This window comes from Vibrio sp. VPAP30, from assembly GCF_001188205.1.
Classification (GTDB): Bacteria; Pseudomonadota; Gammaproteobacteria; order Enterobacterales; family Vibrionaceae; genus Vibrio; species Vibrio bivalvicida.
Window position 1 is genome coordinate 345,030 of sequence record NZ_LBLS01000016.1, and the last position, 57,671, is coordinate 402,700.

General features: G+C 45.6%; 44 protein-coding genes (2 of these 44 cut by a window edge). 29 read left to right on the forward strand and 15 right to left on the reverse strand.

What is annotated here, in order from left to right; genetic code table 11:
• From ZX61_RS05770 to ZX61_RS05815, 11 genes are all read left to right on the forward strand, one after another.
• Positions 1 to 1,338 carry the 3' end of an AMP-binding protein gene (locus ZX61_RS05770; RefSeq protein WP_049843745.1) on the forward strand. Its footprint begins 1,488 nt before the window's first position, so 1,338 of the gene's 2,826 nt are visible here — the last part of the coding sequence; its start codon lies off the left edge, out of view; it ends in the stop codon at positions 1,336 to 1,338.
• A 79-nt stretch (positions 1,339 to 1,417) separates the two neighbouring features.
• Positions 1,418 to 1,795 (forward strand): hypothetical protein, encoded by a 378-nt coding sequence (locus ZX61_RS23575; protein ID WP_235431294.1) that lies wholly within the window; start codon positions 1,418 to 1,420, stop codon positions 1,793 to 1,795.
• A gap of 87 nt (positions 1,796 to 1,882) precedes the next feature.
• Positions 1,883 to 3,232: a TolC family protein gene (locus tag ZX61_RS05775; RefSeq protein WP_049843746.1), complete on the forward strand. Its 1,350-nt coding sequence runs from the start codon at positions 1,883 to 1,885 to the stop codon at positions 3,230 to 3,232.
• Between the two features lie 17 nt (positions 3,233 to 3,249).
• Positions 3,250 to 4,962, forward strand: coding sequence for an efflux RND transporter periplasmic adaptor subunit (locus ZX61_RS05780; RefSeq protein ID WP_049843747.1), 1,713 nt, complete (start codon positions 3,250 to 3,252; stop codon positions 4,960 to 4,962).
• On the forward strand, positions 4,959 to 8,114 hold the full coding sequence (locus ZX61_RS05785) for an efflux RND transporter permease subunit (protein WP_049843748.1): 3,156 nt from the start codon (positions 4,959 to 4,961) through the stop codon (positions 8,112 to 8,114). Before ZX61_RS05780 ends, ZX61_RS05785 begins: the two co-directional genes overlap by 4 nt.
• A gap of 62 nt (positions 8,115 to 8,176) precedes the next feature.
• On the forward strand, positions 8,177 to 8,713 hold the full coding sequence (gene copI, locus ZX61_RS05790) for a copper-resistant cuproprotein CopI (protein WP_049843749.1): 537 nt from the start codon (positions 8,177 to 8,179) through the stop codon (positions 8,711 to 8,713).
• A 180-nt stretch (positions 8,714 to 8,893) separates the two neighbouring features.
• On the forward strand, positions 8,894 to 10,030 hold the full coding sequence (locus ZX61_RS05795) for an efflux RND transporter periplasmic adaptor subunit (RefSeq protein WP_049843750.1): 1,137 nt from the start codon (positions 8,894 to 8,896) through the stop codon (positions 10,028 to 10,030).
• On the forward strand, positions 10,023 to 11,294 hold the full coding sequence (locus tag ZX61_RS05800; protein ID WP_049843751.1) for a TolC family protein: 1,272 nt from the start codon (positions 10,023 to 10,025) through the stop codon (positions 11,292 to 11,294). The genes ZX61_RS05795 and ZX61_RS05800 overlap by 8 nt, the downstream gene beginning before the upstream one ends.
• Positions 11,291 to 12,505: an ABC transporter permease gene (locus ZX61_RS05805; RefSeq protein WP_049843752.1), complete on the forward strand. Its 1,215-nt coding sequence runs from the start codon at positions 11,291 to 11,293 to the stop codon at positions 12,503 to 12,505. The genes ZX61_RS05800 and ZX61_RS05805 overlap by 4 nt, the downstream gene beginning before the upstream one ends.
• 2 nt (positions 12,506 to 12,507) lie before the next feature.
• Positions 12,508 to 13,791: an ABC transporter permease gene (locus ZX61_RS05810; RefSeq protein WP_049843753.1), complete on the forward strand. Its 1,284-nt coding sequence runs from the start codon at positions 12,508 to 12,510 to the stop codon at positions 13,789 to 13,791.
• A 19-nt stretch (positions 13,792 to 13,810) separates the two neighbouring features.
• Positions 13,811 to 14,515 (forward strand): ABC transporter ATP-binding protein, encoded by a 705-nt coding sequence (locus tag ZX61_RS05815; protein ID WP_049843754.1) that lies wholly within the window; start codon positions 13,811 to 13,813, stop codon positions 14,513 to 14,515.
• A gap of 26 nt (positions 14,516 to 14,541) precedes the next feature.
• Here ZX61_RS05815 and ZX61_RS05820 read toward each other — a convergent pair whose 3' ends face one another.
• The 4 genes from ZX61_RS05820 to ZX61_RS05835 form a co-directional block, all read right to left on the reverse strand.
• Positions 14,542 to 14,772 carry a hypothetical protein gene (locus ZX61_RS05820; protein ID WP_049843755.1) on the reverse strand — a complete coding sequence of 77 codons (231 nt, stop codon included), beginning with the start codon at positions 14,770 to 14,772 and terminating at the stop codon, positions 14,542 to 14,544.
• A 10-nt stretch (positions 14,773 to 14,782) separates the two neighbouring features.
• Entirely contained in the window at positions 14,783 to 16,825 is a 2,043-nt protein-coding gene (locus ZX61_RS05825; RefSeq protein ID WP_049843756.1) for an NHL repeat-containing protein, read from the reverse strand.
• A 174-nt stretch (positions 16,826 to 16,999) separates the two neighbouring features.
• On the reverse strand, positions 17,000 to 18,208 hold the full coding sequence (locus tag ZX61_RS05830) for an OmpP1/FadL family transporter (RefSeq protein WP_049843757.1): 1,209 nt from the start codon (positions 18,206 to 18,208) through the stop codon (positions 17,000 to 17,002).
• Positions 18,208 to 20,517, reverse strand: a complete 2,310-nt coding sequence (locus tag ZX61_RS05835; RefSeq protein ID WP_235431295.1) for a lipase — start codon at positions 20,515 to 20,517, stop codon at positions 18,208 to 18,210. The genes ZX61_RS05830 and ZX61_RS05835 overlap by 1 nt, the downstream gene beginning before the upstream one ends.
• Before the next feature lie 618 nt (positions 20,518 to 21,135).
• On the opposite strand from ZX61_RS05835, the gene ZX61_RS05840 reads away from it, so the two are divergent.
• The 6 genes from ZX61_RS05840 (at position 21,136) to ZX61_RS05865 (ending at position 27,886) form a co-directional block, all read left to right on the forward strand.
• Positions 21,136 to 22,806: an ABC transporter substrate-binding protein gene (locus tag ZX61_RS05840; RefSeq protein ID WP_049843803.1), complete on the forward strand. Its 1,671-nt coding sequence runs from the start codon at positions 21,136 to 21,138 to the stop codon at positions 22,804 to 22,806.
• Between the two features lie 137 nt (positions 22,807 to 22,943).
• Positions 22,944 to 23,864 carry an oligopeptide ABC transporter permease OppB gene (gene oppB / locus ZX61_RS05845; RefSeq protein ID WP_049843758.1) on the forward strand — a complete coding sequence of 307 codons (921 nt, stop codon included), beginning with the start codon at positions 22,944 to 22,946 and terminating at the stop codon, positions 23,862 to 23,864.
• 15 nt (positions 23,865 to 23,879) lie between these two features.
• Complete coding sequence (gene oppC, locus ZX61_RS05850) at positions 23,880 to 24,782, forward strand: oligopeptide ABC transporter permease OppC (protein ID WP_049843759.1); 903 nt, start codon at positions 23,880 to 23,882, stop codon at positions 24,780 to 24,782.
• A 23-nt stretch (positions 24,783 to 24,805) separates the two neighbouring features.
• On the forward strand, positions 24,806 to 25,777 hold the full coding sequence (locus ZX61_RS05855) for an ABC transporter ATP-binding protein (protein WP_049843760.1): 972 nt from the start codon (positions 24,806 to 24,808) through the stop codon (positions 25,775 to 25,777).
• Positions 25,774 to 26,766, forward strand: coding sequence for a murein tripeptide/oligopeptide ABC transporter ATP binding protein OppF (gene oppF, locus ZX61_RS05860; RefSeq protein ID WP_049843761.1), 993 nt, complete (start codon positions 25,774 to 25,776; stop codon positions 26,764 to 26,766). Before ZX61_RS05855 ends, oppF begins: the two co-directional genes overlap by 4 nt.
• A 175-nt stretch (positions 26,767 to 26,941) precedes the next feature.
• Positions 26,942 to 27,886, forward strand: a complete 945-nt coding sequence (locus tag ZX61_RS05865; RefSeq protein ID WP_049843762.1) for a glutathione S-transferase family protein — start codon at positions 26,942 to 26,944, stop codon at positions 27,884 to 27,886.
• Positions 27,887 to 27,953: 67 nt separating this feature from the next.
• Here the strand turns inward: ZX61_RS05865 and pta are convergent, their stop codons facing one another.
• Together pta and ZX61_RS05875 are read right to left on the reverse strand one after the other, a co-directional pair.
• Entirely contained in the window at positions 27,954 to 30,119 is a 2,166-nt protein-coding gene (pta, locus tag ZX61_RS05870; protein ID WP_049843763.1) for a phosphate acetyltransferase, read from the reverse strand.
• Between the two features lie 119 nt (positions 30,120 to 30,238).
• A complete protein-coding gene (locus tag ZX61_RS05875) occupies positions 30,239 to 31,435 on the reverse strand; it encodes an acetate kinase (RefSeq protein ID WP_049843764.1) in 1,197 nt (398 codons plus the stop codon).
• Positions 31,436 to 31,794: 359 nt separating this feature from the next.
• Between ZX61_RS05875 and yfbV the strand changes: the two genes are divergently transcribed.
• A complete protein-coding gene (gene yfbV / locus ZX61_RS05880; RefSeq protein ID WP_049843765.1) occupies positions 31,795 to 32,247 on the forward strand; it encodes a terminus macrodomain insulation protein YfbV in 453 nt (150 codons plus the stop codon).
• A gap of 310 nt (positions 32,248 to 32,557) precedes the next feature.
• Here yfbV and ald read toward each other — a convergent pair whose 3' ends face one another.
• Entirely contained in the window at positions 32,558 to 33,682 is a 1,125-nt protein-coding gene (gene ald / locus ZX61_RS05885; RefSeq protein WP_049843766.1) for an alanine dehydrogenase, read from the reverse strand.
• Between the two features lie 174 nt (positions 33,683 to 33,856).
• On the opposite strand from ald, the gene lrp reads away from it, so the two are divergent.
• Together lrp and ZX61_RS05895 are read left to right on the forward strand one after the other, a co-directional pair.
• Entirely contained in the window at positions 33,857 to 34,351 is a 495-nt protein-coding gene (gene lrp / locus ZX61_RS05890; RefSeq protein WP_004414493.1) for a leucine-responsive transcriptional regulator Lrp, read from the forward strand.
• 185 nt (positions 34,352 to 34,536) lie between these two features.
• Positions 34,537 to 37,482 carry a DNA translocase FtsK gene (locus ZX61_RS05895; protein WP_049843767.1) on the forward strand — a complete coding sequence of 982 codons (2,946 nt, stop codon included), beginning with the start codon at positions 34,537 to 34,539 and terminating at the stop codon, positions 37,480 to 37,482.
• A 192-nt stretch (positions 37,483 to 37,674) separates the two neighbouring features.
• Here the strand turns inward: ZX61_RS05895 and dsbB are convergent, their stop codons facing one another.
• A complete protein-coding gene (dsbB, locus tag ZX61_RS05900; protein WP_049843768.1) occupies positions 37,675 to 38,193 on the reverse strand; it encodes a disulfide bond formation protein DsbB in 519 nt (172 codons plus the stop codon).
• 92 nt (positions 38,194 to 38,285) lie between these two features.
• Positions 38,286 to 39,875 (reverse strand): Na(+)/H(+) antiporter NhaB, encoded by a 1,590-nt coding sequence (gene nhaB / locus ZX61_RS05905; protein WP_049843769.1) that lies wholly within the window; start codon positions 39,873 to 39,875, stop codon positions 38,286 to 38,288.
• A gap of 672 nt (positions 39,876 to 40,547) precedes the next feature.
• Here nhaB and fadR point away from each other — a divergent pair.
• Entirely contained in the window at positions 40,548 to 41,387 is an 840-nt protein-coding gene (fadR, locus tag ZX61_RS05910) for a fatty acid metabolism transcriptional regulator FadR (protein WP_049843770.1), read from the forward strand.
• 65 nt (positions 41,388 to 41,452) lie between these two features.
• Here the strand turns inward: fadR and ZX61_RS05915 are convergent, their stop codons facing one another.
• Together ZX61_RS05915 and ZX61_RS05920 are read right to left on the reverse strand one after the other, a co-directional pair.
• Complete coding sequence (locus ZX61_RS05915; RefSeq protein WP_049843771.1) at positions 41,453 to 42,625, reverse strand: DUF1887 family protein; 1,173 nt, start codon at positions 42,623 to 42,625, stop codon at positions 41,453 to 41,455.
• A 143-nt stretch (positions 42,626 to 42,768) separates the two neighbouring features.
• The gene (locus ZX61_RS05920; RefSeq protein WP_049843772.1) at positions 42,769 to 44,760 is read right to left on the reverse strand and encodes a methyl-accepting chemotaxis protein; all 1,992 of its coding nucleotides are present in this window, start codon (positions 44,758 to 44,760) and stop codon (positions 42,769 to 42,771) included.
• A gap of 225 nt (positions 44,761 to 44,985) precedes the next feature.
• Between ZX61_RS05920 and hinT the strand changes: the two genes are divergently transcribed.
• From hinT to ZX61_RS05955, 7 genes are all read left to right on the forward strand, one after another.
• Entirely contained in the window at positions 44,986 to 45,336 is a 351-nt protein-coding gene (gene hinT, locus ZX61_RS05925) for a purine nucleoside phosphoramidase (protein ID WP_049843773.1), read from the forward strand.
• Between the two features lie 108 nt (positions 45,337 to 45,444).
• Positions 45,445 to 46,842: a COG3014 family protein gene (locus ZX61_RS05930; RefSeq protein WP_049843804.1), complete on the forward strand. Its 1,398-nt coding sequence runs from the start codon at positions 45,445 to 45,447 to the stop codon at positions 46,840 to 46,842.
• Positions 46,839 to 47,234: a YcfL family protein gene (locus ZX61_RS05935; RefSeq protein ID WP_049843774.1), complete on the forward strand. Its 396-nt coding sequence runs from the start codon at positions 46,839 to 46,841 to the stop codon at positions 47,232 to 47,234. Before ZX61_RS05930 ends, ZX61_RS05935 begins: the two co-directional genes overlap by 4 nt.
• Positions 47,235 to 47,273: 39 nt before the next feature.
• A complete protein-coding gene (gene lpoB / locus ZX61_RS05940; RefSeq protein ID WP_049843775.1) occupies positions 47,274 to 47,864 on the forward strand; it encodes a penicillin-binding protein activator LpoB in 591 nt (196 codons plus the stop codon).
• A 31-nt stretch (positions 47,865 to 47,895) separates the two neighbouring features.
• On the forward strand, positions 47,896 to 48,750 hold the full coding sequence (locus tag ZX61_RS05945; RefSeq protein WP_049843776.1) for a phosphotransferase: 855 nt from the start codon (positions 47,896 to 47,898) through the stop codon (positions 48,748 to 48,750).
• 100 nt (positions 48,751 to 48,850) lie between these two features.
• The gene (gene ycfP / locus ZX61_RS05950; protein WP_049843777.1) at positions 48,851 to 49,393 is read left to right on the forward strand and encodes an alpha/beta hydrolase YcfP; all 543 of its coding nucleotides are present in this window, start codon (positions 48,851 to 48,853) and stop codon (positions 49,391 to 49,393) included.
• A 392-nt stretch (positions 49,394 to 49,785) separates the two neighbouring features.
• Positions 49,786 to 51,075 carry an NAD(P)/FAD-dependent oxidoreductase gene (locus ZX61_RS05955; protein ID WP_049843778.1) on the forward strand — a complete coding sequence of 430 codons (1,290 nt, stop codon included), beginning with the start codon at positions 49,786 to 49,788 and terminating at the stop codon, positions 51,073 to 51,075.
• A gap of 55 nt (positions 51,076 to 51,130) precedes the next feature.
• Here the strand turns inward: ZX61_RS05955 and ZX61_RS05960 are convergent, their stop codons facing one another.
• Genes ZX61_RS05960 through ZX61_RS05975 form a run of 4 tightly spaced genes read right to left on the reverse strand, consistent with a single transcriptional unit; the run spans position 51,131 to position 56,562 of the window.
• On the reverse strand, positions 51,131 to 51,676 hold the full coding sequence (locus tag ZX61_RS05960; RefSeq protein ID WP_049843779.1) for a GNAT family N-acetyltransferase: 546 nt from the start codon (positions 51,674 to 51,676) through the stop codon (positions 51,131 to 51,133).
• Positions 51,677 to 51,708: 32 nt separating this feature from the next.
• Positions 51,709 to 52,479 (reverse strand): peptidoglycan binding protein CsiV, encoded by a 771-nt coding sequence (locus ZX61_RS05965; protein WP_049843780.1) that lies wholly within the window; start codon positions 52,477 to 52,479, stop codon positions 51,709 to 51,711.
• A 46-nt stretch (positions 52,480 to 52,525) separates the two neighbouring features.
• Complete coding sequence (gene mfd, locus ZX61_RS05970) at positions 52,526 to 55,987, reverse strand: transcription-repair coupling factor (protein ID WP_049843781.1); 3,462 nt, start codon at positions 55,985 to 55,987, stop codon at positions 52,526 to 52,528.
• An 8-nt stretch (positions 55,988 to 55,995) separates the two neighbouring features.
• Positions 55,996 to 56,562 carry a hypothetical protein gene (locus ZX61_RS05975; RefSeq protein ID WP_049843782.1) on the reverse strand — a complete coding sequence of 189 codons (567 nt, stop codon included), beginning with the start codon at positions 56,560 to 56,562 and terminating at the stop codon, positions 55,996 to 55,998.
• Between the two features lie 181 nt (positions 56,563 to 56,743).
• Between ZX61_RS05975 and lolC the strand changes: the two genes are divergently transcribed.
• A protein-coding gene (gene lolC, locus ZX61_RS05980; protein WP_049843783.1) for a lipoprotein-releasing ABC transporter permease subunit LolC crosses the window boundary here: on the forward strand, positions 56,744 to 57,671 show its 5' portion. It continues 281 nt past the right edge of the window; only the first 928 of its 1,209 coding nucleotides appear in the window; the start codon lies at positions 56,744 to 56,746; the stop codon falls past the right edge of the window.

The following is a 57,671-nucleotide window of genomic DNA, read 5'->3' on the forward strand; positions in this document are numbered from 1 at the left end:
CATCAAATTCGGATAGTCGATGAGTTAGGGCGAGAGCTGCCTGAAAGGGAAGAGGGCGAATTGGAGTTTAAAGGGCCTTCTGCTACCCAGGGGTATTATCGTGAACCAGACAAAACTAAACTGCTTTATCATGGCGAATGGCTTAAAACGGGTGATCGAGCTTTCACCATTGATGGTGAGCTATTTATTACTGGTCGCAACAAAGACATCATTATTCGCGCTGGTCGCAATATATACCCAAATGAGCTAGAAGAGGCTGTGGGCACTATCGTCGGGGTTCGAAAAGGGTGTGTTGCGGTATTTGCTGGTCATGATAAGGAGTCGGGTACAGAGCGCCTAATCGTACTTGCCGAGTCACGAATTTGCGACGTTTCAAAGCAGAAAAAAATCACGGAGCAGATCAATCATCTCGCGGTAGACCTTCTTGGTCATCCAACGGATGATGTGTTGATCACTCCTCCACATACCATTCCGAAAACATCAAGTGGCAAAATTCGTCGGTCGGCATGTAAGGAAATGTATGAACAAGATAAATTGAGTATTCGTCATCGAGCGGTTTGGTGGCAAACACTGAGATTAATGGCAGCGGGCATTAAACCTCAGTTTAGACGTCATTGGCGCACCATTTCAGATCTCGGCTACGCTGGCTATATGTGGTTGATAATGCTGATCCTAACGCCTTTAATTTGGTGTTCAGTCGTACTCGCACCAAGGCAACAATGGTGCTGGTCTGTGACTCAGTTCGGTGCGCGTGCCCTGATATGGTTGACGAGAACCAAGTTGACTGTCACAGGGCAAGAGAACTTGCCAAGCAAAGACTCTCACTGCGTGTTAGTGGGTAATCACGCCAGTTATCTTGATGGTGTTGCTCTTATGGCATCTATGCCGATTCATTGCCACTTTGTTGCGAAAGCTGAATTGCTAAACAATCCATTTGCACGTCTTTTCCTGAGTCGATTAGATACTGAATTTGTAGAACGTTTCGATGTACAACAAGGGTTAGCTGATGCCGAAAAACTTGCGGGGGTAGCGAAAAGTAGTCAACCACTATTTCTATTTCCTGAGGGTACTTTCTATCGGATGGCGGGCTTACATGAGTTCCATATGGGGGCGTTTACCGCAGCCGCTCAAGCAAAACTACCCGTGATTCCAGTGACACTACGTGGTACTCGTTCAAAGCTCAGAGGCGACTCTCTGTTTCCACGCCGTGGGAACATCAGTGTGACCTTTAGTCCTCCTTTATTCGCCCAAGGTCGTGATTGGAATGCAGCGGTAGCGCTAAGGGATCAGGCAAGAGCAGAAATCCTTCGCCTTAGCGGAGAACCCGATTTGTCTTAAGACAAATATGTTTGATGGCTTGACCTTATCCCTAGGGTAAGGTTTAGCATAAATGGGATTGTTCATTATTAGGTGCGTTATGACGTTCAGAGTCAGCCAAAAAATTTGGATTGTTGCGATCAGCATGTTTTCGATGCTGTTCTCGACGCTATCTAGCAGCGCGCCTTTAATGAGCTTTGAAATGATGGACGCAAGCTCAATGCATCACTCTCAAAGCGCATGCAATATGCCGATGAAATCCAATCTAGAAGAACATTCCCCGATGATGACGGAGGAGTGTGAGTCCGAACCCAGTCAGCACATGTGCTGCGATGTGATGTGTATGACAGTCTTTGCCCTGCTTAATCACTATCAGCCAGTCCACTCGACTTCTAGTCATCTTGCTCTTATTGTCCGTGACGATAGAAGCGTGCCGATCAACCAAACGTCCTCCTTGTATCGCCCCCCAATAGCGTAACTCGTTTTCTATTACTTCATCTCTTTGCGATTTGTTCGTGAAGAGGCGCCTTTATGCCTTTTTAGGCACATAGAAACGGATTACTACGTGAAGACTAAACCAACTTGTCTGGCACTTACGCTAAGTGCGGCTTTGTGGTTTGCACCAACTGCTGCATTGGCTGAAGCCGATATAGCAACGCAGCCACCTCGCGATTTACTGGCGCAGATGATTGATACTGCGCTAAATAATGATACCAATCGCAAGCAGCTCTATGCCCAATCACTCGCAATGAGGGAAACGGGTATCGCTAACTCAACCTTAATGGACCCGAAACTGAAAGTGGGGTTTGGCGGCCTGCCTACCGAAAGCTTTGAGTTTGATGAAGACCCAATGACCAACATCTCGGTCGGTTTGATGCAGCAGTTCGAACGGGGGTCGACACTCGAACTGCAACGTAAGAAAGCCAGCCAACAAGCGGATGGCGTGACACTGCAATTGCAATCGCGTGAGCTTGAGGTCGCTAATGCGATGACTCAGCTGTGGTTAGAGCTAGGTTATTTGCAACAAGCTGAGCAGATTCTGAAAGAAAACAAACAGTTACTCATCGAACTACAGGGCTTTATTCAAACCAACTATTCCATTGGTAAGAGTGAATCTCAAGACTTACTCAATGCCCAGCTTCAAGTCAGCAAGCTTGATGAGCAACTGCAAGCCAACAGCCAAATGCAAACTCGATTGATCTCACAGTTTTCTGAGTGGCTAGGCATTGGCTGGCTCAATCAACACAGTGATTTGCGAGCGAGCAATCAATTAGATTGGCGTAGACTGGCTAATAAGCTAGAGCGCAGCGCAAATCAAACCGACCATTTCGAGTTACTTAAACGACACCCAATGGTGCAGATAATCGATGCTTCGATTGCTGTAAATGAAACTCTGGTCAATATCACCGAGCAAGCCTACACACCTCAAGTTGGTGTTGAAGTGATGTATGCCTATCGACAGGCAAACAACATGATGGGTGAACCGGCCTCTGATCTTGTCAGCGCCTATCTGACTGTCGATGTTCCGCTGTTTACGGGCAATCGACAAGATAGAAACCTAGCCGCTGCTCAGTATCAAGTTGGGGCGACTAAGTCTCAGAAAGATACCTTACTGGCGCAGATGAATGCCAAAGCGAACGCGTTACTTGTTGATGAACGTAACCTAAATCAACGACTTGAACGTTACCAAACCACCTTACTACCACAAGCGCGAGCAAGAATTCTCGCCGTCGAACGTGGCTATCAAAACAACACAGCGCAGTTTAGCGACGTGATAGCCGCCACGAGAGATGACCTTGCCTTGCAATTAGAACAGCAACGTTTAATGACCGATCTAAACATCGTCAAGAGTAACTTAGCGACGCTATTTAGCGCTTTCGAGTTTCAGGTCTCGCTACCTGAAATTACTCAGTAGAACAATAAGGAAGAATGATGAAAACATTTAAGGTAGCGACGATCGCACTATTGATTGGTAGTGGCATTGGCTTCGGTGTAAGTCAGTTTTTACTTAGTCACTCGCTGATGACAATAGCGGATGCTGCGGCTCCAAGTAAAGACTCAAACGAGCCCTTGTATTGGGTGGCACCGATGGATCCAAATTACCAACGCGATAAACCGGGTAAATCGCCGATGGGCATGGACCTTATCCCTGTCTATGCCGAGGATTTAGCTTCAGACGCCAACAAACCGGGTACAGTGACGATAGATCCATCGGTTGAAAACAACCTCGGAGTGAAAACTGCGGTTGTTGAGAAGCAGCGTTTGTCACCAAGGATTGAAACCGTAGGCTATGTTGCATTTGATGAAAGTCGTTTATGGCAAACCAATGTGCGTGTTGCCGGCTGGGTTGAAAAGCTCAATATCAATGCGGTAGGAGAAAAAGTCGCTAAGGGTGAAGTGCTATTTACGCTCTACTCTCCAGAGCTAATTAAAGCGCAAGAAGAGTTACTCAACGCCTATCGAACAGGTCGAAGTGGACTCGTCAAAGGGGCGACTGAACGCTTAGTCACGCTAGGGGTCGACCGTGCGCAAATCAAAGCAATCAAGAAGCGCGGTAAAGCGTCTCAGTCTATCGAGATTAAAGCGCCAGCGGATGGTGTAATCGCTAGCTTGAACATTCGCGAAGGGGGGTACTTATCTCCAGCACAAGCCGTGATCAGCGCAGGCCCGCTGGAAGAAGTCTGGGTTGATGCGGAAGTCTTTGAGCGCCAAGCGCATTGGATGCAAGCAGGCAGTATCGCCACGATGACACTTGACGCGATCCCCGATGGTCAATGGCAAGGGGAAGTGGACTATGTCTATCCCATCCTTGACCCGAGCACGCGAACTTTGCGGGTACGGCTGAAATTCCCCAACCCTAATGGTGAACTCAAACCGAATATGTTTGCCAATATTGCTCTGCAGCCCGTTACTGAAGAGTCAGTATTAACCATCCCTAGATCTGCCGTGATTCGTTCAGGAGGCATGACGCGTGTAGTGCTTGCAGAAGGCGACGGAAAGTATCGTTCTGCGCGCATCAATGTTGGTCGAGAAGCAGGCGAGAGTGTCGAGGTACTTGAAGGACTCACCCTAGGCGAAAGTGTCGTGACGTCGGCGCACTTTATGTTGGATTCTGAATCGAGCCAATCTGCCGATCTATCTCGAATTAATGGCACTGAACCGCCTGTTGAGACCGTCTGGGCTCAAGGTGAAATTACTGATGTAATGGCAGGGCATCGAATGCTGACTATCAATCATCAGGCCGTTCCAGAGTGGCAGTGGCCGGGTATGGTGATGAACTTTACCGTGGCTGAGCAGCTGAACATGCAAGAGCTAAAATCAGGTCAAGCCATAGAGTTTGAGATGCAAAAGACGCCAGAAGGTCAGTATCAAATTGTTGATTACCGAGTCGGTGACAGTGTTGTCGCCAATGAGGTGTGGTTAAGCGGAGATATCACCATGTTGATGGTGGACTTCGGCATGATTACCTTACAACATCTACCGGTCGCGGAATGGAATTGGCAGGCCGGAGAGATGAACTTCTCGGTGGGTGATGATGTGGATTTATCCGGGTTTAAGGAAGGTCAGAAAGTTCGGTTTCTAGTTGAAAAGCAAGGGGCGGATTACCTACTTAAGCAAATCACAGTGAGTGAGGAGCCAGTATGATTAGTGCGATTATTCGATGGTCGATCAGTAATCGTTTCTTAGTACTGATTGCGACTTTAGCTTTAACCTTGGGCGGTCTTTATAGCCTGAAAAATACCCCGGTGGACGCTATCCCCGATCTTTCCGATGTTCAGGTGATCATCAAGACTAGCTACCCAGGTCAAGCGCCTCAAGTCGTTGAAGACCAAGTCACCTACCCGTTGACCACTGCTATGCTCGCGGTACCCGGTGCAGAAACGGTGCGGGGTTATTCATTCTTTGGCGACTCATACGTCTATATCATTTTTAACGATGATACGGATATGTATTGGGCGCGTTCACGCGTACTTGAGTATCTAAGTCAGGTGGCGCCCAACCTTCCTTCGGGGGCGAAACCCACGCTCGGGCCTGATGCCACAGGGGTCGGTTGGGTATACAGCTATGTGTTGCAAGACAAAACAGGTCAACACGATCTGGCTGAGTTACGTTCGCTGCAAGATTGGTTTTTGAAATATGAGTTACAAACCGTTGATGGTGTGTCTGAGGTAGCGACTGTTGGCGGTATGGTCAAACAGTATCAAGTACAAATTGATCCGGCCAAACTACGCGCTTACAACCTGACGTTACAACAAGTCAACAAGGCCATTCAGCAAGGTAACCAAGAAACGGGCGCGTCAGTCATCGAGGTGGCGGAAGCGGAACACATGGTACGTACCACAGGTTACCTATCGAGTGTTGAAGATATTCAATCCTTACCACTTAAAGTGACAGACAAAGGAACGCCTTTGTTACTCGGTGATATTGCAGATATTAATCTAGGCCCACAAATGCGCCGAGGTATCTCAGAGTTTAATGGTGAAGGTGAAGCGGTTGGTGGCGTGATCGTGATGCGATTTGGTGAAAACGCCAGTGAAGTGATCACTAACGTCAAAGCTAAACTAGCAGACCTGCAGAGAAGTCTCCCTTCTGGTGTTGAGATTAAAGCGACCTATGACCGCTCAACATTGATTGATTCAGCGGTAGAGAACTTATGGAAAAAACTGGCAGAAGAGTTCATCGTGGTGGCGATTGTTTGCGCCTTGTTCCTGTTCCATATCCGCTCTTCATTGGTGATTGCGCTGAGCTTGCCTGTGGGGATTTTGTCTGCCTTCATTGTTATGCATTGGCAGGGCATTAATGCCAACATCATGTCGTTGGGCGGCATTGCGATTGCGATCGGCGCAATGGTCGATGGGGCGATAGTGATGATCGAAAATGTTCATAAACACATCGAACGTACGCCTCTCAATGACAACAACCGATGGGAAGTGATAGGTAAGGCTGCGCAAGAGGTGGGGGCACCGCTGTTCTTCTCGCTGTTGATCATTACCTTGAGCTTTGTTCCCGTGTTTGCGCTAGAAGGCCAAGAAGGCAAGATGTTCTCACCACTTGCGTTCACCAAAACCTACGCGATGGCGGCTTCAGCAGGTTTAGCGATTACGCTCGTGCCTGTTCTGATGGGCTATTTCATTCGTGGCAAAGTGCTGCCAGAGAGCAAAAACCCAGTAAACAAGGCGCTCATTGCGCTTTATCGTCCGCTACTCAATTTAAGCTTAACTTATCCTAAAGCTATGATTGTATTGGCATTAGGTCTGCTTGCCTCTGCTTACTATCCAATGAGCAAACTCGGCAGTGAATTCATTCCGCCTCTAGATGAAGGTGACTTGATGTATATGCCGACCACCTATCCGGGGATCTCTATTGGTAAAGCGCGCGAGCTATTACAACAGACCAACAAGTTAATTAAGTCTGTACCTGAGGTTGAGACGGTATGGGGCAAGATTGGTCGGGCAGAAACTGCCACTGACCCGGCGCCGTTAACCATGATCGAGACTGTGATTCAACTTAAACCCAAAGCGCAATGGCGAGAAGGGGTAACAACGGAGTCATTACGTAAAGAGTTTGATCAACTGGTTCAATTTCCTGGTTTAACCAACGCATGGGTCATGCCGATTAAAACGCGTATCGACATGTTAGCGACGGGGATCAAGACACCAATAGGTATCAAGATCGCCGGGCCAGACCTTAAGGTGATTGAGCAAATTGGTGGTGAGCTTGAACCACTTCTAAATCAAGTCAATGGAACGGCGTCGGTCTACGCTGAGCGGGTAGCAGGCGGCCGTTACGTGACAATTGATATTAAGCGTCGTTCTGCCGCTCGTTATGGACTCAATATTCAGGATGTACAGCAAGTTATCTCGACGGCCATTGGCGGAATGAATGTCGGCGAGACAATTGAAGGGTTAGAGCGCTACCCAATCAATGTTCGTTACCCACAGGACTACCGTGATTCGGTGGTGAAACTGCAAAACCTCCCACTAGTGACACCTAATGGTGCGCGTATCGCGTTGGCGGATGTGGCTGACATTCGTTATGAAGATGGCCCTCCTATGATCAAAACCGAGAATGCCCGCCCAAACGGCTGGGTGTTTGTTGATATTGATGGTCGAGATTTAGGCTCTTACGTTAACGAAGCACAGGCCATCGTCAGTGAGCAACTCCAGCTACCTGCGGGTTACTCGCTCACTTGGTCTGGTCAGTATGAGTATATGGAACGTGCTAAGCAGCGCTTGAGCGTAGTGGTGCCAATCACCATTGCCATCATTATGTTGCTGCTCTACTTCAGCTTCCGCCGAGTAGGAGAAGTGTTGGTCATCATGTGTACTCTGCCACTGGCGATGGTGGGTGGACTCTGGCTAATGCACTACCTAGGTTTCAACTTTTCTATCGCGGTCGGTGTGGGCTTTATTGCTCTTGCTGGGGTTGCGGTAGAGATAGGCGTCATCATGCTGGTTTACCTCAATCAAGCTTGGCACCAACGTAAACTCGATGCCGCGCAAAACCAGCAGTTGTTACACAAAAGCGATTTGATGGACGCCATTCGTGAAGGCGCTGGACTTAGGGTTCGTCCGGTGATGATGACAGTACTGACAGTCATCATAGGTTTGGTGCCAATAATGTACGGCGACGGAACTGGCTCTGAAGTCATGCAGCGTATCGCAGCGCCAATGATTGGCGGCATGGCGTCAGCGCTACTGCTGACTCTGCTGGTGCTGCCCGCCATCTTTAAGCTCTGGAAGCAAAGAGAGCTTTCAAAGCCATCTTCTTCCAAACAACAACTTCCAAACCAATAACTTCAATCGTAGGTGGCAATGTCATTGTTGCTGCCTACAACCTAATCGTAAGGATATAAAAGATGAAAAAGACATTCGCATTGATCACAGCAACCTTGGCAAGTTCATACGCTTTCGCTCAGATGGACCATTCGATGATGAATCATGGAGATATGGATCATAGTCAGATGATGGCAATGGATCACTCCAACATGGATCATTCAAACATGATGAATATGGAAGGCATGTCAGACGTTGGTATGCCTGCGACAGGTGCTAAACCTGACAAGGTCGTCCACGTTGTTCTCAGCGATGATATGACCATTCGTTTTAAGAAAGAGGTCAAGATTGAGCCTAATGATGTGGTCCAGTTTGTGGTGATGAATACAGGCAAGATAGATCATGAGTTTTCAATTGGTTCAGCAAAAGAGCAGCTCAAACACCGTGAGATGATGAAAACGATGGCAGGTCATGCCCATGATTCTGGCAGCACGGTGACCGTAGAACCGGGAAAAGCCAAACAGTTACAGTGGCATTTCCATGGTGACAATAAGGTGGAATTTGCCTGCAACATTCCGGGCCACGCTGAAGCTGGCATGGTAAAAAGCGCCACCTTATAGACCCAATAGCTTCGTAAAAAACGGCCAATTCCAATTGGCCGTTTTTTATTGTCAACTTAGCACGACAAACTCATACAAACTTCATATGTATTATTTCATTTTGTATACGGTATTATCACCGGAACTTTATAATCTTGAGGTAGTCATATGGCTACGCATAACAATAATTGGAAGTAAAACATGGCTAAACGTTGGCTTATATCCACTGTGGGAATCGCACTACTAGGCAGTGGCGCGTACTTATATCTGCATTCGTCTGCTGAACCAGAGTCTTTTGCCACTATTGCAGTGGCAAAGGGCACCATCGAAAAACAGGCCGTGGCAGTGGGTAAAATTGTCCCTGCGCACTCGGTATCGATTAAGTCTCAAATCGATGGAATTGTTGGAGAAATATACGCACAGGTGGGTGAGAAAGTAAAACAGGGCCAGCCTTTAATCAAAGTACGCCCAAATCCAACGCCCAAAGCCCTAACAGATGCCTCAACTGAATTAATGCGTAGCGAAGCCGATCTTGAGTCGGCGAAGCAAAAACTCGCCAACTTAGAGAGCTTGGTTAAGCAAGAGATTATTCCAAGTAACTACGACGATTATGTTAGCGCACGATCTACGGTCAAATCTGCGCAAGCAAATGTGCTGCAAAAACGTCAGAACCTTGAACTGATCCGAAGTGGTGAAGCTTCTATTGGTGATGCACGCTTAACCTCGACAATTTATGCCCCAATCGACGGCACAGTCCTTAATCGAAAAGTTGAAGTCGGTGAGCCAATTATTTCAACTGAATCTAGCCAAGCTGCGACCGAGATGATGTCTTTAGCTGATATGAATAGTCTGATCTTTAAAGGCAGTGTCAGTGAGCATGATGCTGCTCAGTTATCGCCAGGGATGCCCGTACTTCTTACCGTTGCCCCATACCCTGAGGTTGAAATCGAAGGTGTATTGACTAAAGTCGCGATTCAGTCAGAAAACCTGAACTCTCCTGACGCGAACTCCACAGCAAAGAGTTTTGATAATGGCTTTGGGGTCGAAGTGGGTGGGCTGAAAATTCCTCAGGAAATTTTGCTGCGTTCTGGTTTCTCTTCTACGGCACAAATTACATTGAAGGCGTCGGAAAATGTGCTGACATTACCCGAGCGTGTGCTCCAGTTTGATGGTGATACTCCGAATGTGTTGCTTCCTGATGGGTCAGAGCAAGGGTTCCACAAACAACCAGTAAAACTTGGCTTATCAGACGGAATCAATGTCGAAGTGTTAGAAGGGGTCGAGCTTGATGAAGAGATTATTGATAACAGCATGATGATGGGAGCTGCCCATGGCTAAGTTGCACCTATCTAAAATTAGCGTTGTGTTACTGGCAACAATGCTCAGCTTGCCAAGCTATGCGGTATCTATCGAGCAGGCATGGCAACAAGCGAAACAGAGCGATCCTAATTATGCAAAAGCCAAGATAGGTGTTCAGCTAGGTGAAACCGGTATTTCTTCAAGCCGCAGTTCGCTACTGCCCTCATTAAGTGCTGATGCTTCTGCTAATTGGAACGAAACTACACACAATACCAACAGCTACAGCGCCAACCTTTCCCAAACGATTTGGGATAGCAGCTTGTGGTCAGATTTAGACCAAGCAGAAGCAAACCTACTAAAAGCCCAATTAGAGCTGTCTCAAACACACAATGAATTGGCGCAAAAGCTACTTTCTAGTTATCTCGATATGGCCAGTGCTCAAGGTGACCTTGTATTGGCGCAAAACAAGCTAGAAGAAGGTGCTAAGCTACTCAAGATCATTGAGACAAGATACAAAGCGGGCAAAGTGAAATCCATTGATGTGGAAGAAATTAGAGCGACCCAAGTCTCGGAAAAAGCCGCGATTCTCAAGGCTCAAGCTCAGCTGCAAAGCAAAAAAGCAGAGCTTGCCGCACTGATCAATCAGGTGCCTGAAGAGGTGGACCAAATCCGTACAGATTCGCTTGTTCAGCCTCCAATGCTAGTCGAATCTCAAGAACAGTGGCTCAAATTAGCCAAAGACAGCAGCCCTGAGCTGTTGGTTGCCATGCAAAACGTTAAAGCGACTGAGTTTGCCAAAGATTCTGCACAAGGTGGTTACTACCCTACAGTGAAAGGCAAGCTAGGTTACAGCGATGACGATAGGCGATCGAGCGGTGAATTTAACGCAGGTGTTACACTAAGTGTGCCCATTGATCTCAATGGTGCGACTCGCGCTAAGGTCGATGAAGCATCGCTTAATATCTTAAGTGCTAAACAAGATTTGCGCCGGGTAGAAATAGATATCCAGAAACGCATCATCCAACGCTTTACTCAGGTTGATATCAACTGGAGTCAGGTATTGATGGCGGATGAATTGGTTGAATCACGAGCTAAGGTACTGGGCAGTAAAGAGAAGCTCTACGACGCAGGCCTTCTGGAAGTTTCTGAAGTGATCAATGCTCATAACAGTTTATTCGAAGCCAAAAACAGTCTGCAAACCAACCTGTATAATTATTGGCGTCAAAGAATCGGACTACTACAAACCGCTGGCAAGTTAGATGACAGTATCATGACTTTGATTTCTCAGGCTTTTGATTCATGAGTAGTTTGTTACAGCAAACGTGGCAAACCTTGATGGCACATAGGCTAAAAAGCATTTTAGCGATCATTGCCATTGCATGGGGCGTTATTTCCGTGGTTGTGCTGATTGCGCTCGGTGAAGGCTTCTATCGCCATCAAGTTCAGTCGCTATCGTTTATGGTTAACAATGTGCAAATCGCTTTCCCTTCAAGTACCAGTAAAGCATGGCATGGTATGCCCCCAAGACGGAAAATCACTATTGAGCAAGACAAAGTCGATATGCTCAAACAGTCGGGTTTTGTCGCGCAAGCGTCGACGGTGTACGCGAAATGGGACGCCAGTGTGACCAACATAAAAGGACAAAAGTTGTCTGGCTTCGTTAGTGGGATAGATCCCTCTTACTTTTCCTTAATGCAACGCAAGCTTGAATCTGGCTCGCGAAACATTTCGCCGAGTGATGTCATCAATCATACTCGAGTTGCTGTTCTTGGCGATCAAATTGCCAAGATGGGTAGTATTAAGGTTGGTGAACAGGTCAAAGTCAACGGTATTCCTTTCTTGGTCATTGGCGTTATTAAGGACGAAGATTCGGGAATTTCATTTGGCGATAGCCGCAAAGTGTTTGTTCCGCAAACCACTTATCTCGATCTGTGGGACGCAAAACCTTGGATGTTATTACTGAAACCAGTTGATAAGATGGACAGCGCGTCATTCAGGCAGAGTCTGGTTACCTTCTTCGCCAAGCAACTGCATTTTGATCCGAGTGATAAAGAGGCGATTGACCTGCCCGACTTAAGTGAGGGTGGTGCGCTAATTACCGGGATATTCCGCGGTATTCAGATTTTTCTTGGTGCGAGTGGCGCAATGACGATGGCCGTTGGTGCATTAGGTGTGGCAAACATTATGTTCTTATCTGTGACAGAAAGAACGCGCGAGATAGGGGTTCGATTGGCGATTGGTGCAACCCAACAATCGATATTGGGCCAGTTCATTCTCGAAGGGTTAATCTTAGTTGCCGTTGGGACAGGGCTGGGGTTAACCATCTCTTACGCGCTTGTTTCTTTGCTAAGTACAGTGACTTTACCTGATTGGCTTGGCTCGCCTGTAATTACGCCAGATTCGATTGCTTGGTCGCTATTGGTGACGCTTGTTTTAGCCCTGCTCGCTTCTTACTTTCCGGCAAGACGTGCGTCGCGTTTGACTCCGGTTATAGCATTGAGTGCGAGGGCTTAAAGATGTTGTTACCAATGAGGCAAATCTTCCAAGAGATGGCCGCAGAAAAACTCAGGTTAGGTCTGACAATTTTGGCGGTCGCTTGGGCGACACTTTGTATTGCAGCGATGTTATCTGTCGGCGAAGGGATCCGTCAGGGTGTGTTGAGAACCGCGCAAAATGGCAACGGCAATCTCATCTATCTGACCGGTGGTATGGCGACTGTCGATTACGGCGCTTTTTATCAAGGTAAGTTCTTAACTCTTAAAGCGCAAGATGCGGACGTGGTTCGCGCGTTACCTGAGGTGAAGGGGGTAGTACCGACCGCAAGATGGAATGAGCGTATTAGTGCTGGTGATCGCGACTCATGGCAAGAGCCGTTAGCGGTGACCACGGAATTTGCTTCTATGACTAATTTGCAACTTCTAGCTGGTGGGCGCTGGCTCAACCCTCTCGATCAAAAAGAGATGCGTAAAGTTGTCGTTTTAGGCTATTCGTTAGCAGCCGACCTTTTCAACCCTGTCGAGGACTTTAGCTGGTTTTCAGCAGTCACACTGCAGGTTAATCCGGTTGGAGAGAAGGTCAAAATTGGCAGTGAAGAGTTTACGGTTGTCGGGGTACTGAAAAAGAACAGCGCTGAAATTGAGCAGGGTGACCAAATCAATTACTCAAGCTTTGTTCCACTAGCCACTTGGCAGCGTTTTCACGCCAATGGCGAAATTGCGGGTATCAATGTCGAGCCTAAAGCGAATGCAGACAGAAAGATATTGGCAAAGACGATTCGCCAAGTGATTGCACGCAAGCATGGCGCAAGTGTCAATGATGAGCAAGTTGTGCAAATCGAAGATATGTTCTTGCAACAGAAAAGCATGCAGAAATTCTTAATTGGTCTACAAAGTTTCCTTGGCATTATTGGCTTTGTCACACTCGCCGTCGCAGGGGTAGGCATTGCCAACGTGATGTACGCGACAGTGAAACGCTCGACCCGTGATATCGGTGTGAGAATGGCGGTTGGAGCAACCCCTACAGCGATCCGTTTGCACTATCTGGTTCAGTCACTAATGACCATGATGCTGGGTGGTGTGCTCGGTCTTGGCGTGACTTATGCGTTGGTATCCGCACTGGGTGCAATCAGTTTGGAAGGCAACGTGTTCTACGAGCAGTTAGGCAAACCTGTTCCTGAACTGTCTTGGGTTGTGGTGCTGGTAGTGATTACGACCCTAATCATTATTGGTGTTGCTTCTGCTTGGTTGCCAGCGAATCGCGCAGCGAAAGTCAGTCCGTTGGAGGCGCTACAAAGTGAGTAATAACAATTGTGGAGAGAAAATGTCACACCAAGTGCTCGTTGAGCTGAATAATATCTGCAAATACTATTCGAGCGGAGAAGCGGAGGTTCGCGCTCTCGATGGCGTAGAACTCACGATCAATCAAGGTGAGTTCCTGTCTATTTTGGGGCCGTCTGGATCGGGTAAATCGACGCTGATGAACATGCTCGGCTGTTTGGATAAGCCGACAGCAGGTGACTACCAATTAGCAGGTCAGAACGTGGCGAGCCTAAGTGCAAATCAGCTCGCAGGGATTCGCAATCAAAGAATAGGGTTTGTCTTTCAGAGCTTCAACTTGCTCGAATACGCGACAGCGCTCGACAATGTTGCTTTACCTCTGGTTTATTCAGGCGTGAAAGCTAAAGAACGCCGTCAGCGCGCAGCGAAGTTGCTTGAACAGGTTGGGCTTGGTGACCGCCTTGATCATAAACCGAATCAGCTTTCCGGTGGTCAAAAGCAACGAGTGGCAATCGCAAGGGCACTAGTCAATGATCCGCAAATTATTTTAGCTGATGAGCCAACTGGGGCACTTGACTCAAAATCTGGCGCAGAGATTGAAGCCCTATTTAATCAGCTTCATGCTGAGGGCCGAACACTGATCATCGTGACTCACGACAATGCGCTGGCAGAACGTACCAAACGCATTATCACGATAAAAGATGGCAAAGTGATTTCTGACCGAAAACCTATTGCACAAGTAGCATGAGAAAGCGAGCCATTTGGCTCGCTGTTTTAGTTCTCGTGAGGTGGCGACATAATGTGGTGATTGGCATGATCTTGAACAGCTTTATGCCACTGCTCCAGTCTTTTCCGTGTCTGCTGCGAAGAAGGTTGCTCTAGGCAATATTGGATCACGTACTGATATTGGCTGGCAAGTTTTTCGTTTGCCTCTGTTACTTGCTGTGAGACTGAGATTGTCTGTTTTAAGCGTTTCGCTATAGCTTTATCGAATACTGAGGTCATCACTTACTCCTTAGCTGATCTTATAAACGTTAACTCGGTTAAGAGCACAGTCGGGTAGGTAGAGGGTACGATTATGTGCGTGAAGCAGGTATGGCATCCATAGCTGACCTTTACTTGGATCGGCACCAAAGCCACTAAAACTGTCAATGAAATGCCCCTGTTGGTCAAAGACCTTGATTGCTCGATTAACCAAATCAGACACAAACAACTTGCCATGGTCTAAATCTATACTGGTTGGTAGCAGGAAGTTGTCATTATCCGTACCGTAACCCTGCTGGCCGAAACTGCCAACGTATTGATCGTGACGATTGTAAATCACCACGCGATTGTTGTTTTGATCGGTGATGTACTTTTGACCATCCGGTGTAATGGTGATGTCGGTTGGTGTGAAAAACTCATTATCACCATGACCTTTTTCACCAAAGGTAGTGACTAAGCCAGTGATTCCCTGTTGATTGAGCCGCCAGCGACTAATGCGATTATTGCCAGAATCAGCAATATAGACATCGCGGCTTATCGGATCTACGGCAACACCTTGAGGCTTGAATAGCTGCCACTCTTGGTGACCCAAACCTCCAAAATAGCTAAAGGGCACCAGCTCGCCAATTAACTCGTCATATTGATAAATCGTCACAATACCGCTTATGTAGTTGCTGACGACCAGTAAAGGTATATCTGGGTTGAGTTGGCCGAGTAATGGCGACGAAGGGGTTAAAGAGCAGATGCCAAGTGAGCCTGGTAAAAGAGGTAAGCTACCCGGCCTAGCGGCATCTGGTTGAGTGTTTTCTGTCGCTTGCAGTTGATAGTTGCCAGCGTCAACGAGCCAAAGCAGCTGGTTTGGGTCATCAAACTTATCACCTAGGAATATTCGAACCCAGGTTTGTTGCCATTTTTGCGTCCACTCCATCTGGGTACTTAAGGTCATTGAAAGCCAGGAAGGTGCATCGATTTGGTGAATCGAATTTAGCCATTTATCTTGCTGTTCAAAATGTTTTTCCCACCATTCGCTAATAATAGGATAACGACTTTCGGAGTTGTTTGTTGGAACGGGAGAGATATCGCCAGCCACCGAGGTGACAAAGTGCAGCTGTCCTTTTTTATCTCGCTCATCGCTTAATTGATCAATCAATAATGTAGATATAGGTAGCTGAGGTGATAATTCTGCCCAGTCGATCTGATGAATCTGTAAAGAAGCGAGAATGGGTTCGGTAATCAACAGGCGATTTTGGTCAAGTTTGGTGATTTGTATTGGTGAGAAGAAGCCGGTTATGTTACCTGAAAAATGGCCATCAATATCGTAAACAGAGACTGAATACTGTTTGGCTCCTGGGATAAGAATTCGGTTATCAATGATTGAGACATCGCGCGCGAGGTCGATACCATCTAGATAGGTTTTCCCGTTTGCGAATGGAACGGGCTTTCCCTCCCAATCACAGCGAACTACAGTAGCAAAGCCAGTATTAGCGATGTACAGATGACCGTCGAGATCGCAACTCAGTCCTTGAGGCCATAAAAAGTGAACAGGCTCTTTGGCTTGGATGGCTGTGATGTCTCTTAACCATTTACCTTCGTCATTGAAAATCACCAATCGACTTTCACCGTTTTCGCCTTCGTAAAACTCATCAGCCACACACAGCTTATCCTGATAGAAAGCCAATCCGTTTGGTCCTTGTAAGTTGATTGGATCCCCCTTGCCAAAATTGCTGATTGAGTGGATGCTGAGCGCTTGATTGTATTCAAGGATATGGATACGTTTGTTGGCAATGTCGCTGACGTAAATCCAAGGTTTATCAGGATGGGGTAACAGGCGAAAAGGCATATTGAACTGTTGGCTGCCATTGCCAACACTGCCAAAGCTAGCTAACAACTTGTCCATTTTTCGGTCGAAGACGAGTATACGATTGTGTGCGGTATCTGCTAACCAAATTCGACCAAACTTGTCGGTACAGTTGCCGACAGGAGTATTGAGTGAAACGTTTCCCGCCGTACGACAGGGGAGGTTAGGTAAATGTGTTATCTGCTTACCGATATAGGTGTGATAGGTGATTCCCATATTAAGCCCTTATGATGTTAATAGATATGTTATTAATTTCATAAATGTAGCAGGCCAAAATGACAGTTCCATCAAGTGTCGTTGTTACATTAAGATCTGTGCGCGGGATTGGTAACGGATTGAAAGTACACGGCCGTCTGGTTAAGAAGACCGTGAATATTGAACTAGATTTGATTAAAAAGAGTAGTTGAGCTGAAGACCTGCTAACCAGGCACTGGTATTGACTGTAGAGACGATATTGAAAGGTTCAGGATTAGCAAGAACTTGTGATTCATCGATCGTTGTTTGCTCACCTGTCAAGTAGCCTAAAGCTAGATCGACACTGAGGTTTTCTGTAGCTTTATAAGTACCACCAAAGGTAAACCAATGCCTGTCAGTATCAGGAATCGAAAGTGAGCTGATCTGATCAACGGGTGACAAGTCATACATATAGCCCGCTCTTAACTCGATTGAGCGGTTCAGATAGTGGGTAATGCCAATAGAAACGTGTCCAGCATCTTGCCATTGGTAGTCTTTAATTGATGTTGAGTAACTTTCTGATGCCAAGCTATCAAATTCAGACCAAGCGACGTATTGCATGCTGTAGTGAGCCGCCCATTTAGGGTTAAGTTTATGGTAGCCCGAGAACTCTATAATATCAGGCAATGGAATATCTAGATTGTCTGTTAGACCTTGACCTTCACCCGCTTGATAGACTTGGCCTTCGGCTCTTAATTCTGGGCTATAACGATAAGATAAGCCAAAGCGGTTGTTCTCATCTAACACATAGGCTAAGCCCAAGTTGAAACCTAAGCCATAACCATCCGCGTCGATTGAAAGTAGTGGCGCATTATTGTGCTTTCTCGCGATGTCTCCTTCACCATAGATGATGTCGATACCACCGCCCACCGACCACGAATCGTCGATTTGATAGCTTGCAGAGAATCCAGCATTGATGCTACTTAAGTAGGTTTTTCCGCCAAATATAGGGGCAGAAAAATCATCGTCGAATTCCACATCAGTGCCGTAGTTCGAGTGAACCGTTGCGCCTAGAGTCCAAGGCGTCCCCTCGATAGGAAACACCATATTAGCGTTCGGTACTAGGGTATTGTTGTCGAGGCTAGTGTCATCAAGCGATTGCGTTGTCGATGTTGGTGTGGTGTAACGCATATCACTGAACTCAACTTGGCTGGCAATATTGACTGCGCCCACTGATATCATCGGTTGGTCGATTAAACTCATCGCCGCCGCATTTTTTGCTACCACAGCGGCGTTGTCAGCAATAATCGCGTCTCCAGCGAATGCACGACCTAAACCCGTTGCCGACTGAGCATTAAGTTGAAAGCCTGCGGCGTGTGCCTGAATAGCTGTAGCAACGCTAAGACTAAGGATTGTCTTTTTCATTATTGTGCCTCGTCGGTTTCATCTTCAATGTTTATCAGGTCGTCAGAGTCAAGGTAAATTGCTCGTGCGTTGGTTGCGACCATATTACGAACCGCCTCTTGTTGCGTTATGCGTGAATTGTTTCCTGCTTCCATATGTTGTGGGTCTTGAGACGGCAATCCTGTTTCATCCATTGGTCCCTCGTAAGGGAAGAGAAATGTTCCATGACCACCAACAGTCGCTCTGATCACTCCTCTGATTGGTGCATCTGTTGTGGAACTAGTTATGTCATTTAGCTCTAGCGCATGGATTAAAGGGTCCGTCCCCGTCATGACATTATTTTCTGCATTATTTGGTACTACGGTGTCAGGCATATACTCTCCGATTTCACAGGTATCACCGCAGTCACCAACAGCTTCTATAAGAAGAGTTGGTTGCTGAGCTTGCACCTGTCTCGAAACCTTTCCTGCTGGGTCTGAACCATCAATAGTTTGTTGGACGCCTTGCTTTAAAATAGGGATGAGAGCTGAATAGATTTCGTTCTCCAACATCTCAATACTGCCTTCTAGTTCAGCACTATGAGTTTGAAGAGCGGTGATACAAGTTTCGTTACTTTCACTTTCGTGACATATGTTTGGCAATAGAGTTTCCGCAATCGCTCTTTGCACGTCAGCTGACTTTTTCACCGAGGTTTCCATTTCGGAACCTAGTGTGAGAGAAGAAAGTGTAAGATTTACTAATCCTTGACCTGGTACAACGTAGTTGGAAGTAGCTAAAGCCAAGCCCTCTATTGGTTGGGCAACTGGTGATTCAGGCTTATAAGTCGCCTCAGTGGTCATTACAGACATGATGCCTCCAAGAGAGACTCCAATTAAGTGGACCTCTCTGCCAGCCTTATCATTGCCGAAATTGAGCGCCCATCTTAAGCCAATAAAGTCACTAACAGATTGGTGAAGGTTAGACCGTAATGTTAGGGGGGAAGTGATATTGATAAAGTAAGACTTGTCAGCGCGAGCACTAATGGGCTTTCCGCTGTCGCAGTATTTTAATGTTGTTTCATCACTATATTTCGAACTATCACAGACGATTCTAGCACCATGATACGGCATATCTATTGCTGTAAATATGTATTCCTTTCCGTCTGTAACATATTCCTTAGCAACCAGTGAAGCGGACTCTTTGTCACCAGTAACGCCATGGATAAAGATAACCGATGGATTGGTGGAATCCTTAATGAACTGTCTGGCTCCGGCTTTTGAATCTGTAGCTCCGCCAATGTAAGGCAAGTAAAAATCGACAGGGATAGTGGTTGTAGAGTCATTATACTTGGCTACTTCCCCTTGATTGCCAAAGAAAGGTTGGGTTAGGTGCTCTCCATTCTCACCTTTTGTCCAATTGTACATTGACGGGCAATTGGCGATCGGGTCGTAACTGTCCAGCAAACATTTTTCTCTATCGGCGATGTTTTGTGTAAAAGGAAGGTAATTGTTTGTCTCTAGTGTTGCGCCAGAAACGATTATATAAGCTTTACTTGGACGAGCAGAGTTGACCTCAGTGACTTCAATATTCGTCAGGTCAAGTGTCGGTGGATTTGATGGATCAGATATTGTTTGTTGGACAATATTGTCGATGACGGAATAACTATTTTGAGTAGTAAATGTAGAGGCGTATACGACCTCGTTCGGCTTACCTAAGTCACTATACGCGGAAACGGCGTTTTTTGTCTTCTGTTGGAGATTGCGTTGTTGCTCATCCAACTCATTGGGGTCTGCACTTAAAAGTTGTCCAAAGGCTGGCGATGATTGTAGAGGAGCGCCTTCTGCCGTCATAACGCCGTTTGAGACGGCAATGAAATACTCTGTCCCTGGTTGAAGAGCGGCACCGCATTCGATGGTGAGTTTGCGACCATCACTAGATAGTTTGGTATTTGGAACCTCTTGCCTAGTTGTCCCGTCGATGAGCAGAACGTTTCCTTGCAGAGACGTTGGTTCTAGGGCAATAACCTGCCCAGAACCTACGCTGCTAAGCGGAATCTCAATTGGCTCAACACACAAGCCCCAACCATCGACGGCGGCGAAGCTAGTTTCAAAGCTTTGGTAGTAGGCGTCATATTCAGCGTTAGTAGAATAAGCATTGGGTGAAGAAGGTTCACCGGGCAAAGAAATTGTTCCGTCTGCATCATATCCATAGCCGTCATTAGGCATAGGAATGCTACTCAACGAAAAAGGTACTTCTACTGCGATGTTTTCAGAAGTGCTCTCTTCACTATTACACCCCCCGAGTAGTGAGATAGCGGAAACTGCGAAGGTTAGAGAATGGAATACTCTCATAGGAGATACCTGTGTAGTTGCTCAAATTGACCTGATATATCGAGCGAACAAGAGGTTATTTACAAATGTTTAACAATAAAAAAAGCTAAAGAAGGGCAGGGTTTGGTATTTAGATAGGAGAGCTGAATGAATTTCGCGGCTGAAATTTGTGCTTTAGATGCATTGTTTTGGGGAGCAGATCGCTATTTATGTGCATCTGAGTGATTAACTTCACAGAACGCTATTTTAAAGTAGGTAAATGTAGCTAACTGTTAGCTAGATTACATTACTTTTGTTAATTTTTCCGCATTATACCTAGCATAAGATGCTAAAAAAAGGCATCTTATCAGATAATTTGGCACTTCGGTCTGCTGGTTGTGGGAATCTTATGTTAATTAACTGACTATTTTCTCTTTACCAGTGTTTTTTACCAATTTCTTGACGTAATCGTGGAATTATACGATTTTTTGCTACATTTTTATGGCAAATTACTTCGATGATTGATACTGTGTGCCGCAATCTTTGTATGGATTTAGATTTTTATGCTTAAATTTTGAGCTAAACAGATCTAAATCACTGTCCGTTCTAGTGCCATACAAAGAAGTCATGGATGCAAATGAAAAACTTGGAGTTTTACGCATGTATAAGAACAAAATAACGCGCGCTCTTCTAGTTGGCGCGGGCCTTTCTTTAGCGCTAACTGGTTGTGGTGACAAACCAGAAGAAAAACAAGCTGCTCAGCCAGCACCTACCCCTGAAGCTAAATCAGACTCTCAGAATGTAGAACTCGCAGCGGTACAAGAATTAGTTCGTGGCAACGGTACAGAAGTTGCGACAATCGACCCGCACAAATCTCAAGGTGTTCCAGAATCTCACGTTATTCGTGATCTTCTTGAAGGCTTGGTGAACCAAGATGCTGATGGCAACACTATCCCAGGTGTCGCTGAATCTTGGGAAACAACAGACAACAAAACTTTCACTTTCCACCTACGTAAAGACGCGAAGTGGTCTAACGGCGACCCAGTAACTGCGGGCGATTTCGTGTACAGCTTCCAGCGCGCAGTTGATCCAAATACGGCTTCTCCATACGCTTGGTATATGGAATACACCAAGATGGTCAACGCAAAAGACATTGTCGCTGGTAAAAAAGACAAGAGCGAACTAGGTGTTAAAGCGGTAGATGATCACACGCTAGTTGTTACGCTTGATACTGCTGTACCTTACTTCGTAATGATGATGGGTCACACTACAGTGAAGCCTGTTCATAAAGCAACTGTTGAGAAGTACGGTGATCAGTGGACTAAACCAGAGCACTTTGTTGGTAATGGCGCTTTCGTAGTAGATAAGTGGGTTGTGAACGAGCGCCTGGTACTTAAACGAAATGAAAAGTACTGGGACAACACAAGCACTAAACTAAACAAAGTAACCTTCCTACCTATCGAAAACCAGGTAGCAGAAATGAACCGCTTCCTAGCGGGTGAGATTGATATTTCTCACGAATTACCTGTAGAGCACTTTAAACGTCTTAAGAAAGAGCACCCAGAAGAAGTATCAGTAACAGGCAACCTGTGTACTTATTACTACCTCTTCAATACCAAAAAAGCACCGTTTGATGATGTGCGTGTCCGTAAGGCTATCTCTTACGCGATTGATCGTAACATTGTTACTGACGCTATCTTAGCGCAAGGTCAAAAGCCGGCTTACTTCTTAACTCCAGAGATCACTGCAGGCTTCAACCCAGAAATGCCTGCATATGGTCAGATGACTCAAGCAGAGCGTGATGCAGAAGCTGCGCGTCTTCTAGAGGAAGCTGGCTTTGGTAAAGACAACCCACTTAAATTTAACCTTCTTTACAACACTTCTGAAAACCACAAGAAGATTGCTGTAGCACTAGGTTCTATGTGGAAGAAAACACTAGGTCTAGATGTAACTCTAGAAAACCAAGAGTGGAAAACTTACCTGTCTACGAAAGATTCTGGTGACTTTGAAGTAGCACGTGCTGGTTGGTGTGGTGACTACAACGAAGCCTCTTCATTCCTAACGTTAATGAAGAGTAACAACAACACTGGCGGTATTCACTACGACAGCAAAGCTTACGATGCAATTATCGATAAAGCACTGAAGTCTACTTCAGATGCAGAGCGTGAAGCACTTTACCTAGAAGCAGAGAAGCTACTAGCGAAAGATATGCCTATCGCACCTATCTACCAGTACGTGAAATCGCGTCTGCTTTCTCCTAAGGTTGGTGGCTTCCCTGCAAACAACCCAGAAGAGAAAATCTACTCTAAAGATCTATACATCCTCAAGTAAACCTTGAACTGATAGAACTATAAAAATATTGGCCTGCATGTGAGCAATTACATGCAGTGCCTCTACTCAATCTGAATTCGAAGAAATTCGATTGATTCCTTCTTTTTTTAACTGTCACAGACTGAAAGAGTGAGTTTATGTTTAAATTCATCGCGAAAAGGATATTTGAGGCGATCCCAACCATGTTGGTTTTGATCACTGTATCTTTCTTTCTTATGCGTTTCGCTCCGGGTAACCCATTCTCGAGTGAACGTCCATTACCGCCAGAAGTTATGGCGAATATTGAAGCTAAATACGGGTTAGATAAGCCAGTATTTGAGCAATACACTACATACTTAACCAACGTCGTCCAAGGTGATTTTGGTCCTTCATTCAAGTATCTTGATTACTCGGTAAATGAACTGATCTCCGTTGCGCTACCTGTATCGGCTAAAGTTGGTTTTATCGCCTTTATCTTTACTGTCATCATGGGGGTCACAGTTGGTACCATTGCCGCCTTGAAGCAAAATACCTGGGTCGACTACACCATAATGTCTACCGCCATGTTGGGTGTAGTAATGCCATCGTTTGTATTGGCACCCGCACTTATCTATCTGTTCTCGCTACATTGGAATATATTCCCTGCGGGTGGCTGGCAAGATGGCAGCTTGAAGTTTCTCGTACTGCCTGTCATAGGTATGTCTCTTTTGTACGTGGCAACTTTTGCGCGTATCACGCGTGGCTCAATGATCGAAACCTTAAACAGTAACTTTATCCGTACTGCTCGTGCGAAAGGTCTAAGTTACCGTTACATCATCATAAAGCATGCCTTAAAGCCTGCGCTTCTTCCTGTTGTTTCATACATGGGTCCGGCGTTTGTAGGTATCATCACAGGTTCAGTGGTTATCGAAACCATCTTTGGTCTACCGGGTATCGGTAAACTGTTCGTTAACGCTGCATTTAACCGTGACTATTCGCTTGTTATGGGGGTAACCATCTTGATTGGTTTCCTATTTATCCTATTCAACGCGATTGTAGATATCCTACTTGCAATGATTGACCCGAAAATTCGCTACTAACAGGGACGTTTGGTTATGTTAACGAAAAAAGAAAACCTAGAAGCGATTGAGAAGTTCTCTGAAAATCTAGAGATCGAAGGTCGCAGTCTATGGCAAGATGCTCGCATCCGCTTTATGCGTAATAAAGCGGCGATGGTGAGTTTATTTATCCTATTTTTAATGACCTTGGCGGTTGTTGTGTTGCCGACGATAGCGCCATTCACCTATGATGATACTGACTGGTACGCGATGCATGTCGCTCCAAGTGCTGAGCACTGGTTTGGTACCGATAGTTTAGGTCGTGACCTTTACGTTCGTACGCTTATCGGTGGCCGTATCTCTCTAATGGTAGGTGTCATGGGCGCATTTGTTGCGGTATTGATTGGTACGCTCTACGGTGCTGCTTCTGGCTTTATCGGTGGTAAAGTAGACCGCATCATGATGCGTATTCTAGAGATACTTTACGCAGTTCCTTTCATGTTCCTAGTTATCGTACTAGTGACCTTCTTCGGTCGTAACATCATTCTAATCTTCGTTGCTATCGGTGCCATTGCTTGGCTAGATATGGCGCGTATTGTGCGTGGTCAGACGCTTAGCTTACGCAGCAAAGAGTTTATCGAAGCGGCACATGTTTGTGGTGTGAGCAAGTGGAAAATCATCACTCGCCATATCGTACCAAATGTACTGGGCATTGTAGCGGTATACTCGACGCTGCTTATCCCTAGCATGATTTTGACTGAATCATTCCTTTCATTCCTTGGTCTTGGTGTTCAGGAACCAATGACGAGTTGGGGCGCACTTCTTCAAGAAGGTGCACAGACAATGGAAGTAGCAATCTGGCAGTTGGCATTCCCAGCAGCGTTCATGGTTGTGACTTTGTTCTGCTTCAACTACGTTGGTGATGGCCTGCGCGACGCGCTGGATCCAAAAGACAGATAATTAAAAAGATTAAGGAAGCAATGATGAGCTTATTAGATGTCAAAGATCTGCGTGTAGAATTTACCACTCAAGATGGTATCGTGACCGCAGTAAACGATTTAAATTTTTCTCTGAATCAGGGCGAGACTCTAGGTATCGTAGGAGAATCTGGTTCAGGTAAATCTCAGACTGTATTCGCTATTATGGGGTTGCTGGCAAAGAACGGTATTATCTCAGGTAGCGCAAAATTTGAAGGCAATGAAATTCTCAACCTTCCAGAAAAAGCGCTCAACAAAGTTCGTGCAGAACAGATTGCAATGATCTTCCAAGACCCAATGACATCGCTTAATCCTTACATGAAGGTAAGTGACCAGTTGATGGAAGTTCTCATGCTGCACAAAGGCATGGGTAAAGCGGAAGCGTTCGAAGAATCTGTACGCATGCTTGAAGCGGTGAAAATTCCAGAAGCGCGTAAGCGTATCACTATGTACCCGCACGAGTTTTCAGGCGGTATGCGTCAGCGTGTGATGATCGCTATGGCTCTGTTGTGTCGTCCAAAACTGTTGATTGCGGATGAGCCGACAACAGCTCTAGACGTAACGGTACAAGCTCAGATCATGGATCTACTTAACGAGCTGAAATCGGAATTTAACACTGCAATTATCATGATTACTCATGACCTTGGCGTGGTCGCAGGTTCATGTGACAAGGTACTGGTAATGTACGCTGGTCGTACCATGGAGTACGGTACAGTCGATGAAATTTTCTACAACCCAAGCCACCCATATGCAGAAGGTTTGCTCAAGGCGATTCCTCGTCTGGATACAGAAGGTGAAATTTTACCAACGATTCCAGGCAACCCGCCTAACTTGCTTCGTCTACCACAAGGCTGCCCTTACCAAGAGCGTTGCCACCGTGTTATGGATCGTTGTAAGCAAGAAGCGCCAATTTTGACGCCATTTGGTGATGGCCGTCAGCGCGCATGTTTTTCACAGTGGGAGGCTTGGAGCAAATGAGTGTAGATAAGAACTTAATCCTAGATGTTAAAGAGCTTAAAGTGCACTTCAGCATCGCATCGAAATCAGCTTGGCCTTGGTCAAAACCTGCAAATCTCAAAGCAGTTGATGGTGTAAACGTACGCTTATACGAAGGTGAAACCCTAGGCGTAGTGGGCGAGTCTGGCTGTGGTAAATCGACTTTCGCGCGTGCAATCATTGGGCTCGTCGAAGCGACTGACGGTGACGTGATGTGGCTTGGTCAAGACTTGACTAAGATGCAAGAAGTTCAACGCCGTGAAACGCGAAAAGAAATTCAAATGATATTCCAAGATCCGCTGGCTTCTCTTAACCCGCGAATGACAGTGGGAGACATCATCGCTGAGCCTTTAGAAACCTTCTATCCAGAGCTATCTAAAGATGAAGTAAAAGATCGCGTCAAAGAGATGATGGCTAAAGTTGGTCTACTACCAAACGTGATCAACCGTTATCCACACGAGTTCTCAGGCGGTCAGTGTCAGCGTATCGGTATTGCACGAGCACTGATTCTTAAGCCTAAAATGATCATCTGTGATGAGCCAGTATCAGCACTAGACGTGTCAATTCAAGCTCAGGTAGTCAACCTACTTAAAGAGCTACAAAAAGAACTTGGTTTGTCTCTTGTGTTTATCGCCCACGATCTTTCAGTAGTTAAGCACATCTCAGATCGCGTATTGGTGATGTACCTAGGTAATGCGGTTGAGCTTGGTGAGGCAGAAGCGCTGTTCGCCGATCCTAAGCATCCCTACACGCGCGCTTTGATGTCGGCAGTACCAATTCCGGATCCTAAGCTCGAGCGAAACAAGAAGATTGAGATGTTGGAAGGGGATTTGCCATCGCCAATTAATCCTCCATCAGGTTGCGTGTTCCGTACTCGTTGCCCTCAGGCGACAGAGGCTTGTGCGCAAACTAAGCCTTCAATTGAAGGTAGCGATGTTCATGCAGTGTCTTGTATACACGTGAGCGTATAGTTTCAGCCTGTGACGGGCTTAAGCGCGGCATCCTTATGGGGTCGCGCTTTTTTTGTATGCGCATTTCTCTACCATTCAAAATATTCGAACAACTAAGCCAATTGTCTCTAATTATCTACGTAAATGATTTACTTATACTTGTACCATCAACGAATCATCTGGTTAGGAGACAATAATGGGTAAGCTAGTAGAAGGTGTGTGGCACGACGTTTGGTATGACACTAAATCGAGTAATGGCAAATTTGTTCGCGAAGATTCCGGATTTAGAGATTGGATTGAAAACAAGCCCGATGCCAAATTTCAGCCTGAATCCGGGCGCTATCACCTATATGTCTCATTAGCCTGCCCGTGGGCTCATCGCACTCTGATCTTTAGAAAGCTAAAGGGGCTTGAAGAGCACATTGATGTTACTGTTGTCTGTCCAGACATGATGAGTGAAGGTTGGCAAATGGGGCTACCTGAGCCTCTGTTTGGTCATACACGCATGCACCAAATCTATACGCAAGCTAAACCAGACTACACAGGGCGCGTAACGGTGCCGGTACTTTGGGATAAGAAACACAATACGATCGTCAGTAATGAGTCTTCTGAAATCATTCGCATGTTTAACTCTGAGTTTAATGAGCTCACAGGTAATACAGCAGATTATTATCCGCAAGAGAAGCGAGAAATCATTGAAGAGTGGAACACTTATGTCTACCCACATGTTAACAATGGTGTGTATCGCTGTGGGTTTGCCACAACCCAAGATGCGTATGAAGAAGCCTACAACCATCTATTTGAGTCGCTAGATAGATTGGATGCCCATCTAGCGAAAAGCCGTTACCTTGCTGGTGACAGTATCACTGAAGCCGATTGGCGTTTATTCACCACGCTGATCCGTTTTGATGCCGTTTATGTTGGACATTTTAAATGTAATATGAAACGTATTGCAGATTACGCTGATCTCAACGGCTACATGAAAGAGTTGTATCAGGTGTCTGGTATCAAAGAGACGACGGACTTTTACCATATTAAGCGCCACTACTACTTTAGCCATACCGGAATCAATCCTACGCAAGTGGTGCCAGTAGGGCCAGATCTAGATTTGGATTCCCCTCATGGGCGAGACAGCCTTTAGTCTTTTTGAGCCTAATAAAAGAAAACCCTCGCTAAGGCGAGGGTTTGTCATTTCAGAAAAGGTTAAATTAGTTAACCACTTTCTCTTCTGCTTGAGCCGCTTGGTCTGCTTGGATTGCAGTTAGAGCTACTGTGTATACGATGTCGTCTACGAGCGCGCCGCGAGACAGGTCGTTTACAGGCTTACGCATGCCCTGAAGCATTGGACCGATAGATACTAGGTCTGCTGAACGTTGTACTGCTTTGTACGTCGTGTTACCTGTGTTTAGGTCTGGGAATACGAATACAGTCGCTTTACCTGCTACTGGAGAGTTTGGTGCTTTGGAAGCTGCAACGTTTTCCATGATAGCCGCGTCGTACTGCAGAGGGCCGTCGATAACAAGATCAGGACGTTTCTCTTGAGCAAGTTTCGTTGCTTCACGGACTTTATCTACGTCAGCACCCTTACCAGATTCACCAGTAGAGTAAGAGATCATTGCAACGCGTGGGTCGATACCGAATGCCGCAGCAGAATCTGCAGATTGGATTGCGATTTCAGCTAACTGTTCAGCAGTTGGATCTGGGTTGATCGCACAGTCACCGTAAACCAATACTTGGTCAGGCAGTAGCATGAAGAATACAGAAGATACGATAGACGCATCAGGTGCAGTCTTGATGATCTGGAACGGAGGAACGATAGTGTTCGCAGTTGTGTGAACAGCACCAGAAACTAGACCGTCAACTTCGTCATTCTCAAGCATCATTGTGCCTAGGAATACTGAATCTTGTAGCTTCTCACGCGCTACAACTTCAGTCATGCCTTTCGCACCACGTAGTTCAACTAGACGAGCAACGTAGTTTTCACGAACTTCATCAGAGTTGATGATCGTTACGCCAGCACCTAGCTCAACGCCTTGTTGCGCTGCAACACGTTTGATCTCTTCAGGGTTACCTAGAAGCACACATTCCGCGATGCCGCGTTCAGCACAGATAGCTGCCGCTTTAACCGTACGTGGCTCGTCACCTTCAGGAAGAACGATGCGCTTGCCAGCTTTACGAGCAAACTCAGTTAGCTGATAGCGGAATGCTGGTGGGCTTAGGCGACGAGACTTCTGAGTCCCTTCGGTCATAGACTCGATCCAGTTGCCGTCAATGTTGCCTGCTACGTGCTCGTTGATGAACTCGATACGCTCTTTGTCGTCCGCAGGAACTTCAATAGAGAAGCTCTGTAGGTTTAGAGACGTCTGCCAAGTGTTACCTTGTGCTTTGAAAATTGGTAGACCTGAGTCAAACGCAGGCTTACATAGACCAACGATCTCTTCTGGGATGTCGTAACCACCAGTCAGAAGAACTGCACCGATTTCAACACCGTTCATTGCTGCTAGCGCTGCTGCAACGATAACGTCTGGACGGTCGGCCGAGGTAACAAGAAGTGAGCCCGGTTTGAAGTGCTCAATCATGTTTGGCAGAGAACGTGCACAGAATGTGATGCTCTTAATACGACGGGAATTAACGTCACCTTCATTAATGATGTCTGCACTTAGGTGCTTCGCCATATCGATAGCACGAGTCGCGATTAGGTCGATGCTCCAAGGCACGCAACCAAGAACACGGATTGGAGAAGTGTTGAAGATCTCCATCACTTTCATTTCGTTTTGTTTCGCGCTATCAGCGTCATCAAAGATTTCTGATAGGTCAGGGCGAGTACGTCCTGCTTCATCAACTGGTGCGTTTAGTTTGTTGATGATAACGCCAGAGATGTTCTTGTTTTTAGTGCCACCGAAGTTAGAACAAGCTACTTCAATACGCTCTTTTAGCTGCGCAGGGTTATCTGTGCCAGGAGTTGCCACTAGAACGATCTCTGCGCCAAGTGTTGCTGCGATTTCTGCGTTCACTTGGTTAGCGAATGGGTGCTTACGCGTAGGAACAAGACCTTCGATTAGCGTAACGTCTGCATCTTTGTTGATTTGGTTGTAACGCTCAACTACTGTTTCTAGCAGCTCATCCATGTTGTCGTTACCGATTAGGCTTTCAGCAACAGACATCATCATAGGTTGGCCGATCTTCACGTCACTGTTTGCACCAACGATAGTTGATGTGAGATCCGGTTGATCGCCCCCAGAACGTGGCTGACAGATTGGCTTGTAGAAAGAAACTTTAACGCCTTTGCGCTCCATAGCGCGAAGAACACCCATGCTTACGCTAGTAAGACCAACACCAGCACTTGCAGGGATAAGCATAATAGTACGAGACATTCGTAGAGTACCTATAGCTATTGGGATAAAAGCTTAACTGCGTATTCCTTATCATCTGGAATAGAAGTTAAGCCCCTTGGTAAGAAAACCGGCTGACGTTGGTCAGCCGGTTAAGTCAATTAAAGACCTGCTAGACGAGCAGTGTCTTCAGCGATAACTAGCTCTTCGTTAGTAGAGATAACCATAGCTGGGATACGGCTGTTCGCAGTAGTGATAGTACCTTCGCCACCGAAACGAGCTTTAAGGTTAGCTTCACCGTCAACTTCGATACCGAAGATACCTAGGCGGTTTAGAACCATTTCACGGATAGGGCCAGAGTTTTCGCCGATACCACCAGTGAAAGTGATTGCGTCTAGACGACCTTCAAGAGTCGCAGTGTAGCCTGCTACGTATTTAGCTAGACGGTGACAGAACACGTCCATTGCACGAGTTGCTTCTTCTTTCTCACCGTAGTTGTCTTCAACGAAACGACAGTCAGAAGTCACTTCAGTTAGGCCAGCAAGACCAGACTCTTTAGTTAGCATGTTGTTGATTTCTTCAACAGAGTAACCTAGAGCGTCATGTAGGTGGAAGATGATTGCAGGATCTAGGTCACCACAACGAGTACCCATTACTAGACCTTCAAGAGGAGTAAGACCCATAGAAGTGTCTACAGATTGACCGTTCTTGATTGCACATACAGAAGCGCCGTTACCTAGGTGACAGTTGATGATGTTTACTTCTTCAACTGGCTTGTCTAGTAGGTTAGCAACTTCACGAGTGATGAATAGGTGTGAAGTACCGTGCATGCCGTAACGACGGATGCCGTGCTCTTTGTACAAGTTGTACGGTAGAGCGTATAGGTAAGACTCAGAAGGCATTGTTTGGTGGAACGCCGTGTCAAAAACAGCAACGTTTTGCAGACTAGGGAAGTTTACTTTAGCCGCTTCGATACCAATTAGGTGAGCTGGGTTGTGAAGAGGTGCGAAAGTCGCAGCGTCTTGAATACCCTTAAGTACTTCATCTGTGATTAGTGCAGATTGAGTGAACTGCTCGCCACCGTGAACGATACGGTGACCGATAGCGCCAAGGTTAGCTTTAAGCTCAGGCTTAGAAGCAAGAATAGTTTCTACCATGAAAGATAGTGCTTCTACGTGAGCAGCGCCCGCGCCTAGTTGTGCTTCGTGCTTGCCGTCAAGTTTCCACTTCATACGAGCTTCTGGAAGACCTAGACACTCAGCAAGACCAGTTAGGTGCTCTGCACCTGTTTCTGCATCAACTACAGCGAATTTAAGAGAAGAACTACCGCAGTTTAAAACTAAAACTAGCTTAGACATTAATGACTACCTGTTAATTTTTCTGATCGAAATCAGTAAGGGTGAAAATTAATCTCAAGAATAGACGAAGCAGGAACAGCTGCGTACTAATCTTGGTCAAAAAAACTTCGAATTCCGTATATAAAGACAGTGGCGATTCAAATCACCACCCTTGCATCCGCTGCAGATAGGTCTCAAGAGTTGCTTAAATTGTAAATAACGGCAACAATGAGATTGTGGGTCCGCAAAGGATAACGATAATAGGCAATGATAACAAAAAAATTTGAAAGAATATTAACTTTCATCAATTTTTTGTTAGTTTAGTTGAAGGTTTCAACTAAATTTTAGTTTAGGACCCTGTACTGGAGTGAGAGAGCCCTATGAGTAATAAAGCTGGTTTAGTTCATAGTTTACGAAATGGACAAAAGTACATGGATACTTGGCCAATGCGTAAAGAGCTTAATTTGTTGTTTCCAGAGCAGCGCATCATTAAAGCAACGCGTTTCGGCGTAAAAGTGATGCCAGCTATTGCAGCGATCAGTGTCTTAACGCAAATGGCATTCAATAATTACCAATCGATGCCTCAAGCCGTGATCATCGCTCTATTTGCTATTAGTATGCCAATTCAAGGTATGTGGTGGTTAGGTAACCGCGCTAATACGCAACTCCCACCGGCTCTTGCTGGTTGGTATCGCGAGATTTACCAAAAGATAGCCGAAAGTGGCTTTGCTTTAGAACCAATGAAATCGCGCCCTCGCTACAAAGAGCTTGCTCAAATTCTTAACCGTGCTTTCCGTCAGTTAGATAAAAACGCATTGGAACGTTGGTTTTAAGAGAGGGAACGGGCTGCACCTTAAAGAACGCTGTGCTTCGAGAATCGGGAACGGACTTCGTCCTGTGAGAGGTTAGGTGGTGATTTAATGAAAACTGTTGACAGAATTTGCCTCCTAGTAGACTAAAATAGTCTCGCATCTCGCATCTCGCATCTCGCATCTCGCATCTCGCATCTCGCATCTCGCATCTCGCATCTCGCATCTCGCATCTCGCATCTCGCATCTCGCATCTCGCATCTCGCATCTCGCATCTCGCATAAAAAAACGCCCACCGAAGTGAGCGTTTCCTCTTATTTAATACTATTCAGCATTAGTTGAACATCGCGATAGCGTCAGCTGGGTCTACGTATTCTAGCTCGAAGCTTTCTGCTACTTCTTTACACGTTACTTTTCCGTGGATTACGTTTAGACCTTCTAGGAAGCCATTGTCCTCTAGAAGTGCTTCACGGTAACCTTTGTTCGCTAGCTTAACGATGTAAGGCAGAGTTGCGTTGTTTAGTGCAAACGTAGATGTACGAGCAACAGCGCCAGGCATGTTAGCTACACAGTAGTGAACTACGTCATCAACGATGTATGTTGGATCAGCGTGTGTTGTCGCGTGTGAAGTCTCAAAACAACCGCCTTGGTCGATTGCAACGTCTACTACTGCCGCACCTGGCTTCATCTTAGCGATGTGCTCTTTGGTAACGAGTTTAGGTGCTGCTGCGCCTGGGATTAGAACTGCACCAATGACTAGGTCAGCTGCTAGAACATGCTTCTCAATTGCGTCTTCTGTAGAGTAAGCCACTTTTGCACGACCTTGGAATTCTTCATCAAGACGGCGAAGTGTATCAACATTGCGATCTAGGATGGTAACGTCTGCACGAAGGCCTACAGCCATACGAGCTGCGTTTGCGCCAACAACACCACCGCCAACAACGACAACTTTCGCTGGCTCAACACCTGGTACACCACCTAGTAGAAGACCACGGCCACCGTGAGATTTCTCTAAAGTTTGTGCACCCGCTTGAATAGACATGCGACCTGCTACCTCAGACATTGGAGCAAGTAGTGGCAAGCGACCCATATTATCTGTTACAGTCTCATATGCTATACAGACAGCTTTGCTCTTGATTAGCTCATCAGTTTGTGGAAAATCTGGTGCTAGGTGCAAATAAGTAAATAAAATTTGCCCTTCTCGAAGCATAGCTCTCTCGACAGCTTGAGGTTCTTTAACCTTTACAATCATTTCTGCTTGCGCGAAAACGTCAGCAGCGGTAGGAAGAATGGATGCGCCTACAGCGATGTAATCATCGTCTGAAAAACCGATGCCTGAACCGGCATTAGTTTCAACAAAAACTTGGTGACCTTGAGACACTAGTTCGCGAACGCTCGCTGGGATCATACCAACACGGTACTCGTGGTTTTTGATTTCTTTAGGTACGCCAATGATCATCCTGAATCCTCATTATATTTTGGTTGTGTAAACTATAGTAGTTGTATTAACTGTGTGTAGGGTAATTCTGTCGAATTAATATCTAGTATAGATATGATTGAATAAAATTTGATACTGAATATTAAAAAGTTGTAGTATATTTTTTTGCAAGGAAGTAATAAGGTGGAATAAAAAATGGCAGACAACAATAAAAAGCCGTCCAAGGATCTAGACCGTATCGATCGCAACATTCTAAATGAGTTGCAGAAAGATGGTCGTATTTCGAATGTAGAGCTTTCAAAGCGAGTGGGTCTTTCTCCGACTCCTTGTTTAGAGCGTGTACGTCGCTTAGAGCGTCAAGGTTACATTACGGGTTATACAGCACTGCTAAACCCGCAATACTTAGACGCATCGCTTTTGGTATTCGTAGAAATCACGCTAAATCGTGGTGCCCCTGACGTGTTTGAACAGTTCAACACGGCAGTGCAGAAACTTGATGATATTCAGGAGTGTCATTTAGTGTCTGGTGATTTTGACTACCTGCTTAAGACTCGTGTATCTGACATGAGTGCTTATCGTAAGTTGTTAGGGGATACGCTTCTGCGCTTACCTGGTGTTAATGACACACGCACTTACGTGGTGATGGAAGAAGTCAAACAAACGAACCAATTGGTTATCAAAACTCGCTAACTCTGTGAGAGTTTGGGCTTAATGTCTTAATAGCTTTCTATATTCTGACTTTAAGCAATTGGGTTTTTGCCATTGATATGGTTAAATCGATAGTCCGAGTAGCATAGCTGCTCGGACTATTTTTTTCTTACCAATCAGGGTAGCTTCTCAATCGATTGGTGTTATTCATAAAGATAAAGTTGGTTATGTTTAAAGAGACCAAAAACAAAGTAGAAACGATCATTAAGACGGGAGAAGATTCTCAGCCATCCCGGCTGAGTGGTCCTCAGCGCCTTCAAGAGTGCATTTTGATCGTCGTCGTCCTCGCTTCAATTTTACTGTCAGTCGCACTTTTTACATTCAATGCTGCTGACCCTTCTTGGTCTCAAACCGCTTGGGGCGGAGAGATTAACAACGCAGGTGGTCTAGTTGGCGCATGGTTGGCGGATACACTCTTCTTTACCTTTGGCTCCCTTGCTTACGTGATTCCGTTTGTATTAACAGGTGGTGCGTGGGCGGTGCTACGTAATCGCGATGAAAATGACCCGATCGATCTAATGTTGTGGGGGACGCGACTATTAGGTTTAACAATTCTAATATTAACCAGTTGCGGTTTGGCGGATATCAACTTTGACGATATTTGGTACTTTTCATCTGGTGGTGTGATTGGTGATGTCTTGACCAGTCTTGCTTTGCCAACTTTGAACATTCTTGGTTCGACTCTGGTCTTCCTATTTCTTTGGGGGGCGGGCTTTACATTGCTAAGCGGCATTTCTTGGCTGTCTATCGTGGATTGGTTAGGTGAGTGCACAATTCGTTTGTTGACTAGCACAGTTAACAAAATTCGTGGCCGCGAGGATGAAACGCTAGAAGCTGAGCTAAGCAGTCACCGATATGAAGCGGGAGCGGCTCAATCGTTTGAAGAACCAAAACTAGACAACAGCGAAAAAGTTGAGCAAATAGAAGAAACCGATCGAGAACAACGCCGATACAACATCCATGTCCCCGAAGCTGTTGCAACCACAACACGCCCGATGGAAGCCACAGCAGAGCCAATAGTAGAAGCGGTTGCTCAAGTTGTTAATCAACCCGTTTATGCAAACGCTGCGAGTGATCACTCAGTGGAAAGCGCTGTGGAGCCAGACTTTGAAAGAAGTAAGCATCTGGGTGCGACAATAGAAGATCTGGAACGCGCCGCAATCAATGGTGATGAACTGCCTCAAGTCGCCCTGCCTGAAGTTCAAGTGGAAACCAATACTCAAGATATGCCAACTCATCACTTGGAAACGACTTCACCAGTTGAATTGGGTCAGACTGACTACCCAGCGTCTTGTGAGGTAACACAAGCTAAAGAGGGTAATGACTTCCCATGGAACGAAGGGCTGGCCGAGACAGAGCTCGTTCAGCCAACGATCAATACCACTGAGCTGGAACAGATTTCCTCAAATATTGAACCTGAAGATGACTATCAAGAGCCTGTTATATCCTCTTTTGATGTAGCAGAGGAAGACATTGTTGATGAGGTGACTGAAGAATTGGTCCAGGATCAAGATGCGGCCGCGCTGAACAGTATGGTCGCAGAGGCTCAAGCTAAAGTCGCAGCGCAGCAAAATCCGTTCTTGGTACAGCAAGAGACGAACCTGCCTAAACCAGCGGAGCCAATGCCCACTCTTGAGTTGCTTTATCACCCGGAAAAGCGTGAAAACTTTATTGACCGAGAAGCGTTAGAGAATATTGCTCGCTTAGTTGAAGCGAAACTTGCCGACTATAAGATCACAGCAAGCGTAGTCGATATCTTCCCAGGACCTGTCATCACTCGTTTTGAATTGGATTTGGCTCCGGGTGTTAAAGTGAGCCGCATTTCTGGTTTATCGATGGATTTGGCTCGTTCGCTGTCAGCAATGGCGGTACGTGTGGTAGAAGTCATCCCAGGCAAACCCTATGTGGGACTTGAGCTACCAAACATGAGTCGACAGACGGTATTTTTCTCGGATGTGATTGGTAGCCAGCAGTTTATCGAAGCAAAATCACCAACAACGGTAGTGCTTGGTCAAGATATCGCAGGTGAAGCTGTGGTAGCTGATCTGTCTAAAATGCCGCACGTGTTAGTGGCGGGTACGACAGGGTCGGGTAAATCGGTCGGTGTTAACGTCATGATTCTAAGTATGCTCTACAAAGCGACCCCGGAAGAGGTTCGCTTTATCATGATCGACCCGAAAATGCTTGAACTGTCGGTTTACGAAGGCATCCCTCATCTTCTTTCCGAAGTCGTTACAGACATGAAAGACGCATCGAATGCTCTGCGTTGGTGCGTTGGGGAAATGGAGCGCCGTTATAAGCTAATGTCTGCTCTTGGTGTACGTAACATTAAAGGTTTTAACGACAAGCTTAAAATGGCAGCTGAGGCGGGACACCCTATCCATGATCCCCTATGGCAAGCCGGTGACAGTATGGATGAACATCCACCACTACTTGAGAAGTTGCCTTACATAGTTGTGATTGTCGACGAATTTGCCGATTTAATGATGGTTGTGGGTAAGAAGGTCGAAGAGTTGATCGCTCGTCTGGCTCAAAAGGCGCGTGCTGCAGGTATTCACCTTATCTTAGCCACGCAACGTCCATCAGTAGATGTAATCACAGGCCTGATTAAAGCCAATATTCCAACCCGAGTGGCCTTCACAGTATCAACCAAGACGGACTCTCGGACCATCCTTGATCAAGGTGGTGCGGAATCGCTGCTTGGTATGGGTGATATGCTGTATCTACCACCGGGGTCGAGCCACACAGTTCGAGTTCACGGTGCATTTGCATCGGACGATGATGTTCATGCAGTGGTGAATAACTGGAAGGCACGTGGTAAGCCAAACTATATCGACGAAATTACCAATGGAGATCAAGGCCCAGAAGCTCTTTTACCGGGTGAAAAACCTGAAGGTGAAGAAGAGATGGACCCATTGTTTGATCAGGTGGTTGAACATGTTGTGCAGTCTCGCCGTGGTTCAGTTTCTGGTGTTCAACGCCGTTTTAAGATTGGTTATAACCGAGCAGCGCGTATTGTTGAGCAACTTGAAGCTCAGGGTATTGTCAGCGCCCCTGGGCATAATGGTAACCGTGAAGTACTGGCTCCAGCACCTGGTCGTGAGATGAACTAAGTACTGTCCTTAGATGAATCAAAAAAGGGTTAGCGATTGCGCTAACCCTTTTTATTGCTTTGGATTTAGAGTTTTCGACTCGCTTAAGGAGATCCTCGATACATTTGTTCCTCATTGTGATGATGACCGAGCGTTTTAAAAAAAAGGGCTGATGTATTCACATCAACCCTTTGTTGTTCTCTTATCTTGTACTTATTTATTCTTAGCAAATTGCGCTATTACAATCACGCCAAGCGCAACCAGGTTACCCGCGAAAATAACCACAAGCCACTGAGGCATTGAAAGACCTAGGAATTGCCAAACCACTTTGCTGCAATCGCCGTACGCTTCAAACATCCACGGAACCCATTGGTTTAACGGTGCCCAATCAGGGAAGGTAACGAATAGGTCACAAGTCGCGAATGGGGATGGGTTGAACTGATAATCGACGTGCTGCATTGAAAGCGCTAGACCTTTGTACGCACTTGCACCCCAAGCAGCTAAACCTAACCAACGTATCAATGGGTTGTTCGGTGCGATTAAGCCAAGCAGTGCGGCACCACCGATGCCAAGCATCGCGACGCGTTCATAGATACACATCACACAAGGTGAAAGCATCATCACATGTTGGAAGAATAACGCGCATGCTTCAAACAAAATGATCGAAAGCAGCAGCAACAACCAAGATAGTCGCCTTTGAGAAAATGTTTTTAGAGTTGAAAGAATGTTCACACAGATATCCTGTATTAAAAAAGCTCTGAGTAATCAGAGCTTTTTATCGTGTAAAAGTTTCGCTAGCAACTAAAACTTTTGATTTTTATTAATTAATGCCCACTAGACATTGCTGGAGTCAGCTCACCAACGTGAGGGGAAATCCATCCTGCGTCATAAAACCATGCTGTCATAGGCTCAACAAAGAACACAATACCAGCGAGGCCAACTATGGCAAGTACGATAGTGTAGGGCAGTGCCATAACTACCATGCGACCGTATGACAGGCGAATCAAAGGTGCGAGCGCAGAGGTTAGCAGGAATAGAAAGGCAGCTTGGCCATTTGGTGTTGCTACTGACGGTAGGTTAGTACCTGTATTAATGGCGACAGCCAAAAGGTCGAACTGGTCGCGAGATATCACACCTTCGATCAGGGCGGTTTTCACTTCGTTAATATAAACTGTACCAACGAAAACGTTATCTGAAACCATAGACAGTAGGCCGTTAGCGACATAGAACAGAGCAAGCTGAGTTCCTTTGTCTTCAACATGCAGTACTGCGTCAATGACAGGCTTAAATAACTGTTGGTCGATGATGACAGCAACAATAGCGAAGAATACCGCGAGTAGAGCAGTAAATGGCAGCGCTTCTTCAAACGCTTTACCCATTGAGTGTTCTTCAATAACCCCGGTAAATGCAGTTGCAAGGATGATAACGGAAAGGCCAATTAGACCTACTGCGGCCAAGTGAAGTGCCAAACCTACAATTAACCAAACGGCAATAAAGCCCTGTACCCAAAGTTTCGCGACATCTTGATTAGTACGTGTTTTACGTTCTTCTTGGTCGAAATCGACTAAGATTTGGCGAACATTTTCTGGAAGGCGAGCGCCGTAGCCAAACACTTTAAGTTTCTCGACTAGTACACAAGTGATCAAACCGCAGACAAATACTGGTGCAGTCACTGGTAGCATGCGAATAATAAACTCGCCAAACAACCAACCTGCTTGATCGGCAATGATTAGGTTTTGTGGTTCACCTACCATTGTCATTACACCACCCAACGCTGTGCCTACACCGGCGTGCATAAGCAGTGAGCGAAGAAACGCGCGGTAGTTTTCTAGGTCGTCTCGAGTTAATTCGGACAGGTGATCATCTTGAGTGTGGTCATGTGAGGCGTGAGGGCCTTGGCCAGAAGCTACTTTGTGGTAAATCGCATAGAAGCCAACTGCGACGCTGATAACCACGGCTATGACGGTCAGCGCATCTAAGAATGCTGACAGGAAAGCTGCTGCGAAACAGAAAGCCAGCGAGAGCATACTCTTAGAACGAATACCCAATAGGATCTTGGTAAAGATAAATAGCAGCAAGTGCTTCATAAAGTAGATGCCAGCAACCATAAAGACAAGTAACAGCAGAACTTCGATATTGGCAACAAGTTCATGCTTAACTTGGGCAGGGCTTGTCATACCAATCGCAATCGCTTCGATTGCGAGTAAGCCACCTGGCTGTAGAGGGTAACATTTCAGTGCCATTGCGAGGGTGAAGATAAACTCTGCGACTAGCAGCCAACCTGCAACAAATGGATCGACAAGAAAGAAAACTATGGGGTTAATAATCAAAAATGAAATGATGGCAACTTTGTACCAGTCCGGAGCCTTACCAAGAAAATTCTTAATAAATGCATTTCCGAGTGACATCGGCATGATTTAGATACTCTTAATGTTGTTATGAATAGACACTGCGCGTGCTTGAATCCATTTAACCGGAAATTAGATATCTTCTGACCAATGGTATTTATCTACCGGTAGAAAATAACCGATTCAACAGTGACTTAGAAAAACAACATTCCGTTCACGATCATGTGGCCTTGCCAAGTCACTCCCTGAGAAAGACAAGCACTCCTTTACTTTGGTCGCCACTGTACTCTTCAGCACAATTTAGTCAACGAGAAAATTGGTCTGAGTATTTTATTAGCTAACTTTTGTTTAAAAACGCGATCAGAGTTGTGTAAATATGACGCGAGAGTTGTGAAAAACAATGGTTAATGCAAGCAAAATGGCGAAAGCATAGAATAAGAAAGAATATGTAATTATATTGAATGAAAATGATAGTTAAATTATGTAATTTTAAAAACTTATGTTTTGCGCCTGGAATACCAACTGGTGGGCGTTTTGGCTTGTTTTGGATTTGTTAAATATGCAAATAATCCTATTTCACATCTGAATATGAATCAACAAATTCTGAATCAGGTTAGAGTAATGGCTCTATTGTGGTTTTGCTCCACGTTTAGTGAGTGGTGGTTTCCGATATCGAAAAACTAGTGGTATGATGAGTTTCATTAGACCCATAAAAATACAAGTTTGGATAAGATATAAATGGTCATAAAGGCAAAGAGCCCAGCGGGATTCGCAGAGAAATACATTATTGAAAGTATTTGGAAAGGTCGATTCCCACCTGGTTCTATTTTACCAGCAGAACGTGAGCTCTCTGAACTAATTGGCGTAACACGTACAACTTTACGTGAGGTATTACAGCGTTTAGCCCGTGACGGTTGGTTAACGATTCAACATGGTAAACCGACGCGTGTAAACCAGTTTATGGAAACATCGGGACTCCATATTCTTGATACTTTGATGACGTTGGATGCCGATAACGCAACTTCTATTGTTGAAGACTTGCTTGCGGCACGTACAAACATCAGTCCGATCTTTATGCGCTATGCATTTAAAGCTAATAAAGAAAATGCAGAGAAAACCATTTCTAGTGTGATTAACTCTTGTGAGGCATTGATCAACGCAGAGTCTTGGGATGTGTTTATGGAGTCGTCACCCTACGCTGAAAAAATCCGCCAGCATATCAAAGACGACGGTGAAAAGGATGAAATAAAGCGTCAATCTGTACTTGTCGCGAAAACATTCAATTTCTACGACTACATGCTGTTCCAACGCCTTGCATTCCACTCAGGAAACCAAATTTATGGTTTGATCTTTAATGGCCTGAAGAAGCTCTATGATCGCGTAGGAAGCTACTACTTCTCTAACCCACAAGCTCGTGAGTTAGCGTTACAGTTCTACCGTGATTTGCTTGATGTTTGTGAGACAGGTAATCGTGAGCAAATCCTCGTTGTGGTTCGTAACTACGGTATGGAGAGTGCGCATATCTGGAATCAAATGAAAATGACTCTGCCAACCAACTTTACCGAAGACGACTGCTAAGGTCTGTTGTCTTTGTAGTAAAAAACCGCCAATTTGGCGGTTTTTTTATTTGCTAATGTGTGAGATCAGCAATCAGAGCAGGCTTCGTCTCGGCCACCAGCTTCTGTAAACCAATTAGCTAAGTGTGATTTGAGGTCTTTGAGCTCATCTGGGCCAATCAGTGCGAGGCCCAAATCTTCTGCGCGGGTGATGTCGTTGTGACGTAGAGGGCGGAAGCTAACGAGCATAGCGCGAGCTTGGAGACCTCCGAGTAAGTCTCGCAGGGATTCGAGCTTGTATAAGGTGTCGTCGCCATCATCGCGCATGCCCTTCGTCTTACATTCTATGATGTGTAGTTTATTGTTGACCACTGAAGCGACATCTAGCTCGTTGCGAACTTCTCGTTCACCTAATTGGCGATAAACCTGGACGTTCAATGAACGGTCTTGAATGGTTGGCATATCTCGTTGAATTTGGCGGACTGTGCTGTGAACCAATGTCTCAAGCCATTCACCATTCGAGAAGCGACGTGCATCTTCATTTGCGAAGGTCAAAACCCCGCCTTGATAAGTGGCAATTTCCGCTTCGACTAAGTCGTTAAGCAACATATTTAGCTCACGGTATCCTTGCTGCTTTTCTGACAGCCCAACATCTAGGCGCTGTTCTTTACGGCAGGTTGTCGCAAGGTAATTAAGTGTTGCAAGGCCAGGGCCAAGCTCAAGTGCGTTGCTTGCCCAACGCTCACCAAGCTCATACAGTTTTTGATCTAGCTGTGGTGGTAGTTCTTGGTCGCTAAACTCGCCGCGCGCACCAAATACGGTGAGATAGTCATCTATGGTAATTCTATCTTGAACTTGCGTATCGTCTTTACCGTCAGGGTAGAGCCAGCACAGGCGGTCACTGTTTGGCTCAACAACAAATATCGGCCAGTGATAAGTACGGAAAATCTCATACACGGACAACAGGCGATGACGTAATCCACAACTTGCATTGAGCTTAACTTCTTCACCTCTCGCTTTTAAATCTTCGGCTAGAATTGAAACGGCTTGTTTGATCTTTGATGGGTTCGCGACATTGGGAATTTCAAAAAACTCTGAAGTTATATCTCTTTTGCTCAACACGCTGTGAAGACGCAAATACATATCTTCCTGAGCAGGTACACCGATGAAGACGATATGATCGCTCACTGTACGGTTATCGAGAAGCGGGGTGACCAAGCGAATTGGGTCTTGGTCAATAATGCCAACATGAACAGCCATAGTTATTCCTCATGCTTGGCTTGCGAGAGAGTGAAAGAAAAGCGGGCAAGCCTATAGACCATATAATGACATGAGATTTAAAAAACAAGGGCGGCTATGAAAAATAGCCGCCCAATCTCAATAAATTACATTATTCTGACTTTTTAAAGCTTAAATCGGTGAACCAGTTCACCTTGCTGGTTTGCCAAAGAGGAGAGGTTGCCACTGGTTTGAGCGATTTGGGCCATGGCTTGATAGCTAGTGTCAGCAATTAAATTGATCTCTTCGATGTTACGAGCAATATCGCCAGTGGTTTCGCTCTGCTCGGCAGCTGCCTGTGAGATATGACCACTCATTTGGCTTATCTCCAGAATAAGTCCTTGGATCTCTTCCATTGCGCTGTTGGCGCTAGAAGCTTGCTCAACGGAAAGTTCCATATCATCCATGCAGCTTTGAATAACCTTATTAGCAGAAGATGAACTGCTCTGAAGGTTACTGATCATATTTTCAATCTCAGATGTGGATTCCGTGGTGCGCTGAGCCAACACACGAACCTCATCGGCAACAACAGCAAAACCTCGGCCTTGTTCACCTGCACGCGCCGCCTCAATGGCAGCGTTAAGTGCTAATAGGTTGGTTTGCTCAGCAATATTACGGATAACATCGAGAATACTGCCGATTTGGCTGCTCATCGCTTGGAGGTCTTTTACCGCATCAACAGATTGATTGAGGCGCGTTTCAAGCTGGTTAATAGTGGTAATATTGGTGCCCATAATCTGGCGACCAGACTCCGACGCTTTTTCGACCTGTTCAACCATCTGCTGCGAGCTTTGAGCACTTTGAGCGACTTCCTGAACAGAATGGGCCATCTCCGTCATTGCAGTTGCAACATTGGCTGTCTGCTCGCGTTGTTGGCTTAGCTGAGATTGCGCTTGTGATGAAGTTTGTTGGTTAGTTGTAGCCGTTTGAGTTAAGTCATCGGATGCATCATTGAGTTTGACCAGAATCCCATGTAGATTGTCTGCTAGAGAGTTGATGTGGTTACTTACGCGGCTAAATTCGTTGTTGTAACGAATCTCAATACGTTTGGTCATGTCGCCTTCAGTTAGTGACTCAAGTGTGCTTAAAATACGAGTAAGTGGTTCACGAACGCTCTGTGCAATATGGTATCCAATCGCAATAGCCATCAAGATAACCACAGCCCCAATTGCAACTGAACGAATAACACCTTGTTCATAGACATCACCAGCTTCTTTTAAAGAGGCATTTAAGCCCTGTTTGGCGACTTCACTAAATGAGTTGAGTACTACCATGGTTGCATCAACCTGCTGAGTAAGACTGGCGATATTTGCGTATAGTGCATCTTTTGCCAATAAGTAGGTGCTGTGTTGATCTAACACCCCGCCTTTCTTACCTACATCACGGGTGAACTGCTGTACTGATTCATCAAAAGCTTTTTTGAGTTCAGGCATTTGGGAGCTGAGTCCACGGTACGCGTAGTTTAGGTGAGTGACCGCTTTCTTGTTTCTTGCGACCGCTTGCGTGACAAGCTCGGTATCGCTGCTTGCTAATGCATCCGAGGTAGTGAGTTCGGCATCTTTTAGCTTAATAAAATAGCTTTTCGCCATGACTTTAACCGAGATACTGCTTTGGTCGTCGACATACTCTTTCATTCCCACGCTTAGCTCAGAATGTAAACGTTGGAAGCGGCGAGTTGATTTTTGGACTTTTTCTTGCGCTGCAAACATAGCGCGGTAGTTGCCCATCGCTTGCTCAGCTTCGCTGAAATAACTCTGCTCCATCTCTTTGAGCTGGATAATAGACTGTTCGAGTTCAGTTTGACCGATACTGACTTGCTCAAGTGTTGATAATTGTTGAGCGTAAGCCTCTTTCATTTGAACGAATTGCTCAGAAAGTTGATCCATGCGCTCAAAGCTTTGAGTTGTCAAAAAGTCTTTAAAAAGTTTGTCTGCAGACAATAAAGCAACGCTAGTTTGGTTTGATTGAGAAACTAATGGCAGCGAGGTATTGGATACACCTTCGAAGTTTTGGTGGATTTGTTGCATTCCTCGCATCATCAACAACGTGGTTACGATGAACATAATTATGATCAATGCAAAACCAGCATACATGCGCCGAATCACTGAGCCTTTCATAGCTCTCTCCCTGTAATTATAAATGTCTTAAAAAATTAACAAAAAGAAAGCTATTGTATTGATAGCGAGACACACATTTTTTGACGCACAATACACTTTTAGCTAGCGAGTATTAAAGGATTGTCTAATAAGTGAACTGAACAGCGTTTTTTATTGTGATCTTGCGAAGCTTGACGCATACTCGTTTCAATTTAATCAACAACACATATCTCAATGGAGTCCTTCATGGCCGAAGAAACCATTTTCAGCAAAATTATCCGCAAAGAAATTCCGGCAGATATTGTCTACCAAGATGATTTAGTGACTGCGTTTCGCGATATCAACCCACGTGCTCCAAGTCACATTTTGATCATCCCTAACCAATTAATCCCAACGGTAAACGACATAGAGAAAGAAGATGAAATCGTCATGGGGCGTATGTTTACTGTCGCGCGAAAACTGGCAAAAGAAGAGGGGATTGATGAGGATGGTTACCGCCTTATCATGAACTGCAATTCTCATGGTGGACAGGAGGTTTACCATATTCATATGCATTTACTAGGTGGCCGTCCGCTTGGACCTATGCTATTGAGCTAAAAACTTTGATTTGAATGGAACTCTTTATGGGGTTTGATGTCGTACGTTAAGTTTTTTAAAGTGTAGGGCATGCCGTCATGTCAACCAGTAACAACATCGGAGCACGAAGTGCATAAACACGTTCGACTCGTGCTTGCTTTAGCAAGTAGTTTGGTTCTTTCCGCTTGTGCAAATTTATCTGTAGGTAACCTTTTTAGTCATTACAGTGCACAAAATAATGAGCTGCATCAAACAATTAAAAACGGGCACTATTACGAAGCTGAAGAACTGCTACCAGAAGGAATCGCCGGTGACATTCTTGACAATATGGAGAAGGGTAGGGTTTATTTACTTAATCAGCAGTACCCTGAAAGTAAGAATGCCTTTGAGGTGAGCGATAACGCGGTGCGAGTGCAACAAGACCAAGCGACGATTTCGGTTTCTGAAACAGCGCAAAGCTTAAGTTCGTTAGCCGTCAATGATAATTTAAATGCCTATCAACCTGCTGACTATGAGTTAGGCTTTTTACATCTCTATTTGGGGCTTAACTACCTCAAAAAGAATGATCTAGAAGGTGCGATTATCGAAATGCGTCGTGCAAGTCAGATCCAAGAACAAGCCAGAAAAAACCGAGAGCGCGAGCTTGAATCCGCTCAGAGTCAAATGCAAGCTCAAGGAGTATCGCCAAACCTAGGTAGCATACTTGCAAACTATCCTGATGCGGGAAAAACACTGCAAGCGGTGCAAAGTGGCTATTTGTTCTATCTATCAGCCTTACTTTATGAGGCGGATAATGATCTAAACAGTGCGTATGTGGATTACCGCAGGGCCTTAGCTGTTATGCCTGAAAATCAGCAGGTGGTTGATGGCACTAAACGCGTTGCTAAACGATTAGGCATGCGTGAAGACTTAGCCAAGCTTGAAAAACGTTACGGCAAAGCAAGTTACCTAGCGGCGGACAAAGGCCGAGTGATCGTTATTGATGAACGTGGTGTGGTTGATGCGATGAACGGCTGGACTCAGACCGTACCGATTTCACGAGGCAGTAACTTCGGTTTGTATACGGTTTCACTGCCATACTATGAAAATATGCCTGCTGAAAAGTTTAGCCCTGTCGTTCTCAATGACAGCATTATTTCGGGAAGTCTGCTCACTGACGTTAATCTAATGGCAAAGCAGAATCTGACTGAGCGTATGCCTTCTATATTGATTCGCCAGGCACTAAGAGTGTGGGCAAAAGAAGAGCTGCGTCGACAAGCAACGAAAGACAACCCTGAAGATTTGGGTAACGCTTTGTTTAATGTATGGAATGTACTGACTGAACAACCAGATACCCGAAGCTGGATCACCTTGCCGGGAGAAATCTACAGTGCAAGTTCAATCGTTGAACCAGGGGAACAATCTTTACAGGTAGCAGGTCAGAGCCATACATTCAATATTGAATCAGGCCGTACAACCTTGGTGTGGCTTTCACGTCAAGGGAACAACGCAACTATCTGGCATAAACAACTAGGAAATATACGATGAAAAAATGGCTTATTTCAATCGCAGCGGCATTGACCTTGATGGGATGTGCGAGCAACAGCAATACTGCAGGGCTGCGTATCGATGGCGCCTCTCAAACGGTTCTTTTTGGTGACAATGTACTGGCGGGACGTGTGAGCATCGAAGATATTTCAACCATTGATGTTGATGGTCGTGCTCGAGGCATTGTGCGCTTAGCTAACCAAAGCAAAGGTGATCAACATATTCAATATCGATTTTATTGGTACGACGATCAGGGACTAGAAGTGAACAACAAGCTTAGCCCTTGGCGTCAAGCCATTCTTCGTGGTGCTGAAGAGGTTTCCATCTCTGAGATCTCTATTAATCCGAACGGACGCCAATTCCGTGTTCAAATTCGCGAACTAGACAACTAATTTTAAGAAGTAACTAAAGGATATCCTAAGGAACCGACAATGAAAAAAAGTGTAATTGCATTACTTGGTTTGGCTGTAGTGCTTGGTGGCTGTTCTAACCAAGTGAGCTATGGCGACGCTCAAGCTGTAGAAACAACAACGATTGATTTTGGTTCGACAGACTTGCAAAAAATTGCCGGTGAAATGGTCGATAGTATGATGATGTCGGGCTCTGTTGCCGCAATCACTCGTGATTCGCGTCCGATCGTGTTTGTTGAACGCATTAAAAACAAAACCAGCGAACATATCGATACCGAGTCAATTACGGATTCAATCAGTACTAAGATGCTGAATTCTGGTAAATTCCGTTTTGTCGATATGGATCGCGTAGAGTCAGTACGTGAACAGCTAAACTTCCAAAATGACGATGAGCTTGTGAATCAAAGTACAGCCATACAGTTTGGTAAAATGGTTGGTGCGCAATACATGCTTTACGGAAACCTATCAAGCATCAATAAGAACGCAGGTAGTGATAAAGACGTTTATTACAAGATGACAATGCGTTTGATGGATCTGGAAACGGGTCTTATTGAGTGGGCTGACGAGACAGAAATCCGCAAGCAAGAATCGAAAAGCTTCCTAGGTCTATAATCTGAGCTTTATGTAACAAGAGGAGTGAACTATGGCGCGAATGTCGTGGAGTGAAGCATGCCAACTCGATCGGTCATTATTGTCACTAGAACACTTCTTTTCTATTCCCCCTGATTATGCTCAAACGCTAACAGGGGGGTTGACTAACCGCTGCTGGAAAGTGGTTGCTTCAGACGGTCAAGCATTTGTTTGGCGGCCAAATACCAATATCACCAAAGCCTTCTCAATCTCTCGTTTTCAAGAATACCAAATACTAACCGCGATAGAGCCTTATGCATTTGCTCCTCAAGCCGTGCATATTAATGATCAAGGGTTATTAGTGACATGGATTGAGGGAGAGTCGTTAATCCACGGTCTGCCGTTCGATTCACTGCTTAAGACCATGATTGCTATTCATGACATTGACACTAAGCGTGTCCCCGTCGCTCCTTTCAATTATACAGCACGAGTGGATCACTATTGGATGCTTCTTGATGAGCAATACAAAGTAGAGCCTTATATTTCGATCTACAATAAGTGGCGCTGTGCTCCGAGCTTAGCGGATGTGGGTCATACGTTGTGCCATTTTGATCTAGCAGGATACAACATGGTGAAAACGGAGGTTGGCAACAAGGTCATTGATTGGGAGTATGCCGCTGTTGCGGACCCGCGTTTAGATCTTACCTTGTCGATTGGCGTGACAGAGGAGAAGCCTTTGGAGGCGGTGTATCGTTATTGCCAGCTTAGAGGCATAGAAGGTGTCGATGATTGGGTTGAAGGTGTCATGGCTTGGCAACCGAGAGCAATGATGATGGCGATGCTTTGGTATCTGTTAGCGCACCAGTTATGGGGTGATGAACAATATTTAGCCCAGGCGCATAAACTAAAAGAAATAATTTGCAGCTAAGATCACTGTTTGATAGTTCCGCAACCTTAAACTCATTGAGTGAGCTTTTAAACCTTATTTTTCATGGTAGATTTAAATCACGAGGATCGAGGGAATTACAATGATTATCTATTTACACGGTTTTGATTCGACCAGTCCGGGCAACCATGAAAAAGTGCTTCAACTTCAATTTATTGACGATGATGTACGTTTCATAAATTACAGTACTCTCCATCCAAAGCATGATATGCAGCATTTGTTGAAAGAAGTGCACAAAGTGATCGAGCAGTCGCCAGATAAAGACCCTATCATTTGTGGTGTTGGTCTTGGTGGTTATTGGTCAGAGCGAGTGGGCTTTTTGTGTGGGATTAAGCAGGTTATCTTTAACCCCAACTTGCATCCAGAACTCACCATGCAAGGGCGTATTGACCGACCAGAAGAGTACGAAGATATCGCGACTAAATGTGTGTCAGAGTTCAGAACCAAGAACAAAGATCGCTGCTTAGTGATTTTGTCTCAACAAGATGAAGTTCATGACAACAGCAAAACGGCAGCTGAACTAGAGAAGTACTACAGTATCATCTGGGATGAGGTGCAAACCCATAAGTTTAAAAAGATCTCTCAGCATCTACAGACGATGAAGACGTTTAAAGACGCAAGTTAGTCGACCATAGCACTAAATTTAGTTCCTAAAGCGGCAGAGTTAGCTCTGTCGCTTTTTTATTGTTCAATCGACTCTATTCCCTACAAATTTTGCTGAAATAACGGCAATCTTTAGTTGCACCAGATGGTTTGCCCTATATAATGAACTCACTACAAATTTTTTGATAAATATCAAAAAAAATTGAGAGCGAGTAAAAAACTTGCCCATTTATGAGCTACATCAAAATCGTAGCATTGAGTGATTAGGCTCATTTATCCAATAAGCGTGTCATATTATCTGACCCTCTAGGTCTGGTGTCAGCGAAGGAAAGTCGCCCTAGACCAAAAATACAGAATTTCATCGAGGCGAGTATCGACTCGATTCAGTTTTATTTATTTTTTGAGGAAGTAGCTGTGACACGAATTATCGTAGTAGGCGGCGGTGCAGGCGGTTTAGAGCTTGTAACCAAACTAGGTCGTACGCTCGGCCGTAAAGGGCGCGCTAAAGTCACTTTGGTTGATCGCAAAGCGAGCCACTTATGGAAGCCGCTGTTGCACGAGGTTGCGACAGGTTCTCTTGATGAGGGTGTCGATGCGTTGAGCTATCGTGCTCATGCGAAAAACCATCATTTTGATTTTCAAATGGGTAGCTTAGAAGACATCGATCGCGAGCGCAAAGTGATTAAGTTGCACGAGCTGAAAGATGACAGTGGCGAACTTTTAATGCCTAGCCGTGAGCTTGAATACGACATTCTCGTTATGGCAATTGGCTCGACGTCTAATGATTTCAATACTCCGGGTGTCCGCGAGCACTGTATTTTCCTCGATAGCCCAGAGCAAGCGCACCGTTTCCGTACCGAAATGAACAACGAATTTCTTAAATTACACGCGAAAAACGGTAATGGCACGGTAGATATCGCGATTGTTGGTGCAGGTGCTACCGGTGTAGAGCTTTCAGCCGAATTGCACAACGCGGTGAAAGAATTACGCACCTATGGCTTTGGCGACCTAGATTCCAGCAAACTGAATGTAAACCTTGTTGAAGCAGGTGAACGCATTCTTCCCGCTCTTCCACCGCGTATTTCAGCTGCAGCGCACCAAGAGCTTACTAAGTTGGGCGTTAATGTGCGTACTGCTACCATGGTGACTCAAGCAGATCAAGATGGCTTGGTTACCAAAGATGGTGACAAGATCTCAGCTCAGATCATGGTGTGGGCTGCGGGCATCAAAGCCCCAGACTTTATTAAAGATTTAGCTGGTCTAGAAACCAACCGCATCAACCAGTTAGTGGTAAAAGACACCCTACAAACAACCCGTGATGACGATATCTTCGTGATTGGAGATTTGGCACAGTGCACTCAAGCGGACGGTTCATTTGTTCCACCACGTGCCCAAGCTGCGCATCAGATGTCGAGTCGAGCTTTTGCCAATATTGTTGCTAAGCTAAATGGCCGCGAAATGAAGCCTTACGTCTACAAGGACAAAGGCTCCTTAGTGTCATTGAGTCGTTTCTCGACGGTAGGCAGCCTAATGGGTAACCTAACCAAAGGCTCAATGATGGTTGAAGGGCGCATTGCACGTGTTGTGTATATCTCCTTGTACCGCCTGCATCAAATGGCTCTGCACGGGGTGTTTAAGACAGGTTTGATTATCCTTATGGGTCGCATCAATCGAGTATTACGACCTAACCTTAAGCTTCACTAACAAGACAGCAAACTAAAAAAGAGCGCAGTGGCGCTCTTTTTTATATCATTGGAATTCATTGTGAATCGGGAGTAACTGAATAGACAAGGCCAGTCTTAGGCTTACCATTAAAGATAAAGCGATTCCTCGCCTTTGATTCAAAAACACCGCCGCAAGACTCAATCAGTTTTTGACTAGGCAAGTTGTCTGGGTCGCAGACTACCTCTAATCGTGTTAGCTTGAGTTGAGCAAAACAAAACTCAATCAAAGCATTGACAGCATTTACACCAATTCCTTTTCCTTGAGATTCATCTGTAATCCAATATCCGATACTTGCCATATTAAAGGTGTGGTAGAGTTCATTGATTGCGACCATGCCCAGTAGCTTATCACTCGAACGGCAGAACACACCAAAGCCATAAGCCTCAGACTTTACCCAATTTAAACGAGTTGCAAGAATAAAACGCTCGGCATCATCGAGAGAAAATTCACTATGGCACCAGTCAATCCATCGATGAAGGTTTGGAGAGTGAACGACACAGTCCTGCAAAGCGCTGCTTTCATCACTAGAAATTAAGCGCAGGATTAGGTGCGGGGTGACGATTTGGTAATCTGGACTCATAAGCAAAAGCCCTCGCTGGAGGGCTTACTTGACTATTGATTAACGCGACGTACTTGGATGATCACTCCCATTAACGGATGATCGAGGAAATGAGTTTCGGTACTGCGCATTCGACGTTTTTGGTCAAAGCGATAGCTTTTCAAGAATTCGACTTTATGGACCGTTGGCGTCACGTCTTCCATCAAGCCTACTTGGACAACCTGACTATCGCTGGAAGGTTCAGAGCTGAACACTTCAGGTTGATGTTGTTCCAAAGTGACATCTTTAACACTTGGTGTTTTCAGGTCAAGCTCAACATCGGCATATAAATAGTGCTCAACGTAGATTTGAAGCTTTCCGTCGAGTTGATACAGGGATTTAGGAATACTCTCTTCGGTAATCCCTTCTAAAACCTGGCTTTGATTCGCCTCAATCATAGAGCCGTCAGGGTTAAATTGGCCTGAGTAATCGCGGCCTGCTTGAACATGAAAGATTGGTGCACCGAAACGGCCTTGATCTCCTTGGCGCCAAGCTTTATGCATGAGCACCTTGAACCCTGCGTGCTGATTGAGCTTTTTGACCTCATCATTGAGTGCGTATTCGGAAGCGGGCAGCATTTTGACGCCCTTCTTATTACGGTAGCTTACATCACCGAAAGAGGCTGCTCTTTCAAGATCAATCTTGGTTACTTTTTCAGGCCATGACTCGGCAGTTTGCTCTGCGTCAACGGCTCGTTTAAAAATGATCACTTCGATATCGAATTGACGCTGCGCCATAGACGGCATCGCAACAAGCATGAGCAGCAGCGGGATCAGTTTATTCATTACAACTCCATAATGAGGTGCAAGGCACCCCAATCTAATTTTGGCTTTACGTTTTGGGCAATAAATTTTGCTGGAATTCACCCAGCATGTCACTAACAAACTGGATGCGTTTACGTCTATCTACTAATGGTATCGTAAACTTGAACTTTGTGGGTCCATCCATTGCGAATTTTTGTGGTTGAGATTGCAATAGTTTAACCAAATACATAGGGTTAATGTCAGCATCTGGATAGAATTCGATAAAGCCACCTTTGTCGTGGGCTTCAACTTTCTTCACTTTCAGTGCGGCTGCTTGCAGTTTTAGTTTAGCGACAGAGAGCAAATTTTTGGTCGCATCTGGCAATAAACCAAAGCGGTCAATCAACTCAATTTTCAACTCGCCCAACTCGTCTTCACTACTGACACTAGCAATCTGCTTATACATCGATAGTCGCGTATTAATATCTGGGATGTAGTCGTCAGGTAACAGGGCAGGCAGACGCATCTCGACTTCGGTTTGGTCGCGTAATAGCTCATCTAGAGATGGCTCTTTACCTTCTTTTAGTGCTTCTACAGCTTGCTCTAACATCTCCATATACAATGTAAAACCAACCGATTGTATTTGACCACTTTGCTCGTCACCGAGTAACTCACCAGCGCCACGAATCTCTAAGTCGTGGGTGGCTAGAGTAAAGCCTGCGCCTAAGTCTTCGAGTGATGCAATTGCGTCAAGACGTTTAATTGCATCTTTAGTCATCGCTTTCGGATGTGGAGTGAGTAAGTACGCATATGCTTGGTGATGGGAGCGACCCACTCGACCACGCAACTGGTGGAGCTGAGCCAAGCCTAGGTTGTCAGCTCTGTTCATGATGATGGTATTCGCTGTTGGTACATCGATACCGGTTTCGATAATGGTGGTACATACCAGAAGGTTGAAGCGCTGATGGTAGAAATCGTTCATGATTCGTTCGAGTTCTCTTTCGCGCATTTGACCGTGCGCGACAGTCACTCGAGCTTCTGGGATCAGCTTCTCTAGATCAGCAGCGACTTTTTCAATCGTATCTACTTGATTGTGCAGGAAGTAGACCTGACCACCACGCATGATCTCACGCAGTACTGCTTCACGCACTACGGCATCATCTTGTTGTCTGACAAAGGTTTTAATCGCGAGACGTCGGGCTGGTGGGGTGGCGATGATAGAAAGGTCACGCATGCCACTCATTGCCATATTCAAGGTGCGCGGAATTGGTGTCGCGGTAAGCGTTAAGATATCGACATCTGCACGCATCGCTTTCATCTTCTCTTTTTGGCGTACGCCAAATCGATGCTCCTCATCGACAATAAGCAGACCTAGATCTTTAAACTTGATGTCGTTTGAAAGTAGCTTATGAGTGCCGACGACCAGATCGACTTTGCCATCTTCAATATCTTGCAGGACTTGCTTTTGTTCTTTGGCGGTTTTGAATCGAGACAGTACTTCAACACGAATCGGTAGGTTAGCAAAACGATCGCGGAAGTTCTCAAAGTGTTGTTGAGCGAGTAACGTTGTCGGAACTAAGACTGCCACTTGCTTACTATTGTCGGTGGCAACAAACGCAGCGCGCATTGCTACCTCAGTTTTACCAAAGCCTACATCACCACAAACTAGTCGATCCATCGCCTTAGCTTGGCACATGTCAGACATTACGGCATTGATCGTCATTGACTGGTCATCGGTTTCTTCAAATGGGAAACCCGCTTTGAACGTGGCGTATTGTCCACGATCTAGCGCAAATTTGTAGCCGGGTTTTAGTTCGCGTTTAGCGTAGACATCAAGCAGTTCAGCCGCGACATCACGTACCTTCTCTGCCGCTTTTCTACGAGCTTTCACCCACGCTTCACCACCCAGTTTATGCAGTGGTGCGCCTTCCTCTGCGCCACCAGAGTAGCGACTGATCAAATTAAGTGAAGCAACAGGAACGTAGAGCTTAGCCTCATTTTGGTATTCGAGTGTGACGTACTCTGTTGTTAATCCTCCGGCCTCTAAGGTTTGCAAACCAATATAGCGGCCAATACCGTGGTCAATATGAACGACTGGCTGCCCAGGTTGAAGCTCGGCAAGGTTACGAATAATCGCATCGCTATTGGTTGTTTTTCGATCTTTTCGGCGGCGCTGAATGACGCGATCGCCTAGTAAATCACTTTCGCAGATAAGTGCGACTTGTTCGTCACCAAAGACAAAGCCATGCTCCGCAGCGCCCAGAACCAAACAGAACTTGTTACCACTGTTTAGCGCTTCTTGTAAGTTACCGCTCTCTTGAGGCTTTAACTTGATACGTTGCAACAGCTCTAAAAGTGCTTCACGGCGACCTTCTGATTCAACAGAAAAGACAATCTGACCTTGGAAAGTTTCACTGAAATGGCGCAGCGCAGCCATAGGCTCTTTGTTTTGGTGCTGCACTGCAAGTTCTGGCAAGGCAGAGAGGGCAGGGTTGCAGCGACCTTGTTTTTCACTGACTGGATCTACAAACAACTGTACTTGAGGCAACAGCTTAAATTGGCTGAACAGTTCATCTTTCCTTAGCCACAGCTCTTGTGGTGGAAGAAGTGGACGCAATGGGTCAACTTTACGTTGATCATAGCGATAATCGACATCGTCCAAGAAGGTATCAATGGCGGGTTCAATCTGGCCTACAGTGAGTAATAGCGTGGTATCTGGAATGTAATCGAACAACGTTTCTGTATGTTCAAAAAACAGCGGTTGCCAGTATTCAATACCTGCAGGCCATGTTCCTTTCGATACCTGCATGTAGACTGATTCAGGTTCACGGCGTGCTTCGAAGCGTTGACGCCAGCGAATCCGAAAATCTTCTATCGCACTCTCGGAGGTTGGAAATTCATGCGCCGGAAGTAAGCGTATTGCTTTGGTATCTTCAATCGAACGTTGATTCTCTGGGTCAAAGGTTCGAATCGTGTCGATTTCATCATCAAAGAAGTCAATGCGGAAAGGGTCGTTTGACCCCATAGGGAAGAGATCTAAAATCGATCCTCGGCTAGCGTATTCGCCAGGACCAAATACCTGATCGACATGGCGATACCCTGATTTTTCAAGTTGAATCCGTAGCTTTTCTAACGAGAAAAGATCGCCGACTTTTACCATCAGCGTATGCTGCATTAAAAAGTCGCGAGGTGATTGGCGTTGCAACAGTGTATTCACCGGAACGATGGTGATCCCACTAGATTGCGTTGGTAACTGATAGAGGCGTGAAATTCTATCCGAGATGATCTCTTGGTGCGGAGAAAAACTGTCGTAAGGCAATGTTTCCCAGTCAGGAAATAGAGAGATCTCTTGTTTGGTGAACTGCTCTAGCTCTTGTTGCAGCTTTAAAGCAGTTTGTGGATCGGGCACGGCCAGCAGAGTGTGTGAGCCGTGTTGTTCGGCGAGTTCTGCAATGGCTAGGGCTAAACTTGCCCCTTGAAGGTTACCAATTTGTTTTTTGTCTCCGGCGCGATCGGAGCACGCCAGATTAAGTAATGATGTGTTTGGCATAATTCTGTTTATTTGTCGCGATTAAGTGAGCGCTGACGAAGGAGTTTTTGTTGTTGAAATAGAGCTGCTTTGATAAGTAGATCTTCATCGAGATCACGCAGCAGATCGTATTTCACCGTCACTAGGTGTGTGTCTTCAGTGGCTTCTGCTTGAGATATGTGCCCATAGCAGTAGATCGCAGCAGCAGGGTGCTCCAAGAATAATTTAACTCGGACCTTAGCATCAACATTCACGGCTTGATCTGAAATATAGGTAAATTGACTTGCTCCAAACGAGTGAGTTGAATGGCGCATTGCCGGGTCATCTTGTTGTGACAGCATAAAAGTGAGCAGGAGATTGAGCTTAGAATTTTGTGTGTCTAATAATTGGATAACATGCTTAAAGTCACTGTTTTTCAACTCATTACGAGCACTATCGTTGAGTAAATCAAGATTGCTAAACTCGCTAGCAACAATGAATGGGGCTGGGATTTCTCCTTCAAACTTTTCAAAACTTGGGAACCCCACGCCCTCAGCCAAGGCTTCGACATTGACTGTCATTGTGTGGTTAACGGTAAAGAATTCTTGATCGGCCATGCTGGATTCCTTTTACTTGATAACTTTGATTATCGTTATAGCTGACAAGTAATCAAGCTATCCCTTTGTTTATTACATATTTTAACCACTAATTGGCAATTAAACACTACACGCCAAGGCATTTAATCGGTAGAGTAAGCACCATTATTTAGGTCATCAAACCCTAACATTGGTTTCTACTATGTTTCATCCAGTCTCAACCTTTATCGGCTTACGCTACTTGCGAGGGCGTTCCGGTGATAGGTTTAGTCGCTTCGTCTCTTATATGTCTACAGCCGGTATCACCATTGGTGTGATGTCGCTCGTCACCGTGCTGTCAGTAATGAATGGTTTTGAAGCTCAGCTTAAAGGTCGTATTCTCGGTGTTCTCCCTCAGGCTATTGTTTCACAGGCTGATGGTAAAACTGCGAGAACTGAACGCGCCCCAGAGTTTATTAGCCAGCTTTCAACGGCAGGCCACCCTGAACCAATTGTCCAGAGTGAAGCGGTTATTCAAAGCCCAAGTCAGTTAAATGCAGGCCTGCTGATAGGCATTAAACCTTCGGAGCACGATCCCATTGAGCGCCATTTGATTGCTGGCCGATTATCAGATCTGCAAGCGGGGAAGTATCAGTTATTTATTGGGCACACACTCGCACGTTCGATGGATGTTTCGGTGGGTGATAAAGTACGCTTGATGGTGACAAGTGCGAGTCAGTTTACGCCTCTCGGTCGAATTCCTAGCCAAAGGTTGTTTACAATTGCTGGAATCTACAACACTGGTTCAGACGTCGATGCACAGTTAATGATCACCCACCTTGCCGATGCGGGTAAGTTGATGCGTTTGAAAGCCGATACCATGACAGGGTGGCGCTTATTCTTTAACGACCCATTTGTTGTTGGTGAGCTAAGTGATAAACCATTACCTGAAGGTTGGCAGTGGCAAGACTGGCGTGACCAACGTGGTGAGCTGTTTCAAGCGGTAAGAATGGAAAAGAATATGATGGGCTTGATGCTTGGTCTTATCATTGGTATTGCCGCATTTAATATCATTTCAGCTCTGATTATGGTGGTAATGGAGAAGCAATCTGAAGTAGCGATATTGAAAACGCAAGGCATGACCGATAGGC

Coding starts and splice junctions, on each gene's coding strand:
- ZX61_RS23575 (WP_235431294.1), top strand. CDS start 1,418: ATGACGTTCAGAGTCAGCCAAAAAATTTGGATTGTTGCGATCAGCATG.
- ZX61_RS05780 (WP_049843747.1), top strand. CDS start 3,250: ATGAAAACATTTAAGGTAGCGACGATCGCACTATTGATTGGTAGTGGC.
- ZX61_RS05785 (WP_049843748.1), top strand. CDS start 4,959: ATGATTAGTGCGATTATTCGATGGTCGATCAGTAATCGTTTCTTAGTA.
- copI (WP_049843749.1), top strand. CDS start 8,177: ATGAAAAAGACATTCGCATTGATCACAGCAACCTTGGCAAGTTCATAC.
- ZX61_RS05795 (WP_049843750.1), top strand. CDS start 8,894: ATGGCTAAACGTTGGCTTATATCCACTGTGGGAATCGCACTACTAGGC.
- ZX61_RS05800 (WP_049843751.1), top strand. CDS start 10,023: ATGGCTAAGTTGCACCTATCTAAAATTAGCGTTGTGTTACTGGCAACA.
- ZX61_RS05805 (WP_049843752.1), top strand. CDS start 11,291: ATGAGTAGTTTGTTACAGCAAACGTGGCAAACCTTGATGGCACATAGG.
- ZX61_RS05810 (WP_049843753.1), top strand. CDS start 12,508: ATGTTGTTACCAATGAGGCAAATCTTCCAAGAGATGGCCGCAGAAAAA.
- ZX61_RS05815 (WP_049843754.1), top strand. CDS start 13,811: ATGTCACACCAAGTGCTCGTTGAGCTGAATAATATCTGCAAATACTAT.
- ZX61_RS05820 (WP_049843755.1), bottom strand. CDS start 14,772: ATGACCTCAGTATTCGATAAAGCTATAGCGAAACGCTTAAAACAGACA.
- ZX61_RS05825 (WP_049843756.1), bottom strand. CDS start 16,825: ATGGGAATCACCTATCACACCTATATCGGTAAGCAGATAACACATTTA.
- ZX61_RS05830 (WP_049843757.1), bottom strand. CDS start 18,208: ATGAAAAAGACAATCCTTAGTCTTAGCGTTGCTACAGCTATTCAGGCA.
- ZX61_RS05835 (WP_235431295.1), bottom strand. CDS start 20,517: ATGAGAGTATTCCATTCTCTAACCTTCGCAGTTTCCGCTATCTCACTA.
- ZX61_RS05840 (WP_049843803.1), top strand. CDS start 21,136: ATGTATAAGAACAAAATAACGCGCGCTCTTCTAGTTGGCGCGGGCCTT.
- oppB (WP_049843758.1), top strand. CDS start 22,944: ATGTTTAAATTCATCGCGAAAAGGATATTTGAGGCGATCCCAACCATG.
- oppC (WP_049843759.1), top strand. CDS start 23,880: ATGTTAACGAAAAAAGAAAACCTAGAAGCGATTGAGAAGTTCTCTGAA.
- ZX61_RS05855 (WP_049843760.1), top strand. CDS start 24,806: ATGAGCTTATTAGATGTCAAAGATCTGCGTGTAGAATTTACCACTCAA.
- oppF (WP_049843761.1), top strand. CDS start 25,774: ATGAGTGTAGATAAGAACTTAATCCTAGATGTTAAAGAGCTTAAAGTG.
- ZX61_RS05865 (WP_049843762.1), top strand. CDS start 26,942: ATGGGTAAGCTAGTAGAAGGTGTGTGGCACGACGTTTGGTATGACACT.
- pta (WP_049843763.1), bottom strand. CDS start 30,119: ATGTCTCGTACTATTATGCTTATCCCTGCAAGTGCTGGTGTTGGTCTT.
- ZX61_RS05875 (WP_049843764.1), bottom strand. CDS start 31,435: ATGTCTAAGCTAGTTTTAGTTTTAAACTGCGGTAGTTCTTCTCTTAAA.
- yfbV (WP_049843765.1), top strand. CDS start 31,795: ATGAGTAATAAAGCTGGTTTAGTTCATAGTTTACGAAATGGACAAAAG.
- ald (WP_049843766.1), bottom strand. CDS start 33,682: ATGATCATTGGCGTACCTAAAGAAATCAAAAACCACGAGTACCGTGTT.
- lrp (WP_004414493.1), top strand. CDS start 33,857: ATGGCAGACAACAATAAAAAGCCGTCCAAGGATCTAGACCGTATCGAT.
- ZX61_RS05895 (WP_049843767.1), top strand. CDS start 34,537: ATGTTTAAAGAGACCAAAAACAAAGTAGAAACGATCATTAAGACGGGA.
- nhaB (WP_049843769.1), bottom strand. CDS start 39,875: ATGCCGATGTCACTCGGAAATGCATTTATTAAGAATTTTCTTGGTAAG.
- fadR (WP_049843770.1), top strand. CDS start 40,548: ATGGTCATAAAGGCAAAGAGCCCAGCGGGATTCGCAGAGAAATACATT.
- ZX61_RS05915 (WP_049843771.1), bottom strand. CDS start 42,625: ATGGCTGTTCATGTTGGCATTATTGACCAAGACCCAATTCGCTTGGTC.
- ZX61_RS05920 (WP_049843772.1), bottom strand. CDS start 44,760: ATGAAAGGCTCAGTGATTCGGCGCATGTATGCTGGTTTTGCATTGATC.
- hinT (WP_049843773.1), top strand. CDS start 44,986: ATGGCCGAAGAAACCATTTTCAGCAAAATTATCCGCAAAGAAATTCCG.
- ZX61_RS05935 (WP_049843774.1), top strand. CDS start 46,839: ATGAAAAAATGGCTTATTTCAATCGCAGCGGCATTGACCTTGATGGGA.
- lpoB (WP_049843775.1), top strand. CDS start 47,274: ATGAAAAAAAGTGTAATTGCATTACTTGGTTTGGCTGTAGTGCTTGGT.
- ZX61_RS05945 (WP_049843776.1), top strand. CDS start 47,896: ATGGCGCGAATGTCGTGGAGTGAAGCATGCCAACTCGATCGGTCATTA.
- ycfP (WP_049843777.1), top strand. CDS start 48,851: ATGATTATCTATTTACACGGTTTTGATTCGACCAGTCCGGGCAACCAT.
- ZX61_RS05960 (WP_049843779.1), bottom strand. CDS start 51,676: ATGAGTCCAGATTACCAAATCGTCACCCCGCACCTAATCCTGCGCTTA.
- ZX61_RS05965 (WP_049843780.1), bottom strand. CDS start 52,479: ATGAATAAACTGATCCCGCTGCTGCTCATGCTTGTTGCGATGCCGTCT.
- mfd (WP_049843781.1), bottom strand. CDS start 55,987: ATGCCAAACACATCATTACTTAATCTGGCGTGCTCCGATCGCGCCGGA.
- ZX61_RS05975 (WP_049843782.1), bottom strand. CDS start 56,562: ATGGCCGATCAAGAATTCTTTACCGTTAACCACACAATGACAGTCAAT.